Annotated in this window: 53 protein-coding genes (1 of these 53 only partly in view); 14 read left to right on the top strand and 39 right to left on the bottom strand. The window is 54.9% G+C overall.

What is annotated here, in order from left to right; genetic code table 11:
• Nucleotides 1-78 precede the first annotated feature (78 nt).
• From ACXAH8_RS06370 to ACXAH8_RS06350, 5 genes are all read right to left on the bottom strand, one after another.
• Nucleotides 79-786 (bottom strand): IS6 family transposase, encoded by a 708-nt coding sequence (locus ACXAH8_RS06370; RefSeq protein ID WP_475216949.1) that lies wholly within the window; start codon nucleotides 784-786, stop codon nucleotides 79-81.
• 201 nt (nucleotides 787-987) lie between these two features.
• Nucleotides 988-1,899 carry a glycosyltransferase family 4 protein gene (locus ACXAH8_RS06365; protein ID WP_475216947.1) on the bottom strand — a complete coding sequence of 304 codons (912 nt, stop codon included), beginning with the start codon at nucleotides 1,897-1,899 and terminating at the stop codon, nucleotides 988-990.
• A 13-nt stretch (nucleotides 1,900-1,912) separates the two neighbouring features.
• Nucleotides 1,913-2,899, bottom strand: a complete 987-nt coding sequence (locus tag ACXAH8_RS06360; protein WP_475216945.1) for a glycosyltransferase family 2 protein — start codon at nucleotides 2,897-2,899, stop codon at nucleotides 1,913-1,915.
• A 20-nt stretch (nucleotides 2,900-2,919) separates the two neighbouring features.
• Nucleotides 2,920-3,834 carry a glycosyltransferase family 2 protein gene (locus ACXAH8_RS06355; protein ID WP_475216943.1) on the bottom strand — a complete coding sequence of 305 codons (915 nt, stop codon included), beginning with the start codon at nucleotides 3,832-3,834 and terminating at the stop codon, nucleotides 2,920-2,922.
• A complete protein-coding gene (locus tag ACXAH8_RS06350; RefSeq protein WP_475216941.1) occupies nucleotides 3,831-5,069 on the bottom strand; it encodes an oligosaccharide flippase family protein in 1,239 nt (412 codons plus the stop codon). Before ACXAH8_RS06350 ends, ACXAH8_RS06355 begins: the two co-directional genes overlap by 4 nt.
• 195 nt (nucleotides 5,070-5,264) lie before the next feature.
• Here ACXAH8_RS06350 and ACXAH8_RS06345 point away from each other — a divergent pair, with 195 nt between their 5' ends.
• Nucleotides 5,265-6,494, top strand: coding sequence for a polysaccharide biosynthesis/export family protein (locus tag ACXAH8_RS06345; protein ID WP_475216939.1), 1,230 nt, complete (start codon nucleotides 5,265-5,267; stop codon nucleotides 6,492-6,494).
• A 1-nt stretch (nucleotide 6,495) separates the two neighbouring features.
• On the opposite strand, the gene ACXAH8_RS06340 is transcribed toward ACXAH8_RS06345, so the two are convergent.
• The 4 genes from ACXAH8_RS06340 to ACXAH8_RS06325 form a co-directional block, all read right to left on the bottom strand.
• Nucleotides 6,496-9,033, bottom strand: coding sequence for an ATP-binding protein (locus tag ACXAH8_RS06340; RefSeq protein ID WP_475216937.1), 2,538 nt, complete (start codon nucleotides 9,031-9,033; stop codon nucleotides 6,496-6,498).
• A gap of 45 nt (nucleotides 9,034-9,078) precedes the next feature.
• On the bottom strand, nucleotides 9,079-9,585 hold the full coding sequence (locus ACXAH8_RS06335) for a putative pterin-binding protein (RefSeq protein ID WP_475216935.1): 507 nt from the start codon (nucleotides 9,583-9,585) through the stop codon (nucleotides 9,079-9,081).
• Between the two features lie 101 nt (nucleotides 9,586-9,686).
• Nucleotides 9,687-10,568 carry a UTP--glucose-1-phosphate uridylyltransferase gene (locus ACXAH8_RS06330; protein ID WP_475216933.1) on the bottom strand — a complete coding sequence of 294 codons (882 nt, stop codon included), beginning with the start codon at nucleotides 10,566-10,568 and terminating at the stop codon, nucleotides 9,687-9,689.
• Between the two features lie 20 nt (nucleotides 10,569-10,588).
• On the bottom strand, nucleotides 10,589-11,962 hold the full coding sequence (locus tag ACXAH8_RS06325) for a WecB/TagA/CpsF family glycosyltransferase (protein WP_475216931.1): 1,374 nt from the start codon (nucleotides 11,960-11,962) through the stop codon (nucleotides 10,589-10,591).
• A 252-nt stretch (nucleotides 11,963-12,214) separates the two neighbouring features.
• On the opposite strand from ACXAH8_RS06325, the gene ACXAH8_RS06320 reads away from it, so the two are divergent.
• The 3 genes from ACXAH8_RS06320 (at nucleotide 12,215) to ACXAH8_RS06310 (ending at nucleotide 15,699) form a co-directional block, all read left to right on the top strand.
• The gene (locus ACXAH8_RS06320; RefSeq protein ID WP_170723061.1) at nucleotides 12,215-12,829 is read left to right on the top strand and encodes a response regulator transcription factor; all 615 of its coding nucleotides are present in this window, start codon (nucleotides 12,215-12,217) and stop codon (nucleotides 12,827-12,829) included.
• 267 nt (nucleotides 12,830-13,096) lie between these two features.
• Nucleotides 13,097-14,425 (top strand): GumC domain-containing protein, encoded by a 1,329-nt coding sequence (locus tag ACXAH8_RS06315; RefSeq protein ID WP_475216929.1) that lies wholly within the window; start codon nucleotides 13,097-13,099, stop codon nucleotides 14,423-14,425.
• Nucleotides 14,425-15,699, top strand: coding sequence for an O-antigen ligase domain-containing protein (locus ACXAH8_RS06310; RefSeq protein WP_475216927.1), 1,275 nt, complete (start codon nucleotides 14,425-14,427; stop codon nucleotides 15,697-15,699). Before ACXAH8_RS06315 ends, ACXAH8_RS06310 begins: the two co-directional genes overlap by 1 nt.
• Nucleotides 15,700-15,795: 96 nt before the next feature.
• On the opposite strand, the gene ACXAH8_RS06305 is transcribed toward ACXAH8_RS06310, so the two are convergent.
• The 3 genes from ACXAH8_RS06305 to ACXAH8_RS06295 form a co-directional block, all read right to left on the bottom strand.
• Nucleotides 15,796-16,065 (bottom strand): hypothetical protein, encoded by a 270-nt coding sequence (locus ACXAH8_RS06305; RefSeq protein ID WP_475216925.1) that lies wholly within the window; start codon nucleotides 16,063-16,065, stop codon nucleotides 15,796-15,798.
• A 67-nt stretch (nucleotides 16,066-16,132) separates the two neighbouring features.
• Entirely contained in the window at nucleotides 16,133-16,888 is a 756-nt protein-coding gene (locus ACXAH8_RS06300; protein WP_475216923.1) for a sulfotransferase-like domain-containing protein, read from the bottom strand.
• 4 nt (nucleotides 16,889-16,892) lie between these two features.
• Nucleotides 16,893-17,687 (bottom strand): hypothetical protein, encoded by a 795-nt coding sequence (locus ACXAH8_RS06295; RefSeq protein WP_475216921.1) that lies wholly within the window; start codon nucleotides 17,685-17,687, stop codon nucleotides 16,893-16,895.
• Between the two features lie 99 nt (nucleotides 17,688-17,786).
• Between ACXAH8_RS06295 and ACXAH8_RS06290 the strand changes: the two genes are divergently transcribed.
• Nucleotides 17,787-18,734, top strand: a complete 948-nt coding sequence (locus tag ACXAH8_RS06290) for a LysR family transcriptional regulator (protein ID WP_475216917.1) — start codon at nucleotides 17,787-17,789, stop codon at nucleotides 18,732-18,734.
• Between the two features lie 272 nt (nucleotides 18,735-19,006).
• On the opposite strand, the gene ACXAH8_RS06285 is transcribed toward ACXAH8_RS06290, so the two are convergent.
• From ACXAH8_RS06285 to ACXAH8_RS06265, 5 genes are all read right to left on the bottom strand, one after another.
• Nucleotides 19,007-19,969, bottom strand: a complete 963-nt coding sequence (locus ACXAH8_RS06285) for an ion transporter (protein WP_475216915.1) — start codon at nucleotides 19,967-19,969, stop codon at nucleotides 19,007-19,009.
• Nucleotides 19,962-21,152: a low temperature requirement protein A gene (locus tag ACXAH8_RS06280; RefSeq protein ID WP_475216913.1), complete on the bottom strand. Its 1,191-nt coding sequence runs from the start codon at nucleotides 21,150-21,152 to the stop codon at nucleotides 19,962-19,964. The genes ACXAH8_RS06285 and ACXAH8_RS06280 overlap by 8 nt, the downstream gene beginning before the upstream one ends.
• 197 nt (nucleotides 21,153-21,349) lie before the next feature.
• The gene (locus tag ACXAH8_RS06275; RefSeq protein WP_475216912.1) at nucleotides 21,350-22,069 is read right to left on the bottom strand and encodes a glutathione S-transferase family protein; all 720 of its coding nucleotides are present in this window, start codon (nucleotides 22,067-22,069) and stop codon (nucleotides 21,350-21,352) included.
• Nucleotides 22,056-22,181 carry a hypothetical protein gene (locus ACXAH8_RS06270; RefSeq protein WP_475216910.1) on the bottom strand — a complete coding sequence of 42 codons (126 nt, stop codon included), beginning with the start codon at nucleotides 22,179-22,181 and terminating at the stop codon, nucleotides 22,056-22,058. The genes ACXAH8_RS06275 and ACXAH8_RS06270 overlap by 14 nt, the downstream gene beginning before the upstream one ends.
• 32 nt (nucleotides 22,182-22,213) lie before the next feature.
• Nucleotides 22,214-22,663, bottom strand: a complete 450-nt coding sequence (locus tag ACXAH8_RS06265; RefSeq protein ID WP_475216908.1) for an NAD(P)H-dependent oxidoreductase — start codon at nucleotides 22,661-22,663, stop codon at nucleotides 22,214-22,216.
• A gap of 214 nt (nucleotides 22,664-22,877) precedes the next feature.
• Between ACXAH8_RS06265 and ACXAH8_RS06260 the strand changes: the two genes are divergently transcribed.
• Nucleotides 22,878-23,159, top strand: a complete 282-nt coding sequence (locus tag ACXAH8_RS06260; RefSeq protein WP_475216906.1) for a winged helix-turn-helix transcriptional regulator — start codon at nucleotides 22,878-22,880, stop codon at nucleotides 23,157-23,159.
• 660 nt (nucleotides 23,160-23,819) lie between these two features.
• Here ACXAH8_RS06260 and ACXAH8_RS06255 read toward each other — a convergent pair.
• From ACXAH8_RS06255 to ACXAH8_RS06240, 4 genes are all read right to left on the bottom strand, one after another.
• Nucleotides 23,820-24,527 (bottom strand): IS6 family transposase, encoded by a 708-nt coding sequence (locus ACXAH8_RS06255; protein WP_475216904.1) that lies wholly within the window; start codon nucleotides 24,525-24,527, stop codon nucleotides 23,820-23,822.
• A 329-nt stretch (nucleotides 24,528-24,856) separates the two neighbouring features.
• Entirely contained in the window at nucleotides 24,857-25,501 is a 645-nt protein-coding gene (gene trhA / locus ACXAH8_RS06250; RefSeq protein ID WP_475216902.1) for a PAQR family membrane homeostasis protein TrhA, read from the bottom strand.
• Between the two features lie 290 nt (nucleotides 25,502-25,791).
• A complete protein-coding gene (locus ACXAH8_RS06245) occupies nucleotides 25,792-27,603 on the bottom strand; it encodes a Hint domain-containing protein (protein ID WP_475216900.1) in 1,812 nt (603 codons plus the stop codon).
• A 345-nt stretch (nucleotides 27,604-27,948) separates the two neighbouring features.
• Nucleotides 27,949-28,530, bottom strand: a complete 582-nt coding sequence (locus tag ACXAH8_RS06240) for a TetR/AcrR family transcriptional regulator (protein WP_475216898.1) — start codon at nucleotides 28,528-28,530, stop codon at nucleotides 27,949-27,951.
• A gap of 30 nt (nucleotides 28,531-28,560) precedes the next feature.
• On the opposite strand from ACXAH8_RS06240, the gene ACXAH8_RS06235 reads away from it, so the two are divergent.
• Nucleotides 28,561-29,091 carry a cupin domain-containing protein gene (locus ACXAH8_RS06235; protein WP_475216896.1) on the top strand — a complete coding sequence of 177 codons (531 nt, stop codon included), beginning with the start codon at nucleotides 28,561-28,563 and terminating at the stop codon, nucleotides 29,089-29,091.
• A 194-nt stretch (nucleotides 29,092-29,285) separates the two neighbouring features.
• On the opposite strand, the gene ACXAH8_RS06230 is transcribed toward ACXAH8_RS06235, so the two are convergent.
• Nucleotides 29,286-29,993 (bottom strand): IS6 family transposase, encoded by a 708-nt coding sequence (locus ACXAH8_RS06230; protein ID WP_475216893.1) that lies wholly within the window; start codon nucleotides 29,991-29,993, stop codon nucleotides 29,286-29,288.
• Nucleotides 29,994-30,238: 245 nt separating this feature from the next.
• Nucleotides 30,239-30,997, bottom strand: a complete 759-nt coding sequence (gene mddA, locus ACXAH8_RS06225) for a methanethiol S-methyltransferase (protein WP_475216891.1) — start codon at nucleotides 30,995-30,997, stop codon at nucleotides 30,239-30,241.
• A 230-nt stretch (nucleotides 30,998-31,227) separates the two neighbouring features.
• Here mddA and ACXAH8_RS06220 point away from each other — a divergent pair, with 230 nt between their 5' ends.
• Nucleotides 31,228-32,727, top strand: a complete 1,500-nt coding sequence (locus ACXAH8_RS06220; RefSeq protein WP_170768791.1) for a winged helix-turn-helix domain-containing protein — start codon at nucleotides 31,228-31,230, stop codon at nucleotides 32,725-32,727.
• A gap of 23 nt (nucleotides 32,728-32,750) precedes the next feature.
• Here ACXAH8_RS06220 and ACXAH8_RS06215 read toward each other — a convergent pair whose 3' ends face one another.
• The 5 genes from ACXAH8_RS06215 to ACXAH8_RS06195 form a co-directional block, all read right to left on the bottom strand.
• Complete coding sequence (locus ACXAH8_RS06215; protein WP_475216888.1) at nucleotides 32,751-33,779, bottom strand: adenylate/guanylate cyclase domain-containing protein; 1,029 nt, start codon at nucleotides 33,777-33,779, stop codon at nucleotides 32,751-32,753.
• 4 nt (nucleotides 33,780-33,783) lie between these two features.
• Nucleotides 33,784-34,164 (bottom strand): group I truncated hemoglobin, encoded by a 381-nt coding sequence (locus ACXAH8_RS06210; RefSeq protein ID WP_170768789.1) that lies wholly within the window; start codon nucleotides 34,162-34,164, stop codon nucleotides 33,784-33,786.
• A gap of 55 nt (nucleotides 34,165-34,219) precedes the next feature.
• Nucleotides 34,220-34,906, bottom strand: coding sequence for a class I SAM-dependent methyltransferase (locus tag ACXAH8_RS06205; protein ID WP_475217011.1), 687 nt, complete (start codon nucleotides 34,904-34,906; stop codon nucleotides 34,220-34,222).
• A gap of 605 nt (nucleotides 34,907-35,511) precedes the next feature.
• Entirely contained in the window at nucleotides 35,512-36,510 is a 999-nt protein-coding gene (locus tag ACXAH8_RS06200; RefSeq protein WP_475216886.1) for a DUF1214 domain-containing protein, read from the bottom strand.
• A gap of 22 nt (nucleotides 36,511-36,532) precedes the next feature.
• Entirely contained in the window at nucleotides 36,533-37,564 is a 1,032-nt protein-coding gene (locus ACXAH8_RS06195; RefSeq protein ID WP_475216884.1) for a DUF1214 domain-containing protein, read from the bottom strand.
• 691 nt (nucleotides 37,565-38,255) lie between these two features.
• Between ACXAH8_RS06195 and ACXAH8_RS06190 the strand changes: the two genes are divergently transcribed.
• The gene (locus tag ACXAH8_RS06190; RefSeq protein ID WP_475216882.1) at nucleotides 38,256-38,939 is read left to right on the top strand and encodes a porin family protein; all 684 of its coding nucleotides are present in this window, start codon (nucleotides 38,256-38,258) and stop codon (nucleotides 38,937-38,939) included.
• A 167-nt stretch (nucleotides 38,940-39,106) separates the two neighbouring features.
• On the top strand, nucleotides 39,107-41,338 hold the full coding sequence (locus ACXAH8_RS06185; RefSeq protein WP_475216880.1) for an arylsulfatase: 2,232 nt from the start codon (nucleotides 39,107-39,109) through the stop codon (nucleotides 41,336-41,338).
• Nucleotides 41,339-41,557: 219 nt separating this feature from the next.
• On the opposite strand, the gene terL is transcribed toward ACXAH8_RS06185, so the two are convergent.
• The 3 genes from terL to ACXAH8_RS06170 all read right to left on the bottom strand — a co-directional run bounded on the left by terL (nucleotide 41,558) and on the right by ACXAH8_RS06170 (nucleotide 44,293).
• Nucleotides 41,558-42,283, bottom strand: a complete 726-nt coding sequence (gene terL, locus ACXAH8_RS06180) for a phage terminase large subunit (protein ID WP_475216877.1) — start codon at nucleotides 42,281-42,283, stop codon at nucleotides 41,558-41,560.
• Between the two features lie 111 nt (nucleotides 42,284-42,394).
• Entirely contained in the window at nucleotides 42,395-43,102 is a 708-nt protein-coding gene (locus ACXAH8_RS06175; protein ID WP_475216875.1) for an IS6 family transposase, read from the bottom strand.
• 117 nt (nucleotides 43,103-43,219) lie between these two features.
• Complete coding sequence (locus ACXAH8_RS06170) at nucleotides 43,220-44,293, bottom strand: tartrate dehydrogenase (protein ID WP_171669730.1); 1,074 nt, start codon at nucleotides 44,291-44,293, stop codon at nucleotides 43,220-43,222.
• Nucleotides 44,294-44,422: 129 nt separating this feature from the next.
• Between ACXAH8_RS06170 and ACXAH8_RS06165 the strand changes: the two genes are divergently transcribed.
• The 3 genes from ACXAH8_RS06165 (at nucleotide 44,423) to ACXAH8_RS06155 (ending at nucleotide 49,136) form a co-directional block, all read left to right on the top strand.
• Nucleotides 44,423-45,337: a LysR family transcriptional regulator gene (locus tag ACXAH8_RS06165; RefSeq protein WP_475195744.1), complete on the top strand. Its 915-nt coding sequence runs from the start codon at nucleotides 44,423-44,425 to the stop codon at nucleotides 45,335-45,337.
• A 150-nt stretch (nucleotides 45,338-45,487) separates the two neighbouring features.
• Nucleotides 45,488-46,480: a TAXI family TRAP transporter solute-binding subunit gene (locus ACXAH8_RS06160; protein WP_475195746.1), complete on the top strand. Its 993-nt coding sequence runs from the start codon at nucleotides 45,488-45,490 to the stop codon at nucleotides 46,478-46,480.
• A gap of 97 nt (nucleotides 46,481-46,577) precedes the next feature.
• Nucleotides 46,578-49,136 (top strand): TRAP transporter permease, encoded by a 2,559-nt coding sequence (locus ACXAH8_RS06155; RefSeq protein WP_475216873.1) that lies wholly within the window; start codon nucleotides 46,578-46,580, stop codon nucleotides 49,134-49,136.
• Nucleotides 49,137-49,533: 397 nt separating this feature from the next.
• On the opposite strand, the gene ACXAH8_RS06150 is transcribed toward ACXAH8_RS06155, so the two are convergent.
• The 5 genes from ACXAH8_RS06150 to ACXAH8_RS06130 form a co-directional block, all read right to left on the bottom strand.
• Nucleotides 49,534-50,112 carry a helix-turn-helix transcriptional regulator gene (locus tag ACXAH8_RS06150; protein WP_475216871.1) on the bottom strand — a complete coding sequence of 193 codons (579 nt, stop codon included), beginning with the start codon at nucleotides 50,110-50,112 and terminating at the stop codon, nucleotides 49,534-49,536.
• A 4-nt stretch (nucleotides 50,113-50,116) separates the two neighbouring features.
• Nucleotides 50,117-51,088, bottom strand: a complete 972-nt coding sequence (locus ACXAH8_RS06145) for a succinylglutamate desuccinylase/aspartoacylase family protein (protein WP_475216869.1) — start codon at nucleotides 51,086-51,088, stop codon at nucleotides 50,117-50,119.
• Nucleotides 51,085-52,050 (bottom strand): pyridoxal-phosphate dependent enzyme, encoded by a 966-nt coding sequence (locus tag ACXAH8_RS06140; protein ID WP_475216866.1) that lies wholly within the window; start codon nucleotides 52,048-52,050, stop codon nucleotides 51,085-51,087. The genes ACXAH8_RS06145 and ACXAH8_RS06140 overlap by 4 nt, the downstream gene beginning before the upstream one ends.
• 12 nt (nucleotides 52,051-52,062) lie before the next feature.
• Nucleotides 52,063-53,013 carry an ornithine cyclodeaminase family protein gene (locus tag ACXAH8_RS06135; RefSeq protein ID WP_475216864.1) on the bottom strand — a complete coding sequence of 317 codons (951 nt, stop codon included), beginning with the start codon at nucleotides 53,011-53,013 and terminating at the stop codon, nucleotides 52,063-52,065.
• 413 nt (nucleotides 53,014-53,426) lie between these two features.
• Nucleotides 53,427-53,687 (bottom strand): hypothetical protein, encoded by a 261-nt coding sequence (locus ACXAH8_RS06130; RefSeq protein WP_170374945.1) that lies wholly within the window; start codon nucleotides 53,685-53,687, stop codon nucleotides 53,427-53,429.
• A 157-nt stretch (nucleotides 53,688-53,844) separates the two neighbouring features.
• Here ACXAH8_RS06130 and ACXAH8_RS06125 point away from each other — a divergent pair, with 157 nt between their 5' ends.
• A complete protein-coding gene (locus tag ACXAH8_RS06125; RefSeq protein ID WP_475216862.1) occupies nucleotides 53,845-54,810 on the top strand; it encodes a LysR family transcriptional regulator in 966 nt (321 codons plus the stop codon).
• 316 nt (nucleotides 54,811-55,126) lie between these two features.
• On the opposite strand, the gene ACXAH8_RS06120 is transcribed toward ACXAH8_RS06125, so the two are convergent.
• The 3 genes in view from ACXAH8_RS06120 to ACXAH8_RS06110 are tightly spaced (at most 10 nt apart) and all read right to left on the bottom strand, a layout consistent with a single transcriptional unit that may run on beyond the window.
• Nucleotides 55,127-55,882, bottom strand: coding sequence for an ABC transporter ATP-binding protein (locus ACXAH8_RS06120; protein WP_475216860.1), 756 nt, complete (start codon nucleotides 55,880-55,882; stop codon nucleotides 55,127-55,129).
• 9 nt (nucleotides 55,883-55,891) lie between these two features.
• Nucleotides 55,892-56,647, bottom strand: coding sequence for an ABC transporter ATP-binding protein (locus tag ACXAH8_RS06115; protein ID WP_475216858.1), 756 nt, complete (start codon nucleotides 56,645-56,647; stop codon nucleotides 55,892-55,894).
• A gap of 10 nt (nucleotides 56,648-56,657) precedes the next feature.
• Nucleotides 56,658-57,332, bottom strand: the 3' portion of a protein-coding gene (locus ACXAH8_RS06110) for a branched-chain amino acid ABC transporter permease (protein ID WP_475216857.1). It continues 531 nt past the right edge of the window; the window shows 675 of its 1,206 coding nt (coding positions 532-1,206); its start codon lies beyond the right edge, outside the window; its stop codon occupies nucleotides 56,658-56,660.

Genomic DNA, 57,332 nt, shown 5'->3' with positions numbered 1-57,332 from the left:
TGCTAAGTGACAAATGTCCACCTTGGGTGCTGTCAGACGAATTCGAACCAGTCTCAGTTTGCCGCGGAAACCGCGAACCTATCCGGAACAAAGTTGACGCCACTCGCTCAGAGCGGCGGCGCGGGTCAGCTTGAAGGTGTCTCGGCTGGCTAGCGAGCTTTCGTGGTTGAAGTGGTTGTACACGGAGGAATGGACGGAGGCGAATTTCTTTAGACTTCGCATGCGCTTGAAACGCTGCATCGCGCGTCCGCGTCGTCGAAACGGCAGGTGCGAATTCTCGACGCGGTTGTTTAGCCACCTGCCCGTCTGTTGTTTTTCGAGAGCACCCAAATCTCTAAGGGCAGCCTTGTAGGAAGCGAAGCGATCTTTGACGATCTCTTCGGCGCAGCCGTGCCGCTTCATCAATTTCTTGAGAAATTTCAGTGCTTCAGCTTTGTTAAGGCGCTTCGTTACGACTGCTTCCAGAACCTCGCCTTCGTCATCCACAGCGCGCCAAAGATAATGCCGTTTGCCATTCACTTTCACAAAGACCTCGTCCACGTGCCACTTCCATTTTGAAAAGGTTCGGAGTTGCTGCACACGCTTCCGTCTGATCTCAGCGGCGAACATCGGGCCGAACCTATTCCACCAACAGCGGACTGTCTCATGGCTTACATCGATCCCACGTTCATGCAGGAGATCTTCGACATTCCGAAGCGAGAGTGGAAATCGGATGTACAGCATCACCGCCAGGCGGATGATTTCGGGGCTGGTTTTGGAGTATTTGAAGGAGGTAGGTTTGGTCATTCCTAAATGCTATGCAACCGCCCTGCCCCGCTCAAGCAAAGTTCTTCTGACAAGACCCATAGAGGGCACCAAAATGTACTGCGCTAAATAGGCTCGCCCACAAAACGCAAAGCTGGACTCAGGCAATTTCTTTGAAATCACAATTGATTTTGCAGCGAATGGCTCGGCAAAAACGCAAAAGATCCAGTGTCAAATTTTGATTCAGCTGCTTTTCTCAATAGTGTTGGAAAGCAGAAAATTATTGATCGCAAGTCGCCAATCATAAGGGTCAAGGTTGCAGAATGAAACTCTCGTATCTCCTTCACGGTCACGTAACCCATCAACTTTACTGGCGATCACATTACGCTTCGCGGCAAGCGCTTCGTCCAGCACAAGCCCATAAGCCTCCCAACGCGAGGGAATCGCAATGATATCGACGGCTTGATAAGCCTCTGCTGGATCTTTGGCGTGGCCCCGAAACTCGATGCGCGGGTCGCCCTCTGCCAGTGCCCCAAGGTATGCACGCTGACTGCCTTCGCCAAAGATCAACAAGCGCGCGCCCGGCGTTCGGGTTGACCGAAAGCCCCGGATCAGGATGTCGAACCCTTTCTGCTGCTCCAAACGCCCGATGGCACCGATTGTGGTCTTTGACGTGGGAGGCATCGTGTTGCGCGACACCTGCTCAAGATCAACGGTCGGAGGAATGACGGTCAGTTTTTCCGAAGCAGTCAAGCGTCGTTCCTTCATCCAGTCAGACTGCGCATTGCTGACCGCGATCACCTGATCGAAGAAGGAATAGATCACCCGCAGCATCGCAAAAAACCGACGTTTATGAGGGACATTCAAGGTGGTGAATGCCCGAGTATAGCTGTGTTCGACATGGACCAGTCGAGTGTCCAGATGCATTGCGCGAAGCGCCGAGAACGCGGGTAGGCTTCTCCAGCTTGGTACGACGTGGGACACGATGACATCCGCACTCAGTTTGCCCCAAGAAAACGCGGTCCGTTTGACTTTCAACACCTTTTGCTCGACCGCGCCGGGCAGATCTGACTGCGCCAAAAGATGGTCGAGCATCCGCATCACGCCACCCGCTGTGGTGTCGTCTACCAGGTGGAGAATCTTTTTCTGTTCCATGATGGCGCCTCTCTCAGATCGATTGCAGTTTGGATTTCATTTGTCCCAGCAGGGTGATCGGGACGGGTCCAAACGTTTTCAACACAAGGGCTGCGGCGAAAGTGCTGAACGATTTCAGAGGTTCCTGCAGCACCGGGCTGGGGCTTTCCTGAACGCTTCGCACAAACAACTCCCAAGCTGTGTCCCGGTCGAGGTTGGTGATGGCCCGCCGCGCCAGATAGCGCAGCTGATAAGCACGTGCCGAGGGTTCGTGCCGGGCAAAGAATTCAGGGTTCAGCGGGCGCAGCTTCGCGACCATCCTCTCCCACGCTTCCAACTGGCGATCCAAAGCCGCCGAAAGCCCGCCTGCATTGATCCGGTAGTGGGTCAGATGCCCCGGAACACCTTCGATCTGCCAATCGGTCTTCAACATCAGCCGCATCCAGCATTCGATATCTTCGGACTGCCGGAAGGTCTCATCGAAGACCCAATCCCGCTCGGTTTCAAAGCTCGGACGGTATGCCAGAGCCTCCAGCACCGTCTTTCGAATAACGGCCGCCGATCCATTACCGATTGGGTTGCGGTTCAGAACATGTGCTGCGGTCACATCCTTCAGGCGGGGTGCTTGTTTGATCCCCATCGCGCACCCCGCCTCGTCGATCAAGGCACTGCCGGAGTAACTAACCCCCACATCAGGTTCGGCCTTGAGATGGTGAATATGAGCCGCCAGCTTCTCGGGCATCCACAGATCGTCGGCGTCGCAAAAGCCGATGAACGTACCCCGCGCGGCAGCGATGCCTGTGTTTCTGGCCCCCGCCAGCCCCCGGTTGGCTTGCTGGACAAGTCGGACGCGTGGGTCGCATTGGTGCGCGCGGGCGATCTCGGCAGTCGCGTCCTGCGATCCGTCATCGACGATGATGATTTCGAAATCGTCATAGGTTTGCGCCTGCAGCGAGGCGAGCGTTTCGGCCAGGGTTGCTTCGGCGTTGTAGGCCGGTACGACAATGGATGCTGTAGGCATGGTGATCTCCTTCAGAATTCTCATGAAAACAACGCGCGTTTGATCGCTTGCGGCAGGATCGGGGCCAGCGCGGCCCCTGCGGTGGTAGGCAGTCCTCGGCGCAGGGGCAGCAGGAAACTGCGCGCATGCAGGCTCAAGCCGTTGCGTGTGTAAGACAGCGCCTGACCCTGATGCCCCAACCGCAGCGCCCGGCGCGCGAGATAGCGCAAATAGATGGCCTCGGATGACCGCAACGGGAACACTCCATAAGCCGCAGCCGTTTTCACCGCATAGGCCCGCCCAGCGCGCATGGCGACCAAATCCGAGGACAAGCCCCGTACGCTGGTGCGATACCAGACCTGAAACTGATCGACCCCCTTGATGGTGAAACCTTCACCTGCGAGACGGATCAGCAGCTCCAAGTCTTCGTTATGCACTGTTCTCGTGTCCAACCCGCCAACGGCGTTGAAGACCTCGCGACGGATCGAAAGATTTGACATTGTGCAGGCCGGGTTCTCGGCCAACAGGTCCTGAATGGTCAGCGTTGCACTTGGAACGGTCGAGCGTGTCTGAGAATCTCCGGGCTTATCCGTGAAGAACCGGATCTGCCCAAAAACCGCATCCGTCGAGGAGGATTGGAAGGCTTCGTCTAGTTGCGCCAGCTTGTCCTTGCGCCACAGATCATCCGCGTCGCAGAACGCCAGTATGTCCCCTTTGGCCAGCTCGGCCCCATAGTTGCGGGCGGCGCTTGGGCCATTGAAGGGGCTTCTTGCGACCCGGATGCGTGGGTCTTGTGCGATGTGGTCCAGCACAACGGAAAGGCACGCGTTTGAGGGACGGTCGCCGACGCAGTACGCCTCCCAATCCTTGAAGCTTTGCGCGCGAATACTGGTCAGTGTGTCGGCAATTGTATCCGCATCGGAGTGAAACGGCACGATAATGGTAAATCGGGTCATTGGAAGCCGAACCTTTCTGTTGCTTTGTGATCCCGAGGCAGCAGCACCCAAGAGGCCGTCAACATAAGGGCAGCACTGGTCAGCAGGTACCCGATCGCGACCGGCATCAGCCCGAACGGGGCCATAATCACGGTGTTGAGTATCAATGCGAATGCAAGGGCCGCGCTGACTCGCAACTCGGTAATCGCGCGGTTCTTGGACCGCAGCCAACCGGCCACGGCCGACCAGATGACGCTTGGCAATGCGGCAAGGCACAAGACCGAGACTACCGGTGAAATCTGTTGCCACTCGGCACCCAGCAGCAGCGGCACATAGATCGGCGCAAAGGTGGCTTGCAGCAAAACCAGCGGGCTCAGAACCAGGAGGGACGTGCCGAGCCCGTGACGCAACGCCTTGGTTTTGTCCGAGGCTGCGCAGAGATGTGGGAAAAGAACGACTGAAAAGGCCTGCGTGAACGATGTCGCCAAGCCGAGCCCAGCATTGAAAGCCATAAAGTAGATGCCAAGGCTCTCGGCCCCCAGCATAGCGCCGACGACAAGCTTGTCGGCCTGCAGACGCAGAACTTTGACGATCTCGACCCCCAGAACGGCCCAGCCGAACCCAACAAAGGGGCGAAGGGCGGCAAATCCTTGTTTGGTGTCCGATGCCCAAGGGCGCAGGCGGCGCATCAGGACCAACCAGATCGGAGCGGCCAGTAATCTGGGCAGCACCAACGCCAGCGGCGAGGCCCAGAGCAGCGCCAGTAGCGCCGCCATGACATTCGCACCAACCACCTGCCCTCCGGCAATGGCGGCGGTCTGCTGCAGCTTGCCCTCACGCATCGCAAGCGCGGCCTGTACTAGACCGGCGGGCATGAACAGGTACTCTCCGGCCAGAATGGCGAGCAGCAGCGCCAAGGTTTCGTGCCCTATCGCATAGAGGAACGCAGCGATAGCCAGTTGCAGCAAGAACAGCGCCCCGCACCAGACCCAGAAGATGCAATACGCGGTGTTGCAGCGTTGTTCCAACTCGGCCTGCGGGGCTTGGATGATCCTCTGCCCCACGCCGTTCTCGGTCAGCGCCTTGAGGATATCCCCCGCGGCAAGGGCAGCAGCAGCCAGACCGATTGCCTCGGGGCTGAGGCTGCGGGCCACGACAACAACGACCACAAGGCGCGACGCCTTTGCAGCCACTTCGGACGCCGCATAGGCCAGCAGGTGCCGCAAAAAACCGGAATGTGCCAATTGCTGAGTCATGTCGCCAAATGTCCAAAAACAGTGTTGGGATAAGTTCTAATTGGCCGCGACTTCCCTGTCCCAGACGCGGGCGGACAGCCAGACGAACCATCCGGCGAGGGCCCTATCCGAATGGGATAAACGGCAATCCCGATGCCGGTCTGACGCATATCAAGACACTGCCGTAGCTGTAGATGCAGTTCAGGAGAGTTCAAAATGACACGACATTTCAAAGTTTTGGTATTAGGAGCCGTCAGCGCGATTGCTCTGTCGGGTTGCAGCAGCATGAAGACCCCGCGCAACATCGAACCCGTCGCAAAAGGCGACAGCTATCAGGCGCAGTACCGTGCCCCCTCGCGGCGCCGGGCAAATGCACCTTTGCTGCAAGCGGAACATATGAATGGACGCGCCTGTATGCCTCAGACCGGGGATCAGGGCGCAAGTGCTTTTGCCAAATGGTCACAGCCCGCGCTTAGCCCATTGTTGGGCGAGAAGCTTTCGCGCAATGACATGGTGCAGATCACCATCGACGGGGATGAGCTTCTCAGCGACACCTATGTTGTGTCCCGCGATGGCGATCTGAAGCTGCCCTACCTGCCGCCGGTGCGCGCGCAGGGCAGAACGACCGAGCAGGTGGAGAGGGATGTCGCCCGCGTTCTGGTGGCGGCGCAGTTCTACGACAACACCCCGCGTGTCACGGCGCGCATCAGCGATTTCGCCTCGGTCACTGTCGGCGTGAAAGGCGCAGTGTTCGAACCCCACTCGGTCGAGATCGGAGGCACTCCCGGCGACGCGCTGGATCGAGGGCGTCAGGGTGTGCTGGGGGCCTCGACCGAGGCGCGCAACTTGTCTGTCGCCATTCGCGCCGCCGGAGGGGTGCGCCCGGATGCGGATCTGTCAGCGGTCGAGCTGCACCGGCAAGGCACGATCTACCGGATGGACCTACGCGGCGTGTTCGAAGGCTCAGACCCGACCGACATCATGCTGCTGACCGGGGATCAGATCGTGGTCAACAGCCGAGGGTGTTTCCAGGATGATCTGATGCGTCCCAGCCCGATCAGCCCGCCCGGCGTGACGCTTTATATGTCCAACCTTACGCAACCTGCCACAGGTAACGCAGAGTCGGCCATCGGACGCGACGTACGTGAAGTTCCTTATGGCACGCGCTACCTGCAGGCCGTAGTCGATACCAATTGCGTCGGCGGGGCCAAGACGACCAACGCCAATCGCAGCGCGGTCCTGTTCACCCGAAACCCGATGACCGGGAACTCGATCGTAATTGAACGCAATATCGAAAAGTTGCTGCGACGCGGGGATCGGGATGACTATGACCCCTATGTTCTGCCAGGTGATGCGATCGCCTGCTACGACAGCAAGGTGACTGGCCTGACCGAAGTCGCTCGCGCGGTTGGCATCGTCGGCGCAGCGGCACTGCTAGCCCCCTAATTCAATCCCGAGCGGGCGATGCTTTCGCCCGCTCCCAAGCGGTAGAAACTGCAGCGAGTTTGTCAGTGATGTCTTTGTGTTCTTTGACCGCAGTCTCTACCGCAATTAACGCCTCGCGAAATTCTTCCGCGCCGAAGGTTGCCGCGCTGCCAGCCAGTTTGTGACAAGCCTGAGCGATTTGGGTCAAATCTGACTGGTCAATGGCACCGGTTTCGAGCTGTTCAACGAACTCATCCCCTTCGACAATGAACTTGGCATGCAGACGGCCAAAGACTTCGGGCCCGAGGCTGTCTCTTAACTCAGCCAACGGATCAGGCTGCGCATGCCCTGAAATCTGGCCGTCGGTTCGGGTGACCACCGAAAGCGCCTTGCGCAGAGCATCAAGCGAGATTGGTTTGCCAATGAAAGCTGTCATGCCAGCGGCACGAAAGGTTTCGACCGCGTCTGGCAGGACATTGGCCGACACTGCGATAATCGGCACATCTGTCGACTGCCCCTGGCCATTGCGGATGTGGCGTGCAGCGGTTGGTCCATCCATCACCGGCATGCTGATATCCATCAGGATCGCGTCGAACCGCTGACTGCTGGCCTTTTCGACGCCGACCTGCCCATTTTCCGCTGTCGTTACACAATGACCGTCCAGCGCCAGCATGTTGCAGATGACCTCGAGGTTGATCTCGTTGTCTTCGACCACCAACAAGTTCAGAGGGCGAACGGTCTCGGTATTGATCTGAGCAGCTTCTAGCAGTTGGTCGCGCGCCCACGACTGCAACGGTATCCGCAGCCAGAAAACACTGCCTTCGCCCAATGTGCTTTCCGCCCCGACCTCACCGCCCATGGCCTGCGCGAACCTACGGGCAATTCCCAGGCCAAGCCCGGTTCCTCCGACCGTGCGACCGATAGAGGGATCGCTGGTGTAGAAGTCATCAAAAATGGCGTCGATCTCATCATCGGCGATGCCAGCCCCGGTATCGATCACACGCACTTCGTATACATGTGCCTTACCCTGATCTTCAGGTTCACATCTTTCGACCTCAATAGAAACACGGCCATTTTCGGTAAACTTGATCGCATTACCCACGAGGTTCAGCAGAATTTGCCGCAACCTTTGCGCATCAGTCGCGACATGAGGATAGGCTCCACCCACCCATTGCCACGAGATTGAGTTGCCGCGCGAGGCCGCATTGCCGCTTTGACCATCCACTAGGTCCTGCAGCATCGCGTTCAGGTCGGTTGGCTCGTGCGCGACTGACAACTTGCCGGCCTCGAACCGAGCAATATCCAGCACCGCATCCACATGGTTTTGCAGAACCTGGCCCGAGATCTCCATGTTGCGGACAAACTGAGACTGCTGTTTGGTCGTGCGTGTATTCTTTAGAAGGGTGAGGTTGCCCAGCAGCCCGTTCAACGGGGTTCTGATCTCATGGCTCATAACAGTCAGAAAATCCGACTTGGCCTTTTCCCCGGCAAGGGCACGGTCGCGGGCCGAGACAAGCTCTTTCTGATCCGCAACGCTTTGTGAGATATCGCGGACGAATCCGATTACGATTTCCTCGTCCCCGGCCTGGGCGGATTGCAACGCGAGTTCGACGGGAAAGACATCACCATTCTTGCGCATCGCCTCAAGTTGAACGCGACCCTTGCCAACCACGTGGCGGTCGCCCCCGCTCTGCATCCGCTCCATGCCTGCATCATGCGCCGCGCGTAGATGCGCAGGAACAATCAAGTCGCCGATCGAACGCCCTTTGGCCTCATCTTCGGAATACCCGAAAATCGCCTGTGCAGCTGGGTTGAACTCCAGCACTTCGCCGGCGGCGTTCACCACGATCACGGCATCCAATGAGGTAGAAAGGATCGTATTCATGCGCTGGTTGGCCTGCTGGATTGCCCCACCGCGTCGATCTGCCTTGCGATTGACCACCAAGAGATAGGCGCTGACCGCGGTCAGCGTCAGAAACAATCCCCCGGACAAAACGGCCAGTTTAAACAGGCTGAGCGCGGTTTCTTCACGGCGCTGATCCGACTGGCTTGCAAAGTACGAGATCGCCGAGACCGAAAGCTCTCGCACTTTTTGAGCGATCCCCTGCGCGCCGTCATAGAGAACCGGCAGCCCCGGCTTCAACCCAGGGTCCTCAGCATCGATTGTAGGCACCGAGGCTTCCAGATAGGCGGAGACGTCGTTCAGAGGTTCAGCAAATTTCGGGTCACTTCGCAGCGTTTCAAACAGACGCGAGGTGTCCAGAATATCGATACGGCTGTAAAATAGATCGAAACGGCGACGGATAAGGTCCAGATTTTCGAGGCTTGGCCTCGCATCAGATACACTGGCCTCAAGCGCGTTTAGGTAGAACAGGAACTCGACCTCAACCTGGGTCAGCGTCCATTGCACATTATCTGACCGGGCTGACTGCCGGTCGCGCAGGTCGGATATCACCTTGACGGACAGCAACACGACCAAAGCTAGGGCACCCAGAACGGCGATGCCGATGAGCCCGAAAGCCCACCGGCGCCGCGAGTGGTTTTGGAAGTTTCTTGTCAATGTCTGGCCCGCATCGCCCACTTCATACTATATTGTAACCCCACGCTATTTAACGATTTCCAACCTGTCGAGTTGCCAAATGCTTCGAGAGTAAATCACCTCGGTTTGGTACTTGGTATCACTGTCATAGGGGTAAACGATCCATAGCGGACCTTTCTGTCTCCGGGACATCACCGCACCGTCCATCTCATGGGCGACAATTGGGTCCAGCGCCGAGATTGACTCCACTGGGATCTCAACAGCGTAGTCATTGATCGCCGTTGCCCGGATCGTTGCGCCCTCTGCTCCGATCCGTTCCAGCAAGACAGACAGGGGGACGCCGACAAAGTTGGTTTCGCCTTCAGTCCAGATCGTCGAGGTTTCAAAACTGCGCTGCGGCATCGCCTTCAACATTTCCATATCGAACTGCGCCGCCCCTTCGGGCCCGGTCTGTGCGATATTGCCCGAAATGGTCAGGACGACCTCACCTGACGGGGCCGCCAAGTCTTCGGCTTGCGCAGACGTCAGGCAAAAAGTGAACACCGCTGCAAGGATCGCAAAAAACAGACGCATCTTAGTCTCCATTTCTTTGGCCTTAAGAAACCAGAAAGAACTCCGTAGCGACAGATGGGCATGGGGATACGCACCTATCCGAACGGATAGGTGCCTCGGTCTCATGCGGCGGCAGACAGCAGGTTCATGCGCTGGCGCAACATGGATTTGAACCCGTCCCGCAGTTCTGCACGTTGCAACGCAAAGACGGTGGTTGCCTCAAGATATCCGGCGACCGATCCACAATCGAAGCGCTCTCCTTGAAAGGCGAAGCCGTGGCAACCGGTCCTTTCGATATCCGCCGCTATCGCATCGGTCAGTTGGATTTCATTGCCCGCGCCGGGTGCCAATCCGTTCAACTGATCGAAAATAGACGGGTGCAGCAGATACCGCCCGACAATGCCAAACTCGGATGGGGCCTGGTCGGCGGATGGCTTTTCAACCAACCCTTTCAGATGCTGCACCTGCCCAGCCCTATGCGCGATATCGACCACGCCATAGGCGCTGATCCGGTCGGAAGGAACGGCTTCAGTCGCGATCATGTGGCTGCCTTCAAAGTTCTGAACCATTTGCGCCAGGACCGGGCGCTGCGCATGGATCACATCATCCGGCAGGATCACCGCAAAGGGTTCATCACCGACAATGTCACGCGCCAGCGACACTGCGTGGCCCAGACCGCGCGGGCTGTCTTGTTGGACAAAGCTGTAAGTCTCATCCTCAAGGTTCGTGCGGCGCAAACGGTTCAGCAGGGTGGTTTTGCCGCCATCTTTCAGTTTGCGCTCCAGCCCCGAGTTGCGCCCGAAATACGCCTCAAGCGCGGATTGGCCGGTTGAGGTGATGAAGATGAACTCATCAATCCCGGCGGCGCGGGCCTCATCAACCGCATATTGGATCAGAGGGCGGTCGATCAGCGGCAACATCTCCTTGGTTACAGATTTTGTGGCGGGCAGAAACCTTGTGCCCAGACCCGCGACCGGGAAAACAGCTTTGCGAATACGTGTCATTTCAATGCTCCTAGGTTTGATCAGTAAGCACCACGACCCGACACGACGGCACGTGCGGTCAATGCGATGAGGATGAGATTCAAAAGGGGCGAGCGGGAGCGGACATAGGCCGTATCCAGCTCGATCATGCGGTCAAAACCGATGCCTGCACGGCCCGAAACCTGCCAGAGGCCCGTGATACCGGGACGCGCCTGAAGGCGCTCAAGTGCTTGTTCGGGATAGGCTGCAACCTCTTCAGGCAAAGCCGGGCGCGGGCCGACCAGCGACATATCCCCTTTCAGCACGTTGAAGATTTGCGGCAGTTCATCCAGCGAGCACCGGCGCAGAGCTTTCCCGACACGGGTGATGCGTGGATCATTTTTGGCTTTGAAGCACAGGCCCTCACGATCTGACTGGGTGAGCAGATCCGCACGCCGCGCTTCGGCGTCCTGCGTCATCGAGCGGAACTTGTACATCGTAAAGGGCACGCCGTTTCGACCGATCCGTGTCTGCCGAAAAAAGGCGGGGCCGCGACTGTCCAATCGCACCAATGCGGCGATTACGGCCATGGGCAGGGCCAGAAGAGACAGCGCGACCACCGCCAAAGTGAGGTCCAGCAGGCGACATGCTGAGACCTTGGGAACAGAATTGTGCGCGGCACGCCCAAGGAATTCGAAATTGCCCAATAGATATCTGCGGGCCATGCGACGGGGCTCCATCGCCAACCGCCATGCCCACTCCATCCGGAAGCGCCGAACAATGCGCGGTGCCCGGCGCACGTTGCCAGCCAGGAAATCAAACAAAGCACCCACGCCCAGCGCGATACAAGGATCAAGCCGGTGGCGGTTCTGCGTGATCCACAGCTCCTGCAGCGGGACGCCCATCGCGACCAACAGGATGTCCGCGCCGGACTGGTTGATATCGTCGATCGCCTCATCAACCCGCGCGGCCCCCGCGTAGCCATCGCGGGTACCAGCCACGGCCAAATCGGGGAACATGTGCTGCAACCGCGCCGCCGCTGCCTGAGCTGTTCCGGGACGTCCCCCTAACAGGTAGACCGACTGCCCAAGGCACGCCGCGCGTTTCAGCAGTTTGGGCACAAAGTCCGTACCGTTCAGGTTCTCGGCCAACGGGACGCCTTGCAACTTTGCCGCGACCTCTACTCCAATACCGTCAGGTAGGATCATATCTGCCCGGGCCAATGCTGCTCGATAGGTATGGTTACGGGCCCGTATGTTTGCGCAATGTGCGTTCAGGAAAAATACCGTCCGGCGCGTCCCATCCAGCAGTTTTGAGATCACCTGTCCGGATTGGGCATTCACAATTGGCAAACCCAAAATCTCGGTCTTTTTCAGAGGTGGTATGGGTGTTGGCTGCGCGCCTTTGTAAATATCTTGGACTGACAGGAACTGCATGGAACTCTCCGATCAACGATGACAATCTGTGGCTTCAGACTGCCAATGTGATCCTGCAACCGATAGGCGAGCATCCGGAGAGGGATCGGAGAATAGGTCTATTCAAGCGACCCCGCAGCACATAGCGTGGTGGAAACGGCCCGCTGACCTATCCGATTGGATATTCACCTGTCCGTCAGGAAGGCTTCATGCCATGGGTTCAATGATTTATTAACGCATTTGGGTGTGGTTGGGGGCAGACGGAGATTTGAGATGAAAGTTCTTATTGCTGACGACCACGAGCTTATTTTGGACACGCTCGTTGCCTTCATAGATGCCGCAGGCGGGATCGAGGTAGAGACCGCGCCGGATTTCCCGGGCGCGAAGACTCTGATTGAGAACGACGGAGCCTTTGATCTGGTCCTTCTGGACCTGAACATGCCCGGCATGAACGGGTTGGCCGGACTTGAAACCTGCATCGCTTTGGACGGTGCCCAGCATGTGGCCTTGTTTACCGGCGACACCTCGCGCGATCTGGCGCAACGCGCGCTGGAACTTGGCGCGGCCGGTTTCGTCCCAAAGACTCTACCTGCCAAATCCCTGGTTAACGCGATCCGCTTTATGGCGATGGGCGAGCAATACCTTCCTGCGGGTTTCATGAACGCGGAGCAGCCAGAAGACTCCCACCCTATGGCTCAAAAACTCACAGAGCGAGAGCGGCAAGTTCTCAAAGGGCTGACTGAGGGCAAATCCAACAAGGAAATCGCCCGCGATCTGGATCTGTCAGAGCCGACGATCAAACTGCATATGAAGACTTTGTACCGCAAAGTTGGTGTCAGCAATCGAACCCAGGCCGCCTTGGCCGCGCGCGAGGCTGGGTTGTTCTAGGCGTTTTTATCCGAACGGATAGGGGGCGCTCCCAATCCCCTCGGCCCCTAGCCTACTGAGCGAATGATCAGCAATAAGATGCGGTGTATCACCCTTTTAAGAAAGGGTTTTTCCATGCCGCAACAGATTTCAAATTCCTCTGATTCCACGCACGGCACGCAATTTCTGCATTGGGCGCGCATTTCCCGATCCAATTTCAGAACGCTTAGGTGGCGTCGCATCGTAAAGGGCGGACGCCTCAGCGATGCAGGTCGCCTGCCCCGTTACGTGGCATTATTCCTCTTGGGAGCGAGTTGCATCTGGGCCCCGATCAGCGGGTATCTGGCAACGGCGCCTGTCAAATACACCTCACACGCATCATTGATCCTGCCAGGATCTGGCGCTTCGGCATCGGTCAATCTGGCCAATATCGGCCAAGCATCCTCATACGCGAATTCTGCCTTTGCCAACGGGTCGATCAGCCCGACCGAGACGTATAAACGTCTATTGTCGGCTGATCGCATCCTCGATGCGGCAGCCAAGGCTGTCGAGGCTGACCGGGATGCGTTTGGCAAGCCGCGGGTACTGTTGGTCGATCAAACAAGCCTGATTCATATCGAGCTTCAGGCGGCCTCTCCTGCAGATGCCCAGCAATATGGTGACGCCTTGGTGGTGGCTTTTTTCGCTGAGATTGATGCCCTACGCGCCGACGAAATTGCCACTCGCGAGGCCAGCAATACGGGCGCGATCAAAGACTACACGCACGCAATTCAGGCCACGCGGGCCGAGATCAAACAACTGCAGTCGCAAAGCGGTCTGATATCAGTCGCGCAATACCAAGGGCAGGTCGCCGCTAACGACCGTGCAAAGCAGGAATTGCGAACGCAGGAGAGTGAGTTGGCACGCCAATCGGAACGTGTCGCCGCGCTTCAAGTTGCGTTGAATCTGCCCTCTGATGCCGCAGCGGCAACGCTGAAACTCTATGCCGATGCGCAGTATTTATCCTTGCTTGAGGACGTGTCGGTGGGGGCTACAAAGCTGGCGCAAGCAGACGCGACCTACGGATCGCGCCATCCGATCTACGTGAATGCTCAAAACGACTATGAAGGGGCGCGTTCAGTTGCTTTGCAACGCGCGTCGCATGTTACGGGTCTTGAGGTCGAGCAGCTCGGTGGACTGGATCGCGCGCCGGAAGGGCAACGGGCGCAGTTGCTCAGTGAGTTGGTGCGCGAAGATGCCTTGCGCGCCGGATTGGAAGAGCATGTCGCGACACTGCGCGAACAAGTTCGTCTGGAAACCCTTCGCCTGTCGGACCTCGCCCCCATCGCCGCTGAGTTGGAAGACCGTCAGAGAGATTTCGCGGTGGCAGAAGCCGTGTTCGCTTCTGCCATTGCCCGGTCCGAGTCGAAAAAGACAGATGTCTATGCCTCCTACCCGTTGATCCAAGTATTGGAAAACCCTTCACTGCCGACACGCCCGTCTTCACCGAACAAGAAGATCTCGATCGCCGCCGGGATCGCTGCAAGCCTTATGCTACTGATGGGTTTGGTGCTTGCCTGGATCCGAAATCCGCTGATCTCAAAGCTGCTGAAAGAACAGAAAGAGGCCAAAGTTTAATGCATGTGGCCCCTCAAACCCCGGCCGAAAAAATCGTCTGGTACACGCTGATCTGGACATGGCCGTTCTACGCACTTGGAGCGCTCTATGTTGTCGGTCCGGTGCTGGGTTGGATGTTGGCTGCTATGGCTGGGTTGTCACTTTACCTCGGTCCGGCGATCCGCTCGGATATGCGCGCAACCGGCCCCGTCCCCGCCCTGGTCTGGGTCTGGAGCGTTGGCATGCTGGTGATGCTGGTCTCACTGTGGGCAGGCCATGCAGACTGGAACCTCGGCACCGTCAAAACGATCAAGTCGAGCATCGGATGGGCCAAGGGTTGGGCGCTGATCCCGTTGTTCATCCTTGCCGGATCAGTCTTGCCCATCCGGCGCGAGATTCTGGTCAGAGGACAATGCGTATTGGGCCTTTGGACCTTGTGCGTTCTACCGTTGCTAATGGTCGCTCCCTGTGCCGGTCTGCCGCATCAGCTGTTTACGTCTCCGTTGAAAGCAGTGGGCGGCCCGGGACCTGAATATTTCTCGGTCTACCTGTATACAATCGACCCTGCCAGCGGCACGCCGCGTTGGCAGTTCTTTGCGCCTTGGTCTCCATTCGCAGCTCTGCTGGGTGTCTGCATGGTCCTGTTTGCTCTGGAAGAAAAGCACCGCAGCTGGAAGGTTATCGGCTTAGCTGCCGGAGTTTTGATGATCCTTATGTCCAAGTCCCGAATGGGCATGGTTGGATTGGTGATCTGCTCGCTGTCACCCCGCCTATTGCCACTTGTCGCCCGCAGCTTGGGGTGGATTCTAATGTCTGCAGTCACCACAGCCATAGCCGTTTGGGGCGCCGCCTTTGTCGAGTTCGGCAACCGAGCCCTCTACAGTTTCAAATCCGCGCGCGCCGACAGTACCCGCGTACGCGAAACTCTGCAGCGCATTGCGTATGAGCGCTGGCAATCGGATGCGATGGTTTTCGGTCACGGCACGGTCAGACCAGGAGCGCATCTTGTTGAGTACATGCCGATCGGCAGCCATCACACCTGGTACGGATTGCTATTCGTGAAAGGGCTGACCGGATTTGCCGCGTTTCTCGTTCCTCTCCTCGGTCATTTAGCAATCGTCACCCTGGACGCCATAAAGTCGGAACGCGGGAGGCTGCCGCTCGGGCTGTTGCTCACAGTTTTCCTGCTGACCTTTGGAGAGAACGTTGAAATCCAAACCTACTTGCTCTGGCCGACCTTACTGATGCTCGGATTGCATTTGCGAGAGGTCAAATCAGTGTGTCTGGGAAGCTGATACGCCGCTAGGATTGTTGCGATACCAGCGTAGTGTCAGACGTCATTCTTTTGGGTTGGTTCAAATACCACTCTCGAGAACGAATGGTAGAGATTTTCAGGTGAAGACTTTCATGTTTTTACGGTGAACTTGCTGTTTCGTTAGTACATCCTCCCGAAAAGCGGTGCGGCCTTTGCTCGGATTGGTGACGCGGCCACCTACTGAAGCCAAGACCACGTGGCTTGGAATGATGTCCCGTTCCAAGGTCGGATTATACTGGGGATTAACACCTGCCTCGCCAGCCGCCACCAGGCAGAATTTCAGCGAACTCAACCTGTAGTTTTTCTGTCGAGGCATACCACACATAGTGTCAAGGAAGCGGGCCACAGTGCATTCCCCTAGCGGGCGTCGAGCCGCCGCTGCTTCGACCTGTTTGTTCTATTTTGCGTTTTTCTCAGACAGTTTTCGACACGCGGATGCGGTGTTTGTACAGATGATCATAGTGAGGCTTCATCCTGCGGTGCACACGGCGCACGCGTTCTGGGGCGTCGGCCACTTCGATATACCTTCGTTTCTGGGGTTGCAGACCAGTAGACCGGGCTAGGTTCGCATGGAAAGACCCACCGTCCCACCAGCTATGCTCGGATGGGTCTCCACCAGCTTCCCAGGTCAGTGCGTCTGCGATGAAGGGGATACCGACAGAAGCACAGAACGCAGCGGTGACGTGCTTGGGGTCTTCCAGAAGGTCATCACTGTCGATAACCGGGGGGGACTTGCCGCCATTCAGCGCAGTCAATAGGTCAAACAGCGCGCGCTGCTCGGGAAAACCGACCTCAAGCTCATCAAAGTCCGGCCACTTGTTGTACATTGAGGAAATCGTCTTGGCGGGGTCGCGGATCAGGAACGCATGGGTGAAATGCGACAGGAATTCTGGATCCCACATGTGGTTGATGTAATGCGGGAAATCCTTGATGAAGACCGAACCTTTTTCGGCACGATCTTTGATGTCTTCCCACACGCTTTCCAAGGTCAAGCCGGGGGTCGTGACTTCACCCTCTTTGAAACGCGGCCACATCGGGTCTTCACCCTGGTACCAGGCCTCACCAAAAGGTTCATGAAGGCAATCCAGATCACCGCGCTGGCGCATCATCCATTCAAACGCGGTTGAGGTGGAGCGAGGAATCGCCCAAACAGCTAAAATCTTGTGCATCACTTCAGTCTTTCAGGGAGGAGAGCAGGCTGCCTTGCCGGGTTTCCGGGGCCAGGCCCAAGGTTTTGAAAATGCGCCAGTAGAGCGCGGTGTCATGGCCGATGACTGGCTTGCCGAGGCGTTTTTCAAGCTCGACTTCGTAGTGAACCGGGCGACGGGCGATTCCGTCGGACGGGCGGCGGTAATTGCTCATCCCGTTGATCAGATAGGCATCGACATTGGGCGCTTTGTCAGCGGTATAGTCGAAGGACTTGTAAATTAGCTCTTCGTCAAAGCACCAAATGCAATCGTCAACCTCTTCCTGACTGTCGAACCACCCTTGGTCAAAAAAGTTTCCAGCCCAGACCACATCAAACCCGGCTTCTTTTAGAAAACCTACGGTGCCCTGATACCAGGTGTCTCTGTGGTAGCAGGCGTTGAGCGCTACCTTCTCGACATTCTGATCGCGCAATGCCTCGATCATGGCATAGCCTGCCATATGGAACGGGGTCTCGTACTTGTCGCTCAGCATTTCGCAATGGTGACGGATGCCTTCGACACCCAGCCCGCTGGCATGCACCCAGTTCGAGCCAACTTGTCCACAGACGTCAGCGCCGTTATTGGCCATACATTCCATGTACTCTTCCAGCAGGCCAAAGTTCTTTTTGCGCTGATCCAGGCGGTGGGCATAGTCTGGCACGTGCAGCATTCGACCATGCACGCCAACGCTGCGCGGGGCCATGCGCAGGAAATCGGACGGGGCCGCATCAAAATCATGCGGAGGGCAGGTAAACCCCACTTGGTGGGGAAAAAGTTTCACTTTGGGGTCGGCCCATTTCCGAGGCTTAGAATAGTCTGTCACGGCTTGCCCAATCAGATTTAGATCACGAGTTCTGCTGGTGAGGATGGCTGTGGACGCATGCGTTTTCCATTGCTTTTATGTGCTCATAACCATATCAAGAATGATATAGTGGATCGTAGATACAATATCCCTTCTTTAAGCTCGCTTGTTGCATTCGAAGCGGTTGCTCGTCTAAGGGGTTTTGCACGCGCTGCCGAAGAGCTTAATACATCGCAGCCGGCAATCAGCCGCCATATACGCAATCTAGAAATCCGGTATGGTGTCGCGTTCTTTAATCGCGATAAGAGCCCTGTAGCCCTTACCTCCAAGGGCAGCCAGTTCTACGCCGGTGTTGTTCAGGGCTTTAATGCTTTAGAAAATGCGATTGAAGATTTGAAACAGGTGGACAATCGGGTCACGCTGGTTTGTTCGCACTCTGTCTCGCACCTGTTATTAATGCCTCGATACGGAAATCTTCGCAACGCCTTAGGAAATGAGGCCGAACTGCGGATCATGACAGCCGAATACAATCTGATTGAAGCGGCCGTGGATACTGGTGGCGATATTGTCTTCGAGTATTCTGAAACAGAGCCCGATACGGAACATGTCCTGGTATGTAAGGAACAGATAAAACCGGTTGGTACGCCTGAAATGGTCAGGAGAGCGTTAGACGCTTTGTCGGGAAAGTGTGAAGCACCGCCTCTTCTGCGGCTACAGAAAGAAAACTTCGGCTGGGTGGATTGGATAGATTGGTGGAGGGCACACCCAGAATACGCTGATTGGCCGATTTCAGAAGAATTCGACAGTTATGTCTATCTTTTGGAAGCCGCGGCTTTGGGTCAAGGTTTGGGTTTGGGCTGGCGAAGCTTTGTTGATCCGTATCTGGCGCGTGGCGATTTGGTAGAGATGCCAGTCGATTGGCATTCGACATCCACAAAGGTCTATGCCCGGCTAACGCATTTTGGGCAAAAAAATCCCGCGGCGAGAAAATGTTTGTCTTTGCTGGCCAATCTTCAATGCGAGTGACCGCGAAACACGGCTTTTCTCCAGTGTAGACGATGTTTCCGACCCCGCTGACATTAGTATTCGTTTTCTTGGTGCTGCTCTATCTGGCCGAGAAGACGGACAATAACGAGAATCTCTCTTTCTGGATTGCGGTGATCCCGAAAAATGCTCACGCAACGGTAGTTCATGCCCGATGCAGCATCCGTGGCTAAGGGCTCATCGCGGACCTCGGAGGCAGCACAGCATGCTGTGATAGAATTTTCCGGTCGACGCCGGTTTGTCGTTGTGACCGATCAGGGATTGTCACTTTGTTTCGTTGGCTGACCGCAGGTGGGACAGTGATCAACCTGTGACATCGTTTCGGCATGCACGCGGTTGCGGATATGATCCGCAGCGCGGCGCGAGAGACCCAATTGCTTGCGAACTGCGTCAATTTCTTTCTCATCGGCCTCGCAGATATCGCCGTCTACCAACGCCTTTCGAAATTCACGTTCCAGGCTGGCCCGTCGGCGGTGCAACTGGTCGTTTAGACCGCTTGCTATGATCCCTGCTGGCAATGCAGCCATTCCAATGCCAATCACTGTGATCGCAGCGCCGAAGATCTTACCGGCAACTGTCACGGGCGTTACGTCGCCATAGCCGACGGTTGTCAATGTCGCCATCGCCCACCACATCGCCGCCGGGATTGAGCCAAAGGCTTCTGGTTGCGCCTCGTGCTCTGCTAGCCACGCGCCACTTGCAGCAAAGATCAGCATCACCATCAGGATGAAGAAACCCGCAAAAAAGGCGCCCGCTTCTTCCTCGAACACCGCAAGCAGCATGCCGAGCGCGGGCGAGTACCTTGTGAGTTTGAGCAAGCGCAACATGCGGAAGGTTCTTAGCAGCCGCAGGTCAACCGGAAAGAGTAGGTAAAGCAGCGCTGGGAGTATGGCCAATAGGTCGATTATTGCGATTGGAGAAACGGCCCAGGATGCGCGCGTTTTGTAGTTTGGGTTTTCTGTCGCAACCCACAGCCTCGCCGCGTACTCCACCACGAAAACGAACAATGAAAGGCTTTCGAACAGATTGAGTGCGACCCCCCAGCGGTCATAGATTGAATCGACCGTTTCAAGGATAACAGCGGCCACGTTCAGCGTGATCAGAGCGATTAGGGCGAGTTCAAGTACCCAAGGGCCGGTCGCAGCACGATCTGGGCGCTCGAGCCACCAGTACACTCTTTTTCTCAGGTAGTTTGCACCTGTCACAGCTTCAGTCATGGCGAAGCTTCGCTCTGGCGCGCATCAAGGGAATCGCGATTTGAGACAGCAAAGCCGTGCCCCAAATCAGATTGCCAACCAAGGAGGGGACATGCGGGACAATATAGAAACAGGCGATTGCCAAAACGATCCCAAACACCCGCACATCCCAACGCCCGAAATCTGAGGCCACACGGTGTTCAATGACGTTCTGAAGTACCCAAAGCATGGCGATGTAGCCTGCAAGGCCGAAACAGCCAATGGCAGCGTATTCTGTTGGGTACGGCTCCCAAAACCCGACCTTAACCTCGGCTGCAAGGGCCACGCCGACCATCACGCCACACAACATCAAGACCAGATGAGCAAGCCACCAGATCACCAAGGTCGAAACCTTTTTGTCTTTGGGTTTGGCGTTGCCAACGAAGTCGAAATAGATCCAACACATCACGAACATCGAAACGCCGCCAATTACAAAGTTGACAAGCACGTCGGGTGAAACTTTGTAGATGCCTTTCTCGGACAGTGTGACGACCAGTTTGAAAAACCCTTCACCCAAAACGATCAGCGTCAACAATGCAAACCGCTCTGCCATATGGCCAAGGCGCGGGACGAACCGTTCAAAGCGCAGAACAGTAACGCCGGGGATCATGTACATCGCCTGCGTGGCAACCATCGCGGCAGCAAATGCCCAATAGGCAAGCGGTTTAGGCAGAAACGCCGTAATGGCAAAGATCACTGCAAAGCCCGAGAAGTTGCGGATCTGTGCCGCCGACATCGAAACGCCCGAGGAATTGGTTCGCTGAGCACGGAAATATAGCGCGGCGATCATGGCTCTGTTCGCGGCAAACCCCAACGCGAAGAAAACCCAGCCCTTGGCGTCGATGGCGGGGATGGCGGCGGCCATGAACATCACCGTACAGATCATCACGGCCATGATCAGGCGATGCCAGAAATCGGTGCTGACGTAGATCGAGTTGAAAATACTGAGCTCACCCCACGCGTACCAGAGCGTTATGAAGACACCGGCGAACACAAGAAACCCATTCAGATCGAGGTGGTGTGACAGGTAGTTCCCAAGAAGGAAGATCGTTACAACATGGATCAGGTCATAGAACAACTCGGCCCAGTGGACGTGGTCGTGAGTGTGGTCGAGGTCTTGATGATGTTGCGGCTTCCGCCACATGGGGTGGTTATGCAGTGCCATAAATTAGGGACCCTTCAAAATTCCAAGGTTGTAGTGGTCGGCAAGCGACCACCCCGATTGAGTGTTTTTCTGTAGGATGAAGGTTGTCGTGGAGACCCTCGCCTTGCAACCCTGCAAGGTTTGTTCAGCGAGGGCGCACTGGAATTTCCAGTCCGATCGTGTGGTGATCATGCCGGAAATGCCCGGCATTCACCGCTTCAGCTTCCCTTCACATCGCTCGAAAACCGCGCTGCGTTTTCCTTAGCAAAGGCGCTGGCATCTGCGTTGGCATCCCAGAATTGGGGGTTGGCCTTTGGGATGGTCAACGCCCGCTGCACGGCCGGCCGGGCGTCAATACGGTCGAACCAGGCGTTCAGATGCGACAGGTCCGACACATCTACCCTTGCCCAGACATATGCACGCGCCCAGGGGAACAACATCATGTCAGCTATGGTGTATTCGTCTGCAGCAATCCATTCGCGCCCGTCCAGACGAGAGTTCATCACCTCCATCAAGCGGCGGCTTTCGTCCACGTATCTGCGGATTGAAAAGGGCTCTTCGTGGCCATTGGGTGCTGCAATGTGCTGGAAATACATTGCCTGTCCCATCATGGGGCCTACATGGCCGACTTGAAACAGAACCCATTGCATCACCTCGGACCGTTTTACTGGATCCGCAGGCAAGAACTTTCCGTATTTCTCGGCCAGATGCCACAGGATTGCACCGGATTCGAAGATGGCGCGCCCTTCCGAACGATCCTCGATTGTTGGGATCTTTCCGTTAGGGTTCAGCGCCAGATAATCCGGCGCCTTTTGTTCCTGCTTGGAAAAGTTGATGTGAGTCAGGTCGTAAGGGACGCCTGCCTCCTCTAGAAAGATAACCGGCTTGTACCCGTTCATCGTTCCCGCAGTGAAAAGATGGATATCAGGCTGGGACATGTTCAACCTCGGTAAATGTGGTTTTCAGGTGCGTGTCAAATCGAGCGAAATCGGCCTCGATTTCCGGGTTCTTCATAACATCAAATGCAGCAAAAGTCGGAAGGGGCTGCATGGCAAAGAACTTGGCGTTCAAGTGCATCGGTGCTAGTAGGTCGTCGACGCTGGCACCCGCAAAAAAGGCTCGGACGCACCATCGAACGCTTCTTTAGGGGCGTTGAAGGTAACCGACAGCATGTATTTCTTGCCATTTAGCGTGCCGCCGGTGCCGTAATTAACCTTGGGTGAGTTAGTCGTTCGACTGTCGCCTGCGCACATACGACCGTCCATGCCGGCCGAATAAACCTCATCCATGTATTTCTTGAAGATCCAGGGAACACCCATCCAGTTCACCGGGAACTGCATGATGACGGTATCGGCCCAGAGGTGCGCCTCAACCTCAGCATTCGAGTCATAGCCGTCGGCGACGGTGGTCGCGCGAACATCGTGACCCATTGCCGTCAGCATGCCGCGCGCCCGGTCGGTGAGGCTGGCGTTCAACTGTCCGGGGGCGAATTCGTAGGGCTGAGTACCGTTCACGATTAGGATTTTGCTCATGTCCTTATCCTATTTGTGCAATCTCTGAACCCTTGACTTTCAGCGGGTTCAAATAGCATTTGAGAGTGTAGGTATGAGAAATCAACTAGTATACTTTTGGTAACCTAGTTGTCTGAGCTAAAGGACGATGATGCGGGCGCGAGTTAATGAAGATGCCAAAGGGCGCCGACTTGTTTCAGAGGCGTGTCATGAGCCATGTGCAATCGAGCGCGGTATGCGGATCATTGGCGGAAAGTGGACAGGTTCGATCTTGTGGCATCTTAGGGATGGACCTGTGCGTTTCAACGATCTTTCGCGCATGATTGGCGGGGCCAGTAAGAAGATGATTGCCGAGCGGCTGCGCCAGCTAGAAGAGCAGGGGCTGGTGAACCGATACGTGATGGATACCGCTCCGGTTTCCGTGCAGTATTCTATCACTGACCTTGGCCGCACGGCACTTGGGTTTCTCGACGAATTGCGAAAGTGGAGCGAGGAGCTGCCTAACGGCTTAGCGTGATGACTATAGTCTTTGTTCAATGATCTGAAAGCTAGAGTTTTTCTGACCGCGCACCGAATGAGGGTGTCACCAATCTGCGGATGAAGTGACAAGGTTACTTGGAATAGTAATCCAAGGCTTTGCTTTCCCGAAGAAAGTAGTACGAACAAAGTTCTGCTGGCCGTTCAGTACCGTTTGAACCGACAAGTGACGTAACAGCTGTCCCGCAGGCAACGAGTTTTATTGAACTAGGTTCTGTCATCCACAGCGAACGGCTGCTTTGGGGGCCGCACCGCGGCTGCGGCTTTGCCAAGTAAGCGGCGGCAATGACCAGTAGATATGCATTGCGATTTCCGCTTTGTCCGCGAAGCAGACATTGAACAGAGTTGCGACGAATGACCGATCTGCGGACAATACTGTCACTCGCCTGTTGAGGGTGGATGACCACAGGCAGCCCTAAGCGGACATTCATAACTAGACTTTGCAGTTTCCACGACGCGTGGCTAGTCCGAACTAGGCCTGCCGAGGCAATTCTATTCCTTTGACCCAAATCACAGTGTTTCAACCAAATCCAAGAAACCACTGAATTATGAACGCGTTCGCAAGATCGACAAAGAAAGCTGACACCGGTGCTGTCAGACGAATTCGAACCAGTCTCAGTTTGCCGCGGAAACCGCAAACTTATCCGGAACAAAGTTGACGCCACTCGCTAAGAGCGGCGGCGCGGGTCAGCTTGAAGGTGTCTCGACTGGCTAGCGATCTTTCCCGGTTGAAGTGGTTGTAGACGGAGGAATGGACGGCAGCGAATTTCTGTAAACTTCGCATGCGCCTGAAACGTTGCATTACGCGTTCGCGTCGTCGAAACGGTAGGTGCGAATTCTCAACCCGGTTATTGAGCCACCTGCCCGTCCTTTGTTTTTCGAGTGCACCCAGTTCTCTGAGCGCGGCTCTGTATGAGGCGAAGCGATCCGTGACGACGGTTTCCGCTTTGCCGTGTCGCTTCATTAACTTCTTGAGGAATTTCAGTGCTGCCTGCTTGTTTCGGCGTTTGGTGACAACGGCTTCCAGTACCTCGCCTTCGTGATCAACGGCCCGCCAAAGATAATGCCGCTTGCCATTCACCTTCACGAAAACCTCATCCACGTGCCACTTCCATTTGGAGAACGCGCGCAGGTGCTGAACACGCTTTCTTCGGATTTCAGCAGCAAACATAGGGCCAAACCTGTTCCACCAATATCGGACAGTTTCGTGGCTCACGTCGATGCCTCGCTCGTGCAACAGATCTTCGACATTCCGAAGCGAGAGCGGGAAACGGATGTACAGCATCACAGCCAAGCGGATAACCTCGGGACTGGTTTTGAAGTACTTGAAAGAGGCAGGTCTGGTCATGGACAAAAGCTACGCAACACCCCTGCCCCGCTCAAGCAAAGTTCTTCTGACAAGGCCCTCTGTCCAAGAAAGAGATCAAGTGACAACATACTGCTTTCTACGCCTTGCCGAGGTTTCACAGTAGGGAAGCTGCTAGTCAGCGAATTTAGAGCCTTGTCCAGCAAGGCAGACGTTGTCGCCTTGTAACCTTGGTTCGGCTCTCCGTCCCAAGGCAAGAATCTGAAAAAGTCCGGGAGACCTCTGCATCGGGCCAAAAACAGACCTGTCGTTCCAATGCAATCTCCAACACACCGGCTGCGAAACGGCTACTGCCTGCTACTACTGATTTACTATTGAGTGGATAGGGCTATCCATATGCCGGCAAACATCAGCGCACCGCCAATATTCACCCATGTATGCCAAACAACATACCGATAGGGCATAGTTTTTTGTGCATAAAACACCGTTCCAACGACATAGGCGGTGGAGCCAGCCATGATGCACCATAGTGTCATGATGGGTATATTCGTGAGGTCAGGTAGGGCACTCAACCCAATTGCGCCCAGCCCAAGATAGGATGCGGTTGACCATCGGGACTTGACCGTTTCGTTCGTTATCTTGTTCCAGACGGCCACAGCTGTCAGCCCCCAACAAATCCACAGTAAGGCCATCGTCCATGTCGTACCTGCCAAGACGAAAAAAGGTGTGAAGGTACCCGAAATGCTTGGATAGATCGCGGCGTGATCAATGCGACGCAATAGTGTGCGCCCTTGGTGCCAGGTGGAAAAGTGATAGGCCAAGGATGCTAGATTGGATGACAGCGCACAAAGCACGTAAACCGAGACCGCAAGAACCAGTTTAGGTTCGAGGCCCAGGATTGACTTAAAGAGAAGTAACCCACCGGCAGTCAGGATCGCCAGCAGCCCGATCGCATGGACGGCAATATCGGCATGGCGGTGCGATTGGACAGGGCTTGGATACGTCGTTTCAGTCATTTTGGTTCCGGGCAAAGATAGGTCTGGCGCTACATCTAGAAACGCGGTGTGTCCATGGTTCCGACGCGTCAGATCTCGGCGCTACGTCAAATGACTGCATCGTCCACGAAGTAGTTTTCAGACGTCGGGCTGTGAAACCCTGGAATGAAACGTTTGCGACCTGCTGCACAAGCAAAGGACCGAAAGTTAACCAATGACCGATATTGGCTCTTTCACCCAGTCTAGGGAAGTCGCAGAGAAAGTCGGCATCGAGCCCACAGCAGTCAATTGTCTTTTGGCTAGCAATAAAACTAAAATAGAGCCTTTGCTTCGAAACGTTTTAACGTTGGACGAGCGACTTTCATTCGCCGCTCAGAATGCGTCTGTTCAGAAAAGAGACGACTTAACTCCGCTTCCATTGGCGTAGAAATTAACTCGACGCGATGAGGATCAAAATAGTAGCTTTCCGACCAAACACCTGAAGAAAGCAATAGTTCATGCTGGTCAAACATCAGGTGAAAATACTCAACCGGCTCGGCGCTACGGTTTCTATAGATCGTGTCCTCGTTGCAAAGGTGTTTTGCAGCAACAAGGGCTTCATCCAACCCGAACAATAGTTCGGCTTTCCAACCAGATAACAGCACTCTGTGTTCAGGTGAAACTCGTAGCTCCTGAGAATTACCTAGAGCCCCTTTAGCAACAACGATGGGGGCCAGTTTTCCAATTGCGGGAACCATGACTTTGCCGATCCAACGGATCTGCCGTAAGCCGTTGTCAAGCGTGAGAACATAATCACCAACTTTCAAATCCTCTACCGGTCTAGGTCCATCGCGAGTTTCAATTGTTGAACCTCGAACGAAACAAGGTATAGGCGGAGGAGAAACCGCAGTTCCAATATTGAAATTTTCGTTGTTAAACGGTGTTCCGCTATCGAGATCGCCGTCCCCGTTGGTGTCCAAATCCGGACGAGACCTTGCTATAATCGGGTCAACTGGGTTGCCGCCACTATCAATGAATGTTTCATCAATCGAGAAAGCTAGCGTGCCACTTATACTCGAACCAAATTCCGGATCGTCCAGCGAAACATCATCATTGGTTGTGAAAAACGAGTCGCCTTGTTCCTTGGCACTGCTGTTGGGGCCGCCGGTCTCCTTAATCTTCGACCCGTCGTTCACATCAAGGTCGTATTGAATTCCGTCTCGAAAGACGGAGACACGTGTAAAAATAATCTGACTAAAATCGAGTTCGCCATCCAATGGGGGGCCTTGTATATCGCCGCTTACAATATCGATTTCGATCAAGTCGGTAGCTTCGAAAGTAAAGGATGTTGACAGTTTAGTTGAACCAGAACCAACGTCATCAATCGCATCGACAAATGCTACCTGCGAACCAGTAAAGTACAGCGTCGTGACTTGATTGGCGCCCAGTGGTGTCGGAAGCGCACCGGAACCGCCAGTGTCATATGTGAAACCACCGCCTGGATTTTGGTTCCCTCCGCCATCGTCAGTGATCCAGTTGTCAGGGTCCCCAATGAGTTCCAGCAGATTCTCTCGAAGAACTTCCGGAGGTTCTGTATATGTGTTTCCATTCAAGGCAGTCGTCGGGTCAAAGACCATAAAGTCTTCATCCCCCGGGATCGTCACCGCTCCGTTTGTCGCGTCCAGACCTGTCCCATCTAAGATTGGACCTCCGTCTACACCAACGTCTTCATTTGAAATGACCGAGATGAACCCGTCGGGATCTGGAACGACCGTTGTACCATCATACGATCCCTGTACCGCCCAGAGTTGCTCATTGCTTTGAGCCAAAAGGCCTCCGCCGCGGAGATACTCAACCGATCCGACTGGATCTCCCGAGGGTGACGAGCCATCTACTATTTCCGCTTCAGGTCCACCTTGAAAGAAAGGCGTCATATCGATGGTGAGAACCTGACCAGCCGGAATGTCCTCTGTTACTGTCCATTCAATGACCTGTTCGCCAGGAACAAACTCAGTCCCGGTCCACTCTGTGTCAGTAAAATAGATGACTTCGCCGGCAGAAATTGTCGCTGTCGTTAGAAAAGCGACATTTTCGTTGTCGGCATCCCAACCGACAAATACGATATCACCAGCGTTTAGCGCCAATATTTTCCTCTCGGAGAAATAACTTATTTAGATACAATAGCATTTGAATTCGTCAGGTAAGACCGCCAACGAACCAAACTTCCAGAGTGTTGCGCAACGCATTCACAATTGCGAAAGTGAAAACTTGGTCGCTAAGAATTGTTTGGTAGGAAAAGGAGTACTTCGTCCGCATCTCGGAAGTCACCATGCTTGGAGTTGAAGGTCTGCTTTGGGATGCAAGCAGGCGAAGGCCGCCAAAGGGCGAAAGTCAGCTTTGTCCGCGAAGCAGACATTGAACAGAGTTGCGACGAATGACCGATCCGCGGACAAAGCGTCCGTATAGCCAAGACTGCTTTGTTGTTTTTTTCACACTTTCGGCAGGTATTGATCAAGCACAGCGTCTACCAGACCTTCTTGCAACCGGTACCCTTTCTGCTGGTCTACTCGCAGTATGTCTTCCAATACTACAAACTGTTCCATGCCTGTTGTCATGGCCAAACGAAGAGTCAGGTCATCGTAATCGCTCTGTTTCATAGAGCCACGAACGGGTGAAAGGGCCTCGCCAAATGCTGTCACCCTTCTGGCACCGCGCATTTTGACAGTACTGTCCTGAAGTGATGCCCTTAGAGACTCAGCCAAAAACTGACGGAAGTACGCCTCATGTTCGCGCGAGAAATCCAGATAGTAGCGCGCCACAGCATGCACACGGCTTCGTACATCCTCAAGACCTTCCAGCAGCACAGCAGTTGGAGTCACCTCTAAGTCGAGGGTCGCATCCAGGGCCAAAACGCCGGGGTCAGAGAAGTACCGATATACCGTCGCGCGGCCAATTCTCGCTCGCTCTGCGACTTTAGCAAGGGTCACGTTTTCTCCTTCGGACATGAGCTCACGTGCCGCCGTCAGCAATGCTTCTCTTGTTCTGTTCTTTTGATTGGTTCGAGGAGCCAAATCGCGCGTCCTTAATGATACACTTGTCTCATGAAGAGATTTATGTATCATATAGCTACATTCATCGAAGTAAAGGGAGCCAATGAAATGACAGAGTCTCGCCCACGCAAATATCACCTTCTCGGTAATCTTCTGACATTCCACGCGTTTCCCGCTGAAACCGGCAATCGCTGCACCATCGTCGAGATCAAGACCGCCCCAGGTGCAGGCGCGCCACCCAACCATCATGCTGGGGAAGATGAAAGCTTCTATGTGTTAGAAGGTGAGTTTGAATTTTTCCTGAACGGCGAAACAAAAAATGTAAGCATCGGTGATTTCGTGAAAGTCCCGGACGGCGCCGTGCATGCGTTTACCTGTGTTGGGCAAAGCCCAGGTCGCTTATTGTGCATCAATGCCCCAGGAGAAATGCACGATACATTCTTCACCGAAGCGGGTGAAGCAATGCCAGACGGTACCACAGACATTCCTGCTCCCGATGGGCCACCCGACATTCCGGCCATCATGGCGGTAGCCGAAAAGGCAGGTATGACAATTTTGGCGCCACAAAATGCGCCTGCCTGAACTTCATCTTCGAAACGGGAGCCCGCAAATTAACGTTTCTGTAACGAGTTAGAAAAATGTGGCAAACCAAACACACGGAACCGCACTGGCAACGTCCGCAATGGGCTCGGAGCGGACCTTCGCTGCAGTTGGCCCTAGCGGGGTGCTGTCAGACGAATTCGAACCAGTCTCAGTTTGCCGCGGAAACCGCGAACCTATCCGGAACAAAGTTGACGCCACTCGCTAAGAGCGGCGGCGCGGGTCAGCTTGAAGGTATCTCGACTGGCTAGCGATCTTTCCTGGTTGAAGTGGTTGTAGACAGAGGAATGGACGGAAGCGAATTTCTGTAAACTTCGCATGCGCCTGAAACGCAGCATCGCACGTTCGCGCCGTCGGAAAGGAAGGTGCGAATTCTCGACGCGGTTGTTGAGCCACCTGCCCGTCTGTTGTTTTTCGAGCGCGCCCATTTCTCTGAGCGCAGCCTTGTAGGAAGCAAATCGATCTGTGACGATCTCTTCAGCGCGACCGTGCCGCTTGATCAATTTTTTGGGGGATTTCAATGCTGCCTGCTTGTTTCGACGTTTGGTAACAACCGCTTCCAGTACCTCGCCTTCGTGATCAACGGCCCGCCAAAGATAATGCCGCTTGCCATTGACCTTCACGAAAACCTCGTCCACGTGCCACTTCCATTTGGAGAACGCGTGCAGTTGCTGAACACGCTTCCGTCGGATCTCAGCTGCAAACATTGGACCAAACCTGTTCCACCAATATCGGACAGTTTCGTGGCTCACGTCGATGCCTCGCTCGTGCAACAGATCTTCGACATTCCGAAGCGAGAGCGGGAAACGAATGTACAGCATCACCGCCAAGCGGATGATCTCGGGACTGGTTTTAAAGTATTTGAATGAGGCAGGTCTGATCATGGGAAAAAGCTACGCAACCACCCTGCCCCGCTCAAGCAAAGTTCTTCTGACAAGACCCGCGTGGTCACTGCGAGCGTTCAATTCTTTGAACCAGGCCAACTTCTTAGTCTATGACCTAGCTATATCAGATCCTACTTCCAAACGTAGTTCCGGGTTTACACTACAGCCGAATGCTAATTTCGCTAGGAATTGGCTTTGAACGGGCTCCCGGTGTTCCGACAGAACGACCGGGAGCCCGGGAAGGCTCAGCCGTGTCGCGCTTCGAGATCGCCGGAACGCAAGGGCGTTATGCGTGGGATCAGCATGGGAACCATCGCCTGGTACGCGCGATACGTATCGCCAAACTCGCGCACCAGAGATCTTTCTTCGAACCAGAGGCCAATCATCACGTAAACCGTCATCAGCCCGGCAAAGAGCGCGTGACCAACCGTCATGTGCGGCGTGCCGAGTAAAACCAGGATGACGCCAAGCTGCATCGGATGGCGCACGAAACGGTAAAGTCCGGGCGTTTTGAACTGCGGTTTGGGCATAGGTTGAGCGCTGTTTGCAGTCCAAATCTGACGCAAACCAAACAACTCGAAATGGTCGATCAGAAAGGTGGAAAGCAAAACCAGAAAAACACCCAGTGCGCAGATGCCATATGTCAGCCACGCTAGGGCACCATCGACGATCCAAATCGTTTCGGGCAGCGGGCGCCACTGCCACATGGCCAGGATCACAAACAGCGCCGATTGCAGCACATAGGTGCTGCGTTCTGCATCCGCAGGAATGATCCGCGTCCACCAGGATTTGAACGCCTGTCGCGCCATGAGGCTGTGAAAAAAGCCAAAGAGGAAGATCAGCCCGACATTGATGACGACGGCGACGGGCCAGGCGGATGCGGTCCCATCGTTGATCGCCTTCGGAACGGGCAGTTGCAGGAGAAAGCCGATCATGTACAGAAAAGCCACATTGAAAAGTACATAGGCAGCGGCGCCATATAGGATCAGGCCAGGGCGGTTCATTAGTCAGGCTCCAATTCATTTTTGTTTCAGATGATCCCTGTTTGCCCGAGCCTGGTGATGCGAAGCTTGGTCCTTTCATGGAGGTTTTCTGGTGATTTTCTGAAGACCTGACGATTATGTGCCATGGCCACTGCCAAAGCGCTTTGTTTGGACACGAAAACAGCGGTATATTGGCGCCGCGAATTGCGTTCACGCTTTACGAAAAAACTGAATTCGCGCAGAATTACCCTGTGAAATATGCATTTGATCAATACGTTCTGGACGCAAGCCGCCTTCAATTGACGCGGGAAGACGTTCCAATTGCTACCGAGCCGCAAGTGTTTGCGCTGCTTCGGCATCTCATTGAAAACCGTGACCGTGTCGTGTCGAAGGACGAGATTTTTTCGATTATCTGGAAAGGCAGGATCGTTTCGGATGCAGCCCTAAGCAGCCGGGTCAAAGCAGTCAGAGCGGCCATTGGCGATGACGGCGCGCGGCAGGCTTTGGTCCGAACAGTGCACGGGCACGGGTTCCAATTTGTTGGCACGGTCGAGGAAACGCCTGACAAGACCGGCTCTGCAGCGGTTTTGTCGCAACCATCCATTGCCATCATGGCAACTGCAATGTTGCATCCAACAGATGCTCAACGGACCTTTGGTGAAGGTTTAGAGGACGATATAAGCGCAGCCATTGGTCGGGTGGGAACAATTTATGTTGCGCGATGTTCTGGTCAGAATGACGCAAAGCAAGCGGCCGAGGAATTGGGTGTCCGGTACGTGCTTAGCCTCAAGCTGCGATTTGCGGGGAATGCATTTCGCCTAAATGCGTCTTTGTTGCATGCCGGACGGCAAGCAGAGGTTTGGGCAGATCGTTTTGAAGGGCAGCTTGACAACCCTTTTGAGGCGCAAGACCTGGTGGTTGCGGCCATTCTGGGCCGCCTCGTCCCGAATATCATGATGGTTGAAGTGCAACGCGCCTTGGCCGAGGCTGACTTGTCGGATGCCTATCATGAACTCCTGCGAGCGACGCCGCTTTGCATGCGGATGGACGCGGATGACAATCGGCAGGCCGTGGTTCATTTGCGACGTGCATTGGTATCAGATCCCGAACATGCCTTGTCACATGCCATGCTAGCGTGGTGTCTGGGACAACAGGCGATGTCCGACTGGGCCCCTGACGGACCGGCTGCGCTTGCAGAGGCGATGGAACATGGCAAAAGCGCACTTGACCTTGCACCCCGCGATGCACTGGTTCTGACTTTCGTAGCTACGGCCGAGGTGGCTGCAGGGCAACATACAGCAGCGCGCCACCACCTTGAATCTGCCCTTGCGCTGGACCCAAGTCTGGCTTGGGCCTGGGCAATGTTGGGGGCGGTGGAAACCTTTGCCGGGAACATGAATGAAGCAGTCGCAAACTACGAAAGAGCTTTGCGTCTTAGCCCACATGATCCGATGCGGTTTAGCTATTACTTTGGCATTGGCGCCGCCCGATACGGATTGGGCGAATATGAAGATGCATTATCTCTGCTTGAACAAGGTTACATTGAAGCGCCCGGCTCTACATGGGCACCGCGACTGATCTTAGCCTGTGCTGCCGAACTTAACCTGACCGACAGGATGCATACCATGGCCGCAAAAGTCCGTAGCGTGAGGCCGGATGCCACAGCCGAAAAGCTTGTGGCAGCAAGTGTCGTGAAAGATCAGGCATACCGTGATCGCATGCTCAGTTCATTTCGCAAAGCAGGTTTTTAAAACTCAGATCCCGCGCCTACGGCTCAAGCGACCTTTCTGTTTGGTTGGTACTGTTTCAGGCGCGCAATTCGCGTATCGCCAAACCCACGCAAGGAGACTGTCTCGGCCTCACTGAGTCTGAAATCGTCGATCAGTTCGTCGCGCATTGAGTCGCATACCGTGATCTCCATGGGGTCGGACTGAGCCTGCAAACGCGAGGCCATGTTCACCGCAGGGCCAAAGACATCATAGACGTATTTCTGAACACCGACCACCGAGCCTACGACAGAGCCGCTGGCAATGCCGATGCGAGCGCGCCATGTGTGCGGGTGCGTTTGATTGCGCCGCTCCAGAAAGCGCATCATTTTGGCGGCGACCCGCGCAGCTGAAAGCGCGTGATCTGGCGTGGAGTGCGGCAATCCAGTCACCGCCATATAGCAGTCTCCGATGGTTTTAATCCTCTCGCTGCCGTGATGCTCACCAATCTGATCGAATGCTGTGAAAATTGAATTCAGTTCGGAAACGGTTACATTCGGATCGCCAGCTGCGGCCATCTTGGTAAACCCGACAAAATCCAGCATGATGACGGTCACCGGCTCGAACAACCGTGGCGTGACACATCCGAATGTCATGAACTCCTCGTAAACCGATTTTGGCATCATGTTCAGAAGTAGTTTTTCAACCCGCCTGTTTTCCCGCTCCAACTCGCGGGTTCGCTTGTCAACCATGGCTGCATAGCTATCGATCATGGCTTCGGTCTCGCGCAAGCGTGAGATGTTGTGGCCTTCAATGATAATCAACCTGTTGCCTTCGTGTTCCGCTTCATGGGCACTGAGTTCAACGACCAAAGTCCGATGTTTGACTTTTGTTCGAACCTCCAGTGCTTCTCTATCTGGCAGGTCTTTTAAGGCGATAGACGTGTCCAAACTCAAAACTAGACCCTGTGCCGCGTCAGTGAACCATGTTTCGAACGTTTGGTTCAGCGAAACGATGACGCCGGTGTCGGCGTCGACGATACAGATTCCAACATTTATGGAGCCAAGTAGCCTTGCACTAATATCCTGGATTTGCATGGAATTACCTAACAATTAGCGAACGGCGCGCTTCAACGGCGCTCAGTGTTTTGGAAAGATCGTCTGGGGCAAAACCTGCTTCGGTCAACGTTTCGTCCAAAAGCGCTATGACTTCATCGAACTGCACATTTGTGACGGTCAAGTGATGATGCGCGCTCGCCAATCGCTGATCCGTGTACTTAGCAGGTCCCCCAAGAATCGACGCGAAGAATTTAGTCTGATGATCAATCAGTTTAGCCATGTCGACGTCGTCGAAGAATGGGCCAACGATATCGCTGTCCAGCACCCGATCATAGAAATTGATGATCACCGAATGCAACGCACGCATGCCGCCATATTTGTCAAAAAGCGGGAGTGATCTTTGGTGTTCGGACTGCCCTAGCATGTAATGTCTCCTGAGAATGACTTGCCCGGCGAATTCCCGCCGGGCTTATGGCTTTTCATGCTCTGTGAATGATGATCTCGGCGTACTCGGCCGGAACAATCATCGCCTGAGTATCGGTCGAGTGATTGCGCGCAACAGCGATCAGGTCTGCTGCGAGTTGCGGTGCGCGCTCGCCGACGACTTCAAAGGCTTTGTGCATTGGACCGTATATTTCGCGCCACCGTTCCACCCAATGTTGCGGCGAACGTTCACGGAAGGTGAAATGGCGTTTGGTGATTTCAATTTTTTGGGCTTGTGCCCCAAAAAGCTCCTGCAAACGCGCCCTGGTACCCCACTCCAACGGAGAACGAACGCCCGAAACCGGTGGCACATGGCGTCCGATCGTTCGAAAGACTTCGCCTATGAAACTTTCTGGAGTCCAGTTGGCGAGACCGATGGTGCCTCCGCTGCGGCAGACGCGCAGCATTTCATCAGCTGCCGCCTGTTGATTGGCCGTGAACATGACACCAAATGTAGATGTGACATGATCAAAAGACGCCCCCTCAAAAGGCAGGTCTTCTGCGTCGGCTTCCCGAAATGCAACGGTTAACTGCTCGGCTTTGGCACGGGCGGCACCCGCGCGCAACAGACTGGCAACATAGTCTGTTGAAACGACATTGCAGTGTCTACGCGCTGCGGCCAGGGTTGCGTTGCCATTTCCGGCTGCGACATCCAAAACGCGGGCGCCCGGTCGTAAATCCATCGCTTCTGCAAGGCTTTCACCGACAATTTGCAGGGTCGTGCCTACGGCGGCGTAATCACCCGACGACCAAGTAGCGTGTTGTTTTGACTTTACTGCGGCCAGATCAGGCGCGGTAGCAATTGAGGCGGCTGTGTTCATGGTCTGTCTCCACTGATTTCGCTTTCAATGGAAGAACTTTTGCCAAAAGTCGGGGTTTGAAGCTTGCAGAAGATCTGTAGAATTTCTGGAGTTTTCTGCAGGTTTGTCGATTTGTTGTTGTTTCGATTGAGATCGGTGGGCTCCTCGACGTACGTGGCGCCTTATCAAGTTGAGTTCGACGATTGCAGCTTACAAATGTCCGCTATACAGGTGCGGGTGCAACGTCCGGATAGAGTGTTCAGTCCCTGCAACGGGCCGTTCCTCCTTGAGCCAATGTCGGATTTCCGCAGATTCCGGCTGATGCTGCAGTAGAAAACGACGTCGCCTTTGGGCTCGGAGCAGACGTTCATTCAATCTAACCGAACATCTGCTCTGCGGACGAAGCCGCCGTCTGGACTTTTTACCAAATATGACAGCGCAGCGGCGAAACCGGCTGTCTTGCCGCAGGCTCGACCGCGCGACAAGCATCAGCGCAGCGGCACTGGCTCCGGGAAGGTCCACGATCCGTTCTGTATCTCCTCGCGCGGCGCGTACATGCGGACGAGATAGTTCCAGCCTGGCGTGACTGGGATGCAATTTGCCCGTCCATCGGCGCAGTCGCCAAAATGCACGGTGTGTGAGCCGTCGTCATTCGGTTCGGCGGTGAAGTCGTTGTAGCTGTTCACGCCGAGGTCGTTGGCCTCCAAATAGCCGTCGGCGTTGTACACCGTGATGGACCAGAATGCATCGACCGGCACATCTGCCACGGTCACGGCGTGCGGGATCGTGCCGTCATTGGCGTTGACGCTGGCGAACTCGTACATGGCCGCGCTACGAGGTTGTCCGCCCCAACCCGCCGCGGCGCCGATGAGGTGATCGACGGGCCGCGTTTCCTCCTCGCGACCAAAGGCGTAGGATGCGTCAAAGCCAAGAGCGGCAACTTCGCTGAGCGCGCTCCGGATGGTCTCCAGGTCTTCCAGATTCCAGTCCGGTGCTTCGAAAGGACCGGTACCGCCGCCGCTCACCTCGATCCCGTCCTGCGCGGTGTGCGCCTCGGCCACGTCCTCCGGGCTGCTCGCATCAGCAAAGGTGCGGAGAATGATCGCAGCAAAGCGGGTTCCGACGATCTCTTCGGTCAGGTCGTAGGTGCCGGGCTGGTCCTCCACGAACATGTAATGATCCTGGTTGACCACGTGCATCGACATGAAGCGGCCCCCGGCATCCGGCAAGGTGATGCTGACGGGCTGAGACAGGTCGAGGATGATGCCAGAATAGAGCGTGTCCTGATTTTGACGGATAACCGTCTGGTTTTCCGGCGTCACCGGGTCGCGGTCATGGTACAAGTCTCCGACATCGACCCCTTTAGATGCGATGAGCCCCCGGAAATAGGTGTCGGACTCGGCGCGCGCGAAATTCGTGACCGTGACGTCCTCGGCAATCGCCGGGAGAGGCGCCAGAAGTGCGAGGCAGATGAGAGCATGTTTCATCGCGTCGGTCTCCCTTTTCATGTCACTCGACCGGTGTTGGCTGGGGGAAAGACCACGATCCGTTAAGGATCTCGGCCCCGGGCTGATACATCCGAACGGTGTAGTTCCAGCCCTCCATGATCGGCAGGCAGTTCATGCGTCCGTCCTCGCAGTCGCCGAAATGCACCGTAACGCTCCCGTCCTCGTTTGGCGCTCCAGTCACATTGTTGATGGAGTAGGCTCCGGCATCGTTTGCCTCCATGTAGCCATCGCCATTGTAGAGTGTGATCGACCAAAACCCGTCGACCGGTACATCGGCCGGAACGGTCACCGCAAAGGGGCGTAAGGCTTCAGTGGGGTCGCTGTTGAATATCTCGTAGAACGCCGCGGATTCGGGGTTGCCTGCCCAGCCGATGGCGGTTCCCAAAAGATGCTTGACCGGATCAACCTCGTCCTGTGCACCGAACATACCACCCGACCCAAACTCCGGAGGGACACTTGCGGCCAAGGCAAGTAACTGGGCGCGCGTCTGGTCGAGCGAGACCTGGTCCCAGTTAGGGGCGTCGAAACTCCCAGCGTCGCTCTGATCGACCTTGATGGCATCCTGCATCGCGTTGGCCGCGATGACGTCCGCAGCATCCTCGGGGTCCATGAAGGTGCGAAAGATCGCGAACACATAACGAGTGCCGACACTGTCCTGATCAAAGGTGAACGTGCCTGCCTCGTGTTCGATGGCTACGACGTAATGATCCTGATCGAACACGAGCATTGACTGGAAACGCCCCTCGGGGTCCGGCTTGGTGATTGTCACGGGCTCCTTCAGATCGAACACCGCGAATGAGTAAAGCGTGTCGCGGTTCAGCCGAATGATGTCCTGTTCTTCAATCGGAGCCGGTTCGCGTACGTGAATGAACTGCCCCAGCCCGCCCTGTGCGACGTAGCGAGCGAAGTACTGGTCGGTTTCAGCGCGGATGAAGTTCAGGACATGCACCGGGACCGTGTCGCTTGCCAACGCGGGAGTGGCGACTAAAGCGAGAGACGCGAACAGCGCGGATGCTTTATCAAGAAATTGCATGGAGAACCTACTCTAGATGTTTACAGTATTGAATGAGGAATGACGATGATGCCGCTAGCTTAGCCGGGAAGGCAACGACGGCATTGATCTGAATCAGGCCGATTTATAGGTGTGGATTTCGCGCTTCGCTATAGCTTGACCGAATGCGATGTCTCTAACGCCATGACCATTCTGGAGGCTCACGCAATTGGTCTGCTTCGGGCTGATTGTGTTGAAAAACTTAACCCGCGAAATTCGCGCCAAAATTTTGGAACAACGTCCCTCCGATTTAGCCCTCAGGAAACTACGTTCGAAAAAGTAGGCTTTAGCGGGAGGATGTTCTCCAAATTTGATCGCCTCGGTCCTCACACCGAGTTTTTCAACACAATAAGCTCGATGCGGATGTTGGCCGAAAATTCGCGAATGCCCGCAGGGCAGAATTGTGGGAGTTTTTGAATGACTGCTCTAATGACGATAAGGCCACTGAGTGGCGAGCGATTTTGAATGGCATGAAAATTCGGAAAAGCGTGGTCTCTGGATCTTATTGATTCAGATCAACGCCGCAACCTTCATTCACATCAGAATGCTAGAATATTAACGGGACCTCCTCGTTCCGGAGGTTCCTGCTGTCGGCGTTTGACGGGAGAGGATCATGCAGAGGCTAAATACATGGAAAACCGCAATAATAAGTTTAGCATTTTCAGCGGCACCTATGGCAGCGCAGTCAAGCGACTGGAACTTCGAGGCCACCATTTATCTGTTCATGCCAGAGACAGAGACATCGCTGGATACTCCTCGAGGCAACATCGACGCCACTCTCAGTTTTTCGGACGCGCTCAGCAATCTGGACCTTGCCTTTATGGGTACAATTGCGGCCCGCAACGGTCGGTGGAGCTTGCTAGCCGACTACAACTATACCGACATTTCTTTCGGAGACGACACACCTGGTCCAGCGTTCTCTGGCTTGGACACATCGCTCAAGACGCAGTTTCTTAGCGGCTATGTCGGCTACCGGGTTTATGAAGATCCGATGGTACAGGTGGACGTTGCAGGTGGTTTCAGGTGGTTTAGCACAGAAACCCAGTTCACGCTTTCACCCGGAGCACTGCCAGGGCGTACAACCACTGTGGACGCGGACTGGACAGACCCCGTTGTTGGAGCCCGCGCTCGATTTGAATTCTCAGACAGGTGGACCGGCACGGCGTTTCTGGATTATGGCGGATTCAGCAGCAATAGTGAGACCTGGCAGGTATTGCTAACGGCGGATTACTCAATAAACGACAGATGGATGATTAGAGGCGGATACCGCTACATCGCGTTCGATCACGAGATCAACGGCAACGACTTTACCTTTAGTCAGTCTGGGCCAGTCATCGGTGCGACATACCGCTTTTGATTAGTTGTAGTTTAGTAGGAGCTAGTTAAATGATGGCGTCTTTTCAAAGTGGTTCAGGTTTCCTGAACATCGCTTCATTCTCCCTGGCCAGCTTTTCCTTGTCAGCATTCAATGCCTTTGCGGAAGAGCGTATTGACAGGTCAGTGCTACCAATAGTGCCCCCACCCGTGAAGAGTTTTGTGGAATTGGACGTGCGCAACACAGAGCCACCCCAACTCTTTGCGGTGACGCCTCCCGAAGGCGCTCCGAATGTGTTGATTGCTCTGGTCGACGACTTGGGCTTTGCCGGTACATCTACGTTCGGTGGGCCGGTAACAACACCGACTTTCGATAAACTCGCGGCAGAAGGCGTGCGCTTTGTAGATTTTCACACCACCGCTGTCTGTTCACCAACCCGTGCTGCCCTAAAAAGCGGGCGCAACCATCACGTGAACAACATGGGTGGGATTATTGAAACAGGCACGCCGTACCCAGGCAACACAGGACAAATACCGTCCAGCGTTGCGCCGCTTGCGGAGATACTGAGGTTGAATGGCTATAGTACCGCGGCTTTCGGAAAATGGCATGAGACCGCGGCGTGGGAAGCAAGTGTATCCGGGCCGTTCGACCGCTGGCCGACCCGTCAGGGCTTTGACAAGTTTTACGGCTTCTTAGGGGGTGAGACCAACCAATGGGCACCATTCATCTACGAAGGCACGCATCCGGTCGAGCTTCCTGAAGACCCCGACTATCACTTTCTGACAGACATGACCGATCAGGCCGTCAATTGGATCAAGTATCAAAAAGCGCTGACACCCGATAAGCCGTTTTTCGTTTACTTCGCGCCGGGTGCAACCCACGCACCACATCACGTTCCGCAGGAATGGAGTGCCCGGTGGTCGGATCGGTTCGACCAAGGGTGGGATCAGCTCCGCAAAGAGGTTTTAAAGCGGCAAATTGAAAAGGGCATCGCGCCGGAAGGCACTGTTTTGGCACCAAAGCCTGAAGCGATACCAGATTGGGACAAGTTAAGCGAAGACGAGAAACGGCTCTTTACGCGGCAAGTCGAGGTGTTTGCCGGCTACATCGAAATGACAGACCATGAGATCGGCCGCGTCATTGGAACGATCGACGAAATCGGGCAGCTAGACAACACGCTGGTCTTCCTTGTCTACGGCGACAATGGAACAAGCGCCGAGGGCGGTCAAAGCGGAATGTTCAGCGAAATGACATACTTTAACGGCGTTCAGGAGCAGGTCGACGACATGCTTGCCAAGGCCGATAAATGGGGTGGTCCGGAAACCTACCCGCATATGGCGGCAGGTTGGGCCGTAGCGTTCAATACGCCATACCAATGGACCAAACAGGTGGCGTCCGATTTTGGGGGTACCAAGGTCGGCATGGCCGTGCACTGGCCTGCCGGGATCACAGCGAAGGGAGAGCAACGTGGACAGTTTCACCACGTGATAGATGTGGCACCTACTGTGCTAGAAGCGGCTGGTCTGCCCGAACCACGCGAAGTAAACGGTGTACCGCAGCGCCCAATGGATGGTGTCAGCATGCTATACAGCTTCGATGACGCCGAAGCTGAGGGACGTCGAAAAACACAATATTTCGAGATGTTTGGTAATCGAGCTATCTATCACGACGGCTGGTGGGCGCGAACCATTCACAAAGCACCTTGGGAGCCGCAACCTCGTCGCCCGCTCTCCGATGACATTTGGGAGCTATATGACACCTCGACAGACTTCAGCCTTGCAAACGACCTGTCCGAGGATCAGCCAGAGCGGCTCGCAAATCTTCAAACCATTTTTATGCAGGAGGCCGCGCGTAACTTTGTCCTGCCAATCGATGACCGTACGATCGAACGCGTGAACCCCGCGCTCGCCGGTCGCCCCGACCTCATGGCCGGTCGAACGTCTATAACTCTTGGCGATGGCATGACCGGGATGACCGAAAATGTGTTCCTGAACATCAAGAACCGTTCAAAGACAATCACGGCGGAAGTCGAGGTACCTGAGGGAGGCGGCAACGGAGCAATCATTGTTCAGGGTGGGAGGTTTGGCGGGTGGGCTCTGTACGTTAAGGATGGTATCCCCGCCTACGATTATAACTTTCTTGGGTTAGACCGGTTCACGGTCGCTTCCAACGAACCTTTACCGGCTGGAAAGTCGACAATCCGCTTTGAATTTGCGTACGAAGGTTCCGGTATGGGCAAGGGCGGCATCGGTACGCTTTTTGTCAATGACGAAAAGGTTGGGGAAGGTCGGATTGAAAGAACTCAGCCGATTGTCTTTTCTGCGGATGAGACCGCAGATGTAGGTATAGACCTAGCAACCCCAGTGGTGGAAGAAATTGGCTCTGAAAGCGCCTCTCGCTTCACAGGTGTGATCCCGCGCGTAACCGTCGAGGTGAAGTGAAGCAGAGCACTGTTTCTGGATTGTTCACTTTGGGTTCAAGGCGGTTAAATGAAACTGCTTCGCGCGCGTCATCTGGCTAGGAAAGGTAAGTCTGCTTTGGGCTCGGAGCGGACCTTCGCTGCAGTTGGCCCTAGCGGCAGCTTTGCGCTTCATCGCAGACGTTCGAGGTCGAAGACTTGATATCCAACCCCAGGTCGCTGGAAAACGCCCTCGCTGGCGTCAGAACCGCATACGATCTTCCCTTCTTGGTCGTTCGGGTCGATAGTTGCCTTGGCGCCGGCCGGTGTAAGGATCTGTATCGAGATACGTCCCTTGGCTACGACGCATGTATTCGGCGAACTGGGTCAGGGCATCTACCTGATCATCTTTGACAGCATCCGGAAACGCCAGCAGTTCCCTACCGAACTCATCGAACCAGGGCTTGTCCGTAGGGATGACTAACTTACCAGATTTTATCCAGTCGGTCTGTGGGATGAAGCGGTCCAGTTTGTCGGTGACCACGTTGACGGGCATGTAAACACCTGCAGCGGTGCGTTTTAATTCATCCAAAAGGTGGATACCCATCGCCGAGGACTCGATCAGGACCCGGTCCGCGCGCCATTGTTTGCGCAATCGAAGAACAGCGTTGCGCACCTCAGTATAGTTCGTTCGAGCCCGAAAGACGTCGAGCAAATACCATCTCTCTTCATACGCATGCCAACCGAAGGTCAGACCCACAGTAAAGTCACAGCGCGGACCATCCTTCGCCGCTGTATCCCAGCTCTGGACCCGCCGGACAAACACGCTTTCGTCCGGTAAGGTTTCTAACAGATGCAAATCGGACATTGAGAGAAACTCGTTTTCACCGTCCGTGGGGTTCTGTTGATACTGTGCCTGGAAGGCAAAATTGCCTATGTCGGCCTTGATCCGATCAAGAACCTCAAGCGGTTCCCGCGCTGGGTTCAACAAGTCTCCTGGCCGGCGCTTCAGCACCCGATTATTGTAGAGCGGGATCTCTTCCGGGGGTGCTGTCAGACGAATTCGAACCAGTCTCAGTTTGCCGCGGAAACCGCGAACCTATCCGGAACAAAGTTGACGCCACTCGCTAAGAGCGGCGGCGCGGGTCAGCTTGAAGGAATCTCGACTTGCTAGCGATCTTTCCTGGTTGAAGTGGTTGTAGACAGAGGAATGGACGGAAGCGAATTTCTGTAAACTTCGCATGCGCCTGAAACGCAGCATCGCACGTTCGCGCCGTCGGAAAGGAAGGTGCGAATTCTCGACGCGGTTGTTGAGCCACCTGCCCGTCTGTTGTTTTTCGAGCGTGCCCATTTCTCTGAGCGCAGCCTTGTAGGAAGCAAAGCGATCTGTGACGATCTCTTCGGCGCAACCGTGCCGCTTCATCAATTTCCTGAGGAATTTCAGTGCAGCCTGCTTATTTCGGCGTTTAGTGACAATGGCTTCCAGCACCTCGCCTTCATGATCAACGGCCCGCCAAAGATAATGCCGCTTGCCGTTAACCTTCACGAAAACCTCGTCAAAGTGCCACTTCCATTTGGAGAAGGCGCGCAGTTGCTGAACACGCTTCCGTCGGATCTCAGCTGCAAACATTGGACCAAACCTGTTCCACCAATATCGGACAGTTTCGTGGCTCACGTCGATGCCTCGCTCGTGCAACAGATCTTCGACATTTCGAAGCGATAGCGGGAAACGGATGTATAGCATCACCGCAAGGCGGATGATCTCTGGGCTGGTTTTGAAGTATTTGAATGAGGCAGGTCTGATCATGGGAAAAAGCTACGCAACCGCCCTTCCCGCCTCAAGCAAAGTTCTTCTGACAAGACCCAATATTTGTCAGAAATCCAGACATAGTGCAGGGTTCAACGTATCTTGGTGGAACTCGCACTAAATATTATCGCCCCTAATTGCGTCGCAGACAGCGTCCGTCACTTCTTGTGTATTGGATCGGCCGCCGACATCAGGTGTCATGACTCCGTCCAAACACACTTTCTCCACCGCCCGCATGAGCCTTTGCGCTGCATCCGTTTCACCAAGATGTTCGAGCATCTGTGCCCCTGTCCAGAATGTTGCCACAGGATTGGCAATGCCTTTGCCAGTGATGTCGAATGCAGATCCATGGATCGGTTCGAACATGGAAGGGTACCGCCGCTCCGGATCGATGTTGGCCGTTGGGGCAACCCCCAAAGACCCGGCCAGTGCACCTGCAAGATCGGACAATATGTCGGCATGCAAGTTCGTAGCGACAATTGTGTCCAAGCCTTGAGGTGATTTCACCATCCGCACGGTCATCGCGTCCACAAGCATCTTGTCCCAAGTTACATCAGGAAAGTCTTTTGATACTTCCTCAGCGATCTCGTCCCACATGACCATACCATGGCGCTGAGCATTCGATTTGGTCACCACTGTGAGCAGCTTTCGGGGGCGTGACTGGGCCAGTTTGAACGCATAACGCATAATGCGGGTGACACCGACTCGTGTGAAAACCGCGACCTCTGTTCCAACCTCTTCCGGAAGGCCTCGATGCGCGCGCCCCCCCATCCCGGCATACTCGCCTTCGGAGTTTTCGCGCACGATCACCCAATCTAGATCCCCTGGCCCGACATTCGCCAAAGGGGCCTGGATGCCAGGTAAAATGCGGGTTGGGCGTACGTTTGCGTATTGATCAAAGCCTTGGCAAATCGGCAACCGCAGACCCCAGAGCGTCAAGTGATCGGGGACATCAGGCGCGCCAACTGCACCGAAAAAGATCGCGTCAAAGGCTTTGAGCGTCTCCGTCCCATCTTCGGGCATCAACGCGCCGTCGCGCTTGTAGCGTTCCGAACCCCAATCAAAATGGGCAAACTCAAGCTGGAAGTTGCCATCCCGCTTGGAAAGCGCTTCAAGGGCTTGGACACCCGCCGCAATGACTTCCGGTCCAATCCCATCAGCTGGAATAGCGGCGATTCTGTATGTCTTCATATCACTCCCCTTTAGACGCTTCGTCATTCGGAACGCTGTGAGAAGCGTTGAAGTTGAGTGTATCTTTGTTTGTTGGACCACAAGCAATCGCAGCTGTATCATATAAAAAATTGATATAATGAGACCCAGATGGAATTGCGCCAACTTCGATGTTTGATTGCCGTGGCCGAGACACAGCATTTCGGCCGTGCCGCCCAGAAACTTGGCATGCTCCCGGCCTCGTTCGGCAGGCATATCAAACTCCTGGAAGAGGGGCTCGGTGGACAACTTCTTGTCAGAACAACGCGACATGTAGCGTTGACGGATGCAGGGCGCGAGTTCGTCGCTCAGGCCCGCGACTTGGTGGAGCAAGCTGATCAGATGGAGCGCACTTTTCGTGAAGGCACTCACGGAAAATCGAGAATTCTCCGGATCGGCGCAATTGACAGTGCCGCTGCTGGGCTGATGCCGCAACTGCTCCCGAAAGTCCGTGAAACTTATCCCGAGATCGACGTTGAGCTCTTAGAGCAAAAAACAATTCGTCTTTTGCCGAGACTGCTATCGGGCCGCTTGGACATAGCGATCGTGCGTCCCCCGGACGCGCCGGACAGTCGGCTCGATTTTTTGCCTCTTTTTTCGGAAACAGCGGTTGTCGCCATGCCAGAGGGTCATCGCCTCGCAAAACGCAAGGCTGTGAGCGTGACGGACCTTGCCGATGAGCCATTGATTGTTCCGGATCGCGGCTCGCGGCCGCATAGCCACGATTTGACGATAAAGTTGTTGCTCGAGGCAGGATACACTGCCCGGATCGCCCAAATCGCCGAAGAAAAACAAACGATCGTCAGCCTAGTCAGCACAGGCGTCGGACTCGCAGTCGTTCCCAAATGGGCCTCGCGCCTGGCGGTTGGGGGCGTCAGTTTTGTTACTTTGAACGGGTCGACGGATATTGCAAAACAGAGCCTTGCGTTGTCAGCAGTTTGGCTCAAAGAAACGCGACATGAATCCCGTGACGCCTTCTTGCGAGTTCTTCAAGAGAATTTGCTGGAGCTTTCACGGACCGCGTGAGGCGCATTATATCAATAATTTGTATAACCGCAGATGCATCCTAGATGCTGGTGTCAAGCAAAACAGACGTATTAAAACTTCTGCACAATTCGAAACATGCGGCTTGAGTACCGTTGCAGCTGCATGAGTTCAGATCTCGGGAGGAAATACATGAATATTAGACATACGACGGCCGCTGCAGTTGTAGCGACGATCACGTTTGCGGCTGCAGGCAACGTTTCGGCGCAGGACCGCACAGGTTGGCCGGAAAGCTTCACCATCGGGACCGGCTCCCAGGGTGGCACATATTTCGGATACGGCTCCGGTTGGGGCGGCATCGTTTCTGAGGCGACCGGCGTTGCTGGCGGTGCGGAAGTCACCGGTGGACCCATGCAAAACATGTCGCTTGTTCATGCGGGCGATCTGGCATTCGGCATGACCACTATGGGGCCCGCCGCCGAGTCCATTGCTGGAAACAACCCAATCGCGCCGGGTCTTCAAATGACCAACGCGTGCGCCATGTTCCCGATGTACCAGACGCCGTTCTCGATCACCGCACTGTCGTCTTCAGGCATCGAAAGCGTCGCTGACATTCCAGCCGGAGCGAAAATCGGCTTTGGCCCGGCAGGATCGACATCAGACACCTACTTCCCGCGCATGATGGAAGAGCTGGGTGTGGATTTTGAACGTCGCAATGGTGGTTGGTCTGATTTGGGTGGACAGTTGCAGGACGGTCTGCTTGACGTGATCGCCTTTGCCGCTGGCGTTCCTGTCCCCGCCGTGTCGCAGCTCGAAGTGCAAACCGATGTAAACATCATCGAGTTCACCGAAGAGGAGCAGGCAAAGATCACCGCTGCTTTCCCGGTGGCACAGTTCGATATCGCAGCCGACACTTACACAACTCTCGATGCACCGGCGCGTTCCGTATCGATGTGGAACTTCGCAATCGCAAATTGCGATCTCCCCGAAAGCTTCGTTTTCGAGGTCGTGAATGCGGTCATGTCCGACAACGAACGGATGGTCGCCACGCACAAGGCGGCACGTTCGACGCTGCCTGAGTTCTGGGACCGCAACAGTGTGATGAAATGGCATCCCGGTGCCGCAAAGTGGTTCATGGAAAACGCGGGCGCTGACATCCCGGCGGATATGGTCCACGGCGGCTAAGTACTTTTGCCACTGAGGCAAGTCTAGACAAACGACTCCGCGCTCTTTTCAGAGCGCGGATACTTTGTGGGCATTCGGACACGCGGAGCACAGAACGATGACGCAGAAAGACGCGGTAAAAGATGACGACCACCTGATTGCAGATGGGGTGGACGAAGAGCCCATCGAAGGAAACCGTCGTCTGTTTGAAGGCCGTAGTCTTTTCATCGTCGCTGCGGTGGCCACGATTTATGCCGCGCTGCACATGATCGCCTTGAACGGCGTTTCGTTATCGAACCTCATTGCTTTGCCTGCGACTATTCAAGCAGAGCGCGCCGATGCCGCCGCAGATGCGGCATTTGACGATTTGCGTGCAACACTTGGGCCAGCCGGAGAGGCGTTCGAGGGGAATTCGGTGCGCCGCCTCAAGGCGCTCGCAGATGAGACTATGTCAACGGCTGAAAACGCGGACGACATAGCCATCAGCATCACCGCACTAGATACAGCACGGGACCAAGCCGCCGCTCTAACGCGTGAGGCGCGAGCCGTGCGCACAACGTGGTCCGAGAGACTATGGTTCTTGCCGCAATTCCCACTGGAGACATGGAATTTCCGCATCCTCCACATAGGCGGAGCCTTGGCGCTCGGGTTCTTGCTGTTCGCCTCTGGGCAATTTGGTGCAGGCTTTGTGGCACGTGGATCGGGCTTGCAAATGCTCTCTGCCGCCCTGCTCATCCCGGTTGCTTGGTCGGCATATGCTGTTGTTGGCTTCGCCAATTTCCTGAGCTCAGGCGACGCGGCCGAAGTTGGAGGACGCGTGATTTGGATGTCTCTGCCTGAAGGCAGCGAACGCCTTGGTGCGTTTCCCAGTTATGAAGGCATCTTCGAAGCTGAGATTTGGCAATTCGGTGTGCCGCTTCTCGTGGCAACCTTTGCAGCGATTGTTATTGGCTGGATCGATCGAGTGGAGCGCGATCGTTTCGCCCTGTCCGACATTGTCTTGGCGCTTTGCGGTCTGATCGTCGCCGCATATCTGGTCGTGGTCTACTCCACTGCCGCTCGCAATTCGGTGGGCACGGCAGAAGTACCAATTGGTGTGGCCTTTGCCGCCACGGCGGGCGCTGCGCTTATCATGGAATTGACCCGCCGCGTGGCCGGTCTTGCGCTTGTGATCATTACGGGCGTTTTCCTGATCTACACCTTCACCGCCCACCTGTTGCCCGGCATCCTCGCAGTTGAAAACGCCTATAGCTGGCAGCGGTTCTTCGGCCATGTCTATTCCGATGCGGGTATTCTTGGGCCAACGACAGCGGTTTCCTCGACCTACATCATCCTGTTCATCATCTTTGCTGCATTCCTGCAGGCCTCCAAAGTGGGCGACTACTTCGTCAACTTTGCCTTTGCTGCAGCGGGGCGCGCGCGGGGCGGTCCCGCGAAAGTTGCCATTTTTGCCTCTGGTCTCATGGGCATGATCAACGGCACTTCGGCAGGCAATGTGGTGGCGACCGGGTCGCTCACGATCCCGCTAATGAAGAAGGTCGGCTACCACAAGAAGACCGCTGGCGCGGTCGAAGCGGCAGCCTCAACAGGGGGGCAGATCATGCCACCGATCATGGGTGCGGGTGCGTTCATTATGGCTGAGATCACGGGTATCCCATATCAGGAGATCGCGATCGCGGCGATCATCCCAGCGGTGCTTTATTTCGTCTCCGTCTACCTCATGGTTGATTTTGAGGCTGCGAAACTCGGTATGCGCGGCATGCGCGAGGATGAGCTGCCCAAGTTTAACAAGATGGTCCGTCAGGTCTATCTATTCATCCCGATCATCATCCTTATCTATGCGCTCTTCCTTGGCTACTCAGTCATCCGCGCCGGGACGCTCGCCACCGTTGCGGCAGTGGTCGTCAGTTGGCTGACCCCATACCGTATGGGGTTACGCTCGATACTTAAGGCGTTCGAACTCGCAGGCGTCATGTCGATCCAGATCATCGCGGTCTGCGCTTGCGCAGGAATAATTGTCGGCGTCATCAGCCTCACAGGGGTCGGCGCGCGTTTCTCTGCGGTCCTCCTTGATCTTGCCGCTGCGTCCCAGCTTCTGGCTTTGTTCTTTGCGATGTGCATTGCAATCCTGCTCGGTATGGGTATGCCCACGACCGCGGCCTATGCCGTCGCAGCAAGCGTGGTTGCACCTGGCCTTGTGCAACTTGGTATCCCCCAGCTCACGGCGCACTTCTTCGTGTTCTACTTCGCGGTTCTCTCCGCGATCACCCCTCCCGTTGCACTGGCCAGTTATGCGGCCGCAGGGATATCTGGTGCCAACCCAATAGAAACCTCAGTAGCCTCGTTCAAGATCGGCATCGCCGCTTTCATTGTGCCGTTCATGTTCTTCTACAACTCGGCGCTCCTGATGGATGGCACGACGCTCGAAATCCTACGCGCAGGTGTGACGGCCGTCATCGGTGTGTTCCTGCTGTCCAGCGGCGTGCAGGGGTGGTTCGTCGGGGCGCGCTCAGCCTGGTTCATCCGCGGCCTTCTGATCGTCGCCGCACTGTTCCTGATATCTGGGGGGCTCTTGACCGATCTGATTGGCGTCGGACTAGCTGTCGTGACGTGGTTTGTGCAGCGCCTGTTCCATCCGGACCCTGATGCGCCCATTCCGGTGAGAGGCGCCGACTAACGCGTCAGCAGTTTCCCTCCGGTCCGCTCAATTGGCGGTGTCGAGCTGAGCGTTTCCTGGGTCCACGGCATGAGAGAGCGTTTCCTGTGCTTCAGTCTCCGAGCATGGCCTACAAAAAAACACCAAAGTTAAAACGGACCAAAGCAGTTAGAACAACAGGTGAAGTCGTGCAGGTCAATTGACATCTTAGCATCGGGAAGACCGACGAAACGCAAGCATAGCGCTGAATCTCGGCAAGCTTCAACTAAGTTGAGGCCGTATTTCTTAACTCGATCAACGCCCGCTTTGGGCTCGGAGCAGACGTTCATTCAATCTAACCGGACATCTGCTCTGCGGACAAAACCGACTTTCGCCGCGCCTCCTCCAAGGTCTGCTTTAGGTGACTGCAGGGCATTTACTATCGCAAGTCCTGATAGACCGTCGCCCGACTTACACCAAGCGCTTTCGCAACGGCTTGCACCGCGTTTCTTTGGTTAAACACACCATTGCGTTCAAGTTCCCGCACAAGCTTTCGGCGATCTTTAGCTTGCAAGTCTTTCAGCTGGATACCGCGATCCATGGTCCAATTTGCGACGAATAAATGCAGGTTTTCCAGCCAATCGTTTGCAAGTGGGTGGGGCTCGTCTTCTGGAACCGCCACGAGGCCCGACAAAAAAACACGCGCAGCTTCGAACTGCGAAACGTCCACGTTGATGCAAATGAGGTGTGTTGGCAGACCCTTTGCGTCACGCTCTACGACGCTTATTGCCTTGACCGCCCGTCCATCTGGTTCAGTCTTTCGATACGGGCCTTGAATGTCCTCTGTCCATGTTTCAACCTTCATATCTTCGAGATAGGACAGCTCGCCAATCTCCCGCGTTGAATGCTTGCCAAATACTTTTGCAACCTTCCCTGTGTCAAGATTGTGGATGATCACTTCGCAAAATGGAGCGAACAGCCGTGCGACAGCATCAAAGAGAGCGTGGTGGGAACTCATGGTGTTAAGCCTCAACCTCTGACGCAACGATTGCAACCACATCGCCCCGATGGACCAACCCCTGGCCAGCTGTGCAGACAAACCAGCCGTTTTGCGTCGAATGAATGGCAACCGGCGGTATGTTTACACGATCAATTGTGTGAGCCAATCCAAGCACTTCCCCGACGTCGACCCGTTGGCCGAGTTTGGCAATCGGCTCAAAGATCACGGTGGCCTCGCTCAGGACATGCGCTTCGTTAGACGAAAAAGACACCAAACAGGTTGTTGCTCCGCTGGGTTCTGGCCCGGCAAAATGCCCGAGCCGTGCCAAACAATTTCTCAGACCATTCTTAGCAGTATGAGCAGTCAAAGGCGTCACGACACCTGCCCCTCCCAGCTCGGTTGCGATCATCACTTTACCAGCGCGTTCTACGACCGCATCAATCATTACATCCGCATGATCTTCACGCAGCAGAACCGTGAAGGGCGCTCCAAAGGCTTTTGCAGCGTTAAGCGCTTTGTCCATCGCGGCGCCCTCGACCTCGTGCAACAGCACTGAAGGAGCAAAATTTAGCGAACGACCGCCAGAATGCAGGTCGATCACATGGTCGGCTAATGGGATCAGGTCGTGCGTGATCATATGCGCAATGCGCTCTGTCAGACTGCCATGTGCGTTGCCCGGAAATACCCGATTTAGGTTCAGACCGTCGTCTGGAGACAGGCGTACACCCTGAAGAACCGCCGGAAGGTTCACCGCCGGTAAAAGGATCAGATGGCCGACAAGCTCTTCAGGCTTTACCGACTGAACAAGATGTTGAATTGCAATTGGGCCTTCGTATTCATCACCGTGCATCCCACCCAATACCAGTGTTGTCGGACCATTCGCACCGTTGATGCTGTAGATCGGCAAACGCAAAGACTGCCAAGCGCTGACGTTGGTGGAGTTGTGCAGGGCGATATAGCCGGAATTTAGGCCTGGCGCATCGAAATCGATCATGCCCCTATCACCGGAGCAATGACGTCTTTATCGAAGTTCGCTCCACAGAGAATGACGGCGCTGACCAAACCCGTGTATTTATCCGGTTGAGCCCGCCAAGGTGCCAAGGCAAGTCCAGCGGAACCCTCGACCAACATCTTTTCTTTCCATGCAATAGCGCGAATGCCGTCAGCGATCATCTCCTCAGAGCAATCCACTAATTCGTCGACGACTTCGCAAGCCAATTGCAGCGTCAATGACCCGTCATCAATACCACCTGCGCAGCCGTCAGCGAGCGTCGGCAGGTGGTCGACTGTCACGTTCTTCCCGGCCCGTATGCTGGCGGCTAGCTCGGCGGAATTGCTGGCACTGACGCCTACGACTCGAGTGTTGGGCGAAAAGGCTTTAAGCACAGACCCGATGCCCGAAATCAACCCACCGCCGCCTATGGATACGAATACAACATCCAACTTCGGAAGCTGTTCCAACAGTTCCAACGCAATGGTTCCTTGGCCGGAAATAACGTGCTCATCGTTATAGGGCGAGACATATACCCTGCTTTGTTCCGTCGCTAGTTTCTGCGCATGCAGCTCGGCCAAACCTGAGTCATCTGAGTGCAGAATAGTCTCAACACCAAGCGCTTGAATCTTCCCGAGCTTTTCTTGTGCTACCGTTGTCGGCAAAACGACGGTAAGCCTGTGGCCTGTCATCTGAGCTGCCGTTGAGAGCGCTAAGCCATGATTGCCTGACGACGCCGTGATAATTGGTGTATCGGTCTGAAGGCTGGTCAGTTTGGCCAATGCACCGCGATACTTAAAAGACCCGGTGCGTTGGAAATTCTCAGCTTTGAAGAACAAGGCGGTGTCATTCGAGAGTGACTGCCGCGACGCAATGCAAGGTGTCTTTTTAAGATAGGGTTTAATTCGGCGATGCGCGGCGACACAAAGTGCGGCTTGATGCAAAACGGCCGTTGAGTGGGTCATGGTGTTTCCTTTCTAACCGTTTGCCGCGGCTATGACGGCTTGCGTAATTGCAATGTCCTGCGCCGCAATACCTGTGAGATCAGCGATAGTAATGCTGTCAGCCTTATGGGCGCGGCCGGGGTGCGCATCTGACAAGACATCGCCCAACTCAACCACCTCAAGCGTTGGATCTGCGGCGGCGGCATGTTGAAACTCACCATGGGACAGTGACTGCTGCGCCATATCGCAGACCAGCAGGTTGGCCCGATGAACTAGCTCTACAGGCAGTTCTTGCTTGCCGGGACTATCAGCGCCGATGGCCGTAATATGGGTGCCGGGCTGAACCCAGTCGCTCTCGATTAGGGGAGACGCCGATGGCGTCGTCGTTATGATCACCCGAGCCATCTTGACCGCCGCTTCCAGCGCCACGGCCTCAGTCGCAGGGATGCCTTCATCACAGAGTTTGCTCACTAATCCCTTAGTTTTAGAACTGTCCCGCCCCCAAAAATAGAAACTGTAGGATTGATTGCCATCCAGCTTGGCCAAGCATTTAGCTTGCATTTCAGCCTGAATACCGGTGCCAACAATCAAAACCTCCCTAGCGTCATCTGGCGAAAGAAGTTGAGTGGCAATCGCTCCGCCAATCCCCGTTCTGAGATCAGTGAGCCAACCTTCATCCCGCAAAACTGCTACGGGAGCACCCGTCTTTGCTGAGAAAGCCAGCATCATGCCATTGGACGAGGGCAATCCAACGAGAGGGTTGTCATAGAACCCCGTAGCAATCTTGATTACGTAGTTATCCGCGCCGTTGATATGACCGCATTTCACATGACAATCGCCATTGTGATTTGGGAACGCCAGATGAACGACATTGCCTGTTTGAACTTCGTCCCGACTCGTTTTGACATAAGCTTCTTTAATCCGGGCAACAGCCTCTTCGAACACAAGGTTTTGCCTGATTTGACTGATGTTAAGGTTGAGCATTCCGGACTCTCCAAAGCTGCATTTGGACATAATGTAAAATTCTGGACGTTTTTTACAACAGTCAAATTACTATCCGAAGCTGTCTTTTTTACTCTGCAATAATCGGTCTTTTTTGGGTTCTTTCTAGTGCTTCGCTGCGACAGAACTTGGCGTCCGCTACTGCGGTCGATATTGTTCAGCTCAGGTTCGGCGTGAGCTTAAAAAGAGCAGACGTTCGCTCCGTTGCGCATAAGCGTCTGCTCTGGGCTCAACGCAGTCACCTGACGGATTTGATCAGATGACCGATTAGGGGCTTGAAGCAGACATTCGCTGCACTCGGTGCGGACGACTGCTATGCGGACAAACCTGCCAAACGTCGCTCTAGGACGAATGGCAGGCTTGGATTGGAATGTTGGCTTGGATATCGAGCGATCCTAAGCTTCGACCATCAAGACAATCGTGTCAGGTTGCACCCCATCGTGCTTCATCGCGGCCTGGCCGATTGGACTGCCATTGATCTCAAGAAATCTGTCAAGATCAGGGATATTGGCGGACAGGCCGACTTTGTTCGGTTCTGATGGATGGACGAATGTCACCATATCAAAAGCAACCTCTTTGAATATTTCGTCCCGTTTGGGTGACGAAAGCCAATGTTCGACATTATCCACATTGTGCATTGCGATGACTCTGGGCATGGGCATTTCCTTTTCTAGACTTCAGCTTGTGAACGTACTTGTGCGGGCACCAAGGCGTCGGCGTGAATTTCTTTCACATTGATGTTGCGTTTCGACCGGTCTTGCCTCGAATATGGAAGAGTTTTCACCTCAATCCAGCGAATAGTTTTCAGACCACATGAACAAAATTCAGATTAGAAATCTCGACCTGAACCTCCTTTTGGTTTTTCGGGTCCTGATGGAAGAAGGCAGCGTGAACCGGGCTGCCGAACAGCTTGGCCGAACGCCGTCCGCAGTAAGTCACGCGCTTGGTCGTCTGCGCGAGCAGTTGAATGATCCACTATTGGTGCGCGCCGGCGGCATCATGAAACCGAGCCCGCGGGCCAAGGCCTTGTATCGCGAAATCCGTCCAATCCTGTCGCAGATTGAACGCGTTGTGCAAGCGCCAGCGGTCTTCGCACCCTCGACCAGCGCCCGCGCCTTTCACGTGGCGGGACCTGCGCTGAATTGCATCGCGTCTGGCGTTGTCTCGCGCATGCAGGCGGAGGCCCGTGATACGGCATTGGTCTGGCATCCCTACTCCAAGGAGACCATGGGGCAGATCATACGGGGTGAGGTGGATATCGCGTTTGGGAACGCAAACTTTCCTCTGCCCGAAGGTTTGAAGGCGAAAAACTTGAAGCCGATGAAACGCTACGTTCTGGCGCGGCGCGGCCATCCCGCAACAAATGACTGGAGCCTCGAAAGCTGGCTGCGCTGGCCCCACGTCGTCGTGCGAATTCCCGCTGCGATACATGGCACGGTTGAGGAACACTTTGCCAATCTGGGACTGAAACGGCGCATTGGGCTTCACGCTGGCAGTTGGTCAGCGATCGCTCCGGCGGTGAGCAGCACAAACATGTTAGGAAACTTCGTTGCCCTTATCATGCTAGAGGGGGGCAGTGGCAACGACCTGCAGGTCTTTGAACCGCCGGAGCCCATGCCCGATCTTCTGTTTCGTGTCATCTGGAACGCCGAGTTGGACGCTGACCCAGCACTTGTTTGGCTGCGTGAGATCGTCCTCAGAACGTTTGATGAGCTGATGATCGAGGCCGACAACCGTTTGTTAAAGAACGATATCGTCCAACCGCGAATCATCGGGTGATCATATTTGAATTCCCGAAATCTGAGGCAATCTCCGCAATTGCCATTCATCGCCCGTGAAGCATTGGACCATGCGGGCTAAAAGCAGTCGTTCGGTGCGCAGTACATCAGTGACCGGAGTGCGGACTTAGTGGACAAACAAATCCTACAAAAACCAGAGTTCCCTCAGGATTTCTTCCATTGGCTTGGATTGCTCGGCCGAATGGATGCAACTTGTCCTTTTCAAGAAAGTCAATGTATTTACGTCCAAGGCAATTAATTGCTTTGGAAACGTTTTTAACTTGCTCTTCTTGTCTGACTACCGTGCAATATACGAGCTAGATCGCCAAGTATTCCTCGCGAAGGTTGCCGTCCTCAAGCACCTCTTTAGCTGTACCATCAAATACTATGGTCCCGGTATCTAGTATGATCGCACGGTCTGCCAATTCCAAAGCGCGTACAGCGTTTTGCTCAACAATGATCGTGGTCATACCCTGTTGTTTGACGTGAACAAGGGTCTTTTCGATTTCATCTACAATAACAGGAGCCAATCCCTCATACGGTTCATCCAAGAGCAAAACCTTGATGTCCCTCGCCAAGGCTCTGGCGATTGACAGCATTTGCTGTTCGCCTCCTGACAGCGTAATTCCCTCTTGTTTTCTACGCTCTCCCAAACGTGGGAATAGCTCGTAAAGCCGTTCCAGTGACCATCCGATTGGCGGGGCAATTTGAGCAAGCTGTAGGTTTTCTTCAACAGTAAGCCCAGGAATAATGCGCCTATCTTCAGGTACAAGACCTAGGCCTGTCGCCGCGGCTTCGTAGCTTGTCATGTTGTGCAGTGGCTTGTGGTCCAGCCAGATTTCGCCATGTCTTACTTCAGGCTCTCCAACTCTTGCTATCGAACGAAGTGTCGATGTTTTACCCGCACCATTGCGCCCAAGAAGAGCAAGAATTTCACCTTCATGCACATTGAAGCTGACGCCTTGCACAATGTAGCTTTCTCCATAGTAGGAGTGCATATCCCAAACGGAGAGAAACGCAGGGGCGGTGCTGGCTAAATTGGCATTTTTCGAAAAGTCAGGTTTCTCGTTCATAGCTTTTCCTTACGCAGCCTCGCCTAGATATGCCTCGCGAACCTTCGGGTTTCCACGGATGTTTTCGGGAGTATCTTCAACCAAGGGTGTACCCTGAGCCAGCACTGTGATGCGTTCGGCAAGGCTGAAGACCACATGCATGTCATGCTCGATGATTGCGATTGTGATGTCGCGCTCATCCTTAATTTGCTTTAGTAGGTCGATTGTGTTGTTTGTATCCGCCCTCGCCATCCCAGCAGTGGGTTCATCCAGCAGCAATAGCCTTGGGTTTTGGCTGAGGCACATGCCTATCTCAAGCCGCCGCTTGTCGCCGCGCGATAACGAGGCAGCATGCATTTCGCGTTTGTCCGCCATATTCATCTCTTCCAGCATGGCTTCGGCTTGTTCGACGATCTCGTGTTCGTTTGCGATGGTCTCGTATGCATGCATCCGAAATGCACCGTCCCGCATGGCGAAAATCGGGATTAACATGTTTTCCATCACCGTCAGTTCACCAAAAATCTCCGGTGTCTGGAACACGCGGCTAATACCCATTTGGTTGATCTGGAAAGGTTCAAGGCCTAACACCGAGGCGTTGTCGAACAATACGTAACCTGTGTCTGGCATAAGTTTGCCCACCAGACAATTAAGCAAAGTCGACTTCCCAGCACCATTTGGTCCGATGATCGCGTGAACCGAGTTTTCCTCTACACTTAGGTTTACGTCCGTCAATGCCTTGAGGCCGCCGAAGCGCTTGCTGACGTCTTTGACTTTTAGAATTGCCATGGCTTGCCCCTTATTCCGCCGGTTCCGTTTTGCCTGACTTTGCATCGTCGGGTTTTGAATTCTTGCGCTTCATCCGGTTAAGTAAACGCTGACCACCTTCGACAAGACCACCCGGCAGGTAGATTACGACCAGCATGAAAAGGATGCCGAGCGTCAGATGCCAACCTTTTCCAATGAACGGATGGATCACGAACACGACCGCGTCCTCCAAACCGTCAGGCAGGAATGCAAACCAACTGTGCAACACATTGTCGTTGATCTTAGAGAAAATATTCTCGAAGTATTTGATAAAGCCCGCTCCGAGCACTGGGCCGATCAAAGTGCCTGTGCCACCGAGGATCGTCATCAATACGACCTCACCCGAAGCAGTCCACTGCATACGCTCTGCGCCTGCCAGCGGGTCCATTGCGGCCATTAGACCACCAGCTAGACCGGCATACATGCCAGAAATAACAAACGCCGCCAGCGTGTAGGGCTTTGAGTTTAGGCCGGTATAGTTCATCCGTTGCTGGTTTGATTTGACAGCCCTAAGCATCATGCCAAAGGGCGAGCGGAAGATGCGGATGGACAGGTAGAATACCACCATCATGATTATCGCACACAGATAGTATCCCGCGTTAAAATCAAAACTCCAAGCACCCACGTCCATAGTATAGGTTGCGCGCATAGGCAGCCCGAATAGGTG

The sequence above is a fragment of the Ruegeria sp. ABV3_008 genome (assembly GCF_056161185.1).
Note: the sequence above shows the minus strand (reverse complement) of the source record. Positions and strands in the feature narration are given on the sequence as shown.

Coding starts and splice junctions, on each gene's coding strand:
- ACXAH8_RS06160 (WP_475195746.1), top strand. CDS start 45,488: ATGAATATTAGACATACGACGGCCGCTGCAGTTGTAGCGACGATCACG.
- ACXAH8_RS06170 (WP_171669730.1), bottom strand. CDS start 44,293: ATGAAGACATACAGAATCGCCGCTATTCCAGCTGATGGGATTGGACCG.
- ACXAH8_RS06200 (WP_475216886.1), bottom strand. CDS start 36,510: ATGAAACATGCTCTCATCTGCCTCGCACTTCTGGCGCCTCTCCCGGCG.
- ACXAH8_RS06140 (WP_475216866.1), bottom strand. CDS start 52,050: ATGACCCACTCAACGGCCGTTTTGCATCAAGCCGCACTTTGTGTCGCC.
- ACXAH8_RS06125 (WP_475216862.1), top strand. CDS start 53,845: ATGAACAAAATTCAGATTAGAAATCTCGACCTGAACCTCCTTTTGGTT.
- ACXAH8_RS06345 (WP_475216939.1), top strand. CDS start 5,265: ATGACACGACATTTCAAAGTTTTGGTATTAGGAGCCGTCAGCGCGATT.
- ACXAH8_RS06210 (WP_170768789.1), bottom strand. CDS start 34,164: ATGCTAGGGCAGTCCGAACACCAAAGATCACTCCCGCTTTTTGACAAA.
- ACXAH8_RS06150 (WP_475216871.1), bottom strand. CDS start 50,112: ATGAGTTCCCACCACGCTCTCTTTGATGCTGTCGCACGGCTGTTCGCT.
- ACXAH8_RS06165 (WP_475195744.1), top strand. CDS start 44,423: ATGGAATTGCGCCAACTTCGATGTTTGATTGCCGTGGCCGAGACACAG.
- ACXAH8_RS06355 (WP_475216943.1), bottom strand. CDS start 3,834: ATGACCCGATTTACCATTATCGTGCCGTTTCACTCCGATGCGGATACA.
- ACXAH8_RS06300 (WP_475216923.1), bottom strand. CDS start 16,888: ATGCACAAGATTTTAGCTGTTTGGGCGATTCCTCGCTCCACCTCAACC.
- ACXAH8_RS06275 (WP_475216912.1), bottom strand. CDS start 22,069: ATGTCCCAGCCTGATATCCATCTTTTCACTGCGGGAACGATGAACGGG.
- ACXAH8_RS06235 (WP_475216896.1), top strand. CDS start 28,561: ATGAAGAGATTTATGTATCATATAGCTACATTCATCGAAGTAAAGGGA.
- ACXAH8_RS06265 (WP_475216908.1), bottom strand. CDS start 22,663: ATGAGCAAAATCCTAATCGTGAACGGTACTCAGCCCTACGAATTCGCC.
- ACXAH8_RS06195 (WP_475216884.1), bottom strand. CDS start 37,564: ATGCAATTTCTTGATAAAGCATCCGCGCTGTTCGCGTCTCTCGCTTTA.
- ACXAH8_RS06320 (WP_170723061.1), top strand. CDS start 12,215: ATGAAAGTTCTTATTGCTGACGACCACGAGCTTATTTTGGACACGCTC.
- ACXAH8_RS06325 (WP_475216931.1), bottom strand. CDS start 11,962: ATGCAGTTCCTGTCAGTCCAAGATATTTACAAAGGCGCGCAGCCAACA.
- ACXAH8_RS06370 (WP_475216949.1), bottom strand. CDS start 786: ATGACCAAACCTACCTCCTTCAAATACTCCAAAACCAGCCCCGAAATC.
- ACXAH8_RS06260 (WP_475216906.1), top strand. CDS start 22,878: ATGCGGATCATTGGCGGAAAGTGGACAGGTTCGATCTTGTGGCATCTT.
- ACXAH8_RS06215 (WP_475216888.1), bottom strand. CDS start 33,779: ATGCAAATCCAGGATATTAGTGCAAGGCTACTTGGCTCCATAAATGTT.
- ACXAH8_RS06270 (WP_475216910.1), bottom strand. CDS start 22,181: ATGCAGCCCCTTCCGACTTTTGCTGCATTTGATGTTATGAAGAACCCG.
- ACXAH8_RS06205 (WP_475217011.1), bottom strand. CDS start 34,906: ATGGATTTACGACCGGGCGCCCGCGTTTTGGATGTCGCAGCCGGAAAT.
- ACXAH8_RS06280 (WP_475216913.1), bottom strand. CDS start 21,152: ATGGCACTGCATAACCACCCCATGTGGCGGAAGCCGCAACATCATCAA.
- ACXAH8_RS06330 (WP_475216933.1), bottom strand. CDS start 10,568: ATGACACGTATTCGCAAAGCTGTTTTCCCGGTCGCGGGTCTGGGCACA.
- mddA (WP_475216891.1), bottom strand. CDS start 30,997: ATGAACCGCCCTGGCCTGATCCTATATGGCGCCGCTGCCTATGTACTT.
- ACXAH8_RS06335 (WP_475216935.1), bottom strand. CDS start 9,585: ATGCGTCTGTTTTTTGCGATCCTTGCAGCGGTGTTCACTTTTTGCCTG.
- ACXAH8_RS06135 (WP_475216864.1), bottom strand. CDS start 53,013: ATGCTCAACCTTAACATCAGTCAAATCAGGCAAAACCTTGTGTTCGAA.
- ACXAH8_RS06155 (WP_475216873.1), top strand. CDS start 46,578: ATGACGCAGAAAGACGCGGTAAAAGATGACGACCACCTGATTGCAGAT.
- trhA (WP_475216902.1), bottom strand. CDS start 25,501: ATGACTGAAACGACGTATCCAAGCCCTGTCCAATCGCACCGCCATGCC.
- ACXAH8_RS06360 (WP_475216945.1), bottom strand. CDS start 2,899: ATGCCTACAGCATCCATTGTCGTACCGGCCTACAACGCCGAAGCAACC.
- ACXAH8_RS06175 (WP_475216875.1), bottom strand. CDS start 43,102: ATGATCAGACCTGCCTCATTCAAATACTTCAAAACCAGCCCAGAGATC.
- ACXAH8_RS06230 (WP_475216893.1), bottom strand. CDS start 29,993: ATGATCAGACCTGCCTCATTCAAATACTTTAAAACCAGTCCCGAGATC.
- ACXAH8_RS06350 (WP_475216941.1), bottom strand. CDS start 5,069: ATGACTCAGCAATTGGCACATTCCGGTTTTTTGCGGCACCTGCTGGCC.
- ACXAH8_RS06255 (WP_475216904.1), bottom strand. CDS start 24,527: ATGACCAGACCTGCCTCTTTCAAGTACTTCAAAACCAGTCCCGAGGTT.
- ACXAH8_RS06290 (WP_475216917.1), top strand. CDS start 17,787: ATGCGTTTTCCATTGCTTTTATGTGCTCATAACCATATCAAGAATGAT.
- ACXAH8_RS06190 (WP_475216882.1), top strand. CDS start 38,256: ATGGCAGCGCAGTCAAGCGACTGGAACTTCGAGGCCACCATTTATCTG.
- ACXAH8_RS06285 (WP_475216915.1), bottom strand. CDS start 19,969: ATGACTGAAGCTGTGACAGGTGCAAACTACCTGAGAAAAAGAGTGTAC.
- ACXAH8_RS06130 (WP_170374945.1), bottom strand. CDS start 53,687: ATGCCCAGAGTCATCGCAATGCACAATGTGGATAATGTCGAACATTGG.
- ACXAH8_RS06120 (WP_475216860.1), bottom strand. CDS start 55,882: ATGAACGAGAAACCTGACTTTTCGAAAAATGCCAATTTAGCCAGCACC.
- ACXAH8_RS06145 (WP_475216869.1), bottom strand. CDS start 51,088: ATGATCGATTTCGATGCGCCAGGCCTAAATTCCGGCTATATCGCCCTG.
- ACXAH8_RS06115 (WP_475216858.1), bottom strand. CDS start 56,647: ATGGCAATTCTAAAAGTCAAAGACGTCAGCAAGCGCTTCGGCGGCCTC.
- ACXAH8_RS06310 (WP_475216927.1), top strand. CDS start 14,425: ATGCATGTGGCCCCTCAAACCCCGGCCGAAAAAATCGTCTGGTACACG.
- ACXAH8_RS06365 (WP_475216947.1), bottom strand. CDS start 1,899: ATGGAACAGAAAAAGATTCTCCACCTGGTAGACGACACCACAGCGGGT.